Source organism: Marinovum sp. PR37, from assembly GCF_028807375.1.
GTDB classification, from domain to species: Bacteria; Pseudomonadota; Alphaproteobacteria; order Rhodobacterales; family Rhodobacteraceae; genus Marinovum; species Marinovum algicola.
The window spans coordinates 276951-329194 of the sequence record NZ_JARAML010000002.1 but is presented as its reverse complement, the minus strand read 5'-3'; the positions used below and the strand labels follow the sequence as shown (position 1 = coordinate 329194).

Genomic DNA, 52244 nt, shown 5'->3' with positions numbered 1-52244 from the left:
ATCCTGATTGTCGCGCTGATCTCACCCTGATTGTCGCGCTATAGTGCTGGGCACGGACCTGACGCAGATCCATGGCCTTGGGCCGTCGCTGGCTTTGAAGCTGGTGGCCGAATGCGGCACGGATTTGCGCGCGTGGAAGAGCGCCAAGCACTTCACGTCGTGGCTCTGTCTGGCTCCGGGCAACAAGATCTCTGGTGGCAAGCTGCTGTCTTCGCGGACACGCCGATCTTCAAGCCGCGCCGCTGCACTTCTGCGTCTTGCAGCCGTCACGATTGGCCGAAGTGACACGGCCCTCGGTGCGTTCTATCGACGCCTCTCGGCCCGGATCGGCAAGCAGAAGGCGGTAACCGCAACGGCGCGCAAGATCGCAGTTCTGTTTTACAACGCTGTGCGGCACGGCATGACTTACCAAGATCAAGGCGCCGCAGCTTATGACGAACGACATCGGCAACGTGTACTGTCAAACCTTCAACGGCGCGCCAAGACCCTCGGATTTGCATTGGCGCCCATCCCGGAGACAGCGGCTGTTTCTTAGGAAGGCCACGGTGTTCTTCGCGGAGAGAAGCAAATGAGGTTTGCCTTCGTGGAAGAACACCGGAACGACATCCCGGTGAACCGGCTGTGCCAGATCATGGATGTCAGCCCGCGTGGCTATCGCGCCTGGCGCAACCGCCCCGTCAGTGCCAGCCAGCGCAAGGACCTCGTCGTGCTGGCCCATATCCGCGAACAGTTCACCCTTTCCCTTGGCAGCTACGGCCGGCCGCGCATGACCGAGGAACTGAGAGAGCTAGGCCTGGATGTCGGGCATCGTCGTGTCGGCCGGCTGATGCGCGAGAACGCCATTTCCGTGAAGAGAAACAAGAAGTTCAAGGCGACTACGGACAGCAACCACAGCTTCAACATCGCGCCGAACTTGCTGGATCGCGATTTCTCAGCCGATCGCCCGAACCAAAAATGGGCCGGTGACATCAGCTATGTCTGGACACAGGAAGGCTGGCTCTACCTTGCCGTGGTCCTCGATCTGCATTCGAGGCGTATCATCGCCCTCTCATGGTTTGCATACGCAAACCACTGCCGGGTAACAGATGGGCGGTCAGCAACCGGATGAAACGCGACTTGGCCATCCGGGCGCTGAAGATGGCCATCGCGCTGCGGCAGCCGCCCAGGGGCTGCATCCACCACACCGACCGCGGCAGCCAATACTGCTCTCACGACTACCAGAAGCTGCTGCGCCAGCATGGCTTCAAAGTATCGATGAGCGGAACCGGGAACTGCTACGACAATGCGGCCGTCGAGACCTTCTTCAAGACGATCAAGGCCGAGCTGCTGTGGCGGCGGTCCTAGCCGACGCGACGCGCGGCCGAGCTGGCGATCTTCGAATACATCAACGGCTTCTACAATCCACGCCGACGGCACTCAGCACTCGGCTGGAAAAGCCCCGATCGTAATCTGCACTTTGTCGCCAACGGTGGTGCGCGTGTGCAGCGTGAAGGTCTTCTTGTTCTTCGGTGTCACCCGCATCACCAGCCCGGTGATCCTGGTGTCTCGGATCTCAATCCGCTTGCCGGACTCATTCTTGAAGCCGCGGACTAAGACATTGGTGAAATCGCGGGGGCCTGTGGCATTGGTGGTTGTCATGGTCGTGCTCCTCGTTGTCAGCGAGGAGGAGGTCGGTCCGAGTGAATCCGCCCGGAAGGAATTTCCTCTGGGGTGGCACTGGGGTGGCGAAATCGCAGCGATGACATGCGATCTCGCGAGGTCGGATGAGGCTGGATGAGACGCAGGGTGCGATGGACATGTTATTGTAAACAGGAAGTATTTCCGTCTTACAGCGTCTCACCCTGTATTATCGAGTAGCGCGCCGTCGAACCGATTTTGCTGCATCATAATCCGCGTGTCGGGGGTTCAAGTCCCTCCTCCGCTACCACAAAACCCCCTACATTTCAGCCTTGCAGCACGGCCCCGCCCCTGACCGGCGGCGCATGCGCATCTTGCCGGCCACCCCCCGGCAATCAGACCGGCCTGTCCGCCCTTGCCGCGTTCTGCCCTCAGGGAAGTTCCCGCCTGCGTTGCCATGTCGCAATCCGGGCATGGGTCCGGAGACCTACGTTACCGGTATCGGGTATCAACGGCAGTCATCGCAGGGTCACGGGTACATGGACACTTTTCTGGGTTTCGACGCGCTGCTTCTGGCGCGGATGCAATTTGCCTTCACGGTTGCGTTCCACTTCATCTTTCCGGCCTTCACCATCGGCCTGGCAAGCTTTCTGGCGGTGCTGAATGCGCTCTGGCTGAAAACACGGCACGAAACCTATCTCCGGCTGTTCGAATACTGGATCAAGGTCTTCGCGATCTCCTTTGCCATGGGGGTCGTCTCGGGGATCGTGATGTCATATCAGTTCGGCACCAACTGGTCGGTCTTTTCGGATCGCGCCGGGCCGGTGATCGGGCCGCTGATGGCCTATGAAATCCTGACCGCCTTCTTTCTCGAGGCGGGCTTTCTCGGCATCATGCTCTTTGGCCGCAATCGGGTCGGCGACGGGCTGCACATGTTCGCCTGCGTCATGGTGGCGGTCGGCACGGCGATCTCGGCCACCTGGATTCTCAGCGTCAACAGCTGGATGCACACGCCCGCGGGCTTTTCGATCTCGAACACCGGGCAATATTTGCCCGAGGACTGGTGGCAGATCATCTTCAACCCCTCCTTCCCCTACCGCCTGGCGCATACGATCACCGCCGCCTATCTGACCACGGCCTTTGTCGTCGGTGGCGTCGGGGCCTGGCATCTGCTGCGCCATCACAGCCACAACAAGGGCGTGCGCACGATGTTCTCGATGGCGATGTGGATGGCCGCGATCGTCGCGCCCTTGCAGATCGTCATCGGCCACGAACAGGGGCTGAACACATATGAGCATCAGCCGACCAAGGTGCTCGCCATGGAAGGCCATTTCGAAAGCTACGACGATGGCGTGCCGCTGATCCTGTTCGGCATTCCCGATCAGGCGGCCGGCGAGATGCGCTATGCACTGTCGCTCCCCAGGATCGGCGGGCCGATCCTGGGCAAGTCCTGGGACGCCGAGATGGACGGGCTGGACACGGTGCCTGACGCGCTCGAGCCGCCGGTGGGGGTGGTGTTCTGGAGCTTTCGCATCATGGTGGGCATCGGCGTCCTGATGGCGGCTGTCGGCCTCTGGTCGCTGGTCTCGCGGCTGCGCGGCCGGCTGCATGACGACCGGTGGCTGCACCGCGTCGCGCTGGTGATGGGCCCTTCGGGGTTGATCGCGGTGACGGCGGGCTGGATCACCACCGAGGTCGGGCGCCAGCCTTTCGTCATCTATGGCGAGTTGCTGACCGCGGATGCCGTGGCCCCGGTCGCCGCCAGCGCCGTCGGAGCCTCGCTGCTTGCCTTTGTCGCCGTCTACTTCGTCGTTTTCGGCGCCGGCGTGGTCTACCTGCTGCATCTGATGGGCAAGGTGCCCCTTCTCGGCGAGACCGGCGTGGAATCCGAGGCCGGGCCGATCCGCACCGCCGGCATGACCTCGGCGCCAGTTGGCACGCGCGAAGCGGCCGAGGAGGCCTGAGCCATGGAAGTCTCGTTTGATCTCACCATTGCCTGGGCCCTGCTTCTGGCCTTCGCCACCTTCGTCTATGTCGTTCTCGACGGGTTCGACCTGGGCATCGGCATCCTCTATCCCTTCTTTCCGGAAAAGTCCGACCGCGATCTGATGATGAATTCGGTCGCCCCGGTCTGGGACGGCAACGAGACCTGGCTGATCCTTGGCGGCGGCGGGCTGTTTGCCGCCTTTCCGCTGGCCTATGCGATCATCCTGCCGGCGGTCTACGTGCCGATCATCGTGATGCTGCTGGCGCTGATTTTTCGCGGCGTGGCCTTCGAGTTCCGCTGGCGCTCGCAGCGCCGCTTCTCGGCCCGGGCCTGGGATATGTCGTTCATCTGCGGCTCCGTCGTCGCCGCGCTGATGCAGGGCATCATCCTCGGCACGCTCTTGCAGGGGATCGAGATCGACGGCCGCGCCTATGGCGGCGGTTGGTGGGATTGGCTGACGCCCTTTACCCTGGTTGTCGGGCTCGGGGTGGTGGCGGGCTATGCGCTGATGGGGGCCTGCTGGCTCAACTGGAAGCTCGAGGGCGCGGTGCAGCAACGGGTGAAGAAGGCCGCACAACTGTCGGGCTTGCTCTCGCTTGGCTTCATCGCGCTGGTCAGCGCGCTGACGCCGACACTGGAGGCGGCCTACTGGATGCGCTGGCTGTCGTTTCCACAGATCCTCTTTGTTGTGCCGGTGCCGCTGCTGACCGGGCTGATCGGCTATGTCCTGGCGCGGTCGCTGTACAAGGGCGGGCACGACTGGTTGCCGATGCTGATGGTGGTGCTGCTGTTCCTGCTGTGCTTCGTCGGCCTCGGCATTTCGATCTGGCCCTATATCATTCCGACCGAAGTCACGATCTGGCAGGCGGCGAGCCCCTACAAGAGCCAGCTTTTCATGTTTGTCGGCGCCATCGTGCTGGTGCCGATCATCCTGGCTTATACCGGTTTTGCCTATTGGGTGTTCCGCGGCAAGCTCGACCCCGAAGACGGATATCACTGATGTGGAGGAAACTGGGCTGGTTCGTGGCGCTCTGGCTGGCCGGCGTGCTCACCGTTGCGAGCGTCGCCTATCTGTTGCGGCTGGTGCTCTTGTAGGCGGCCGCTGCTGCGCCGGAGGCGCAAAGGGGCTTGGACAGGTCGGGCCCGCTGCCCCGGCCGCGCAAGTTCGGATCAAGCCCGCCAAGTGCTGGGTCCGGACGGCCGCGCGCCGTTCCTTTCACGGCGATTATATCCGAAATCGGAATTCTGAAGCCAGAAATCCCCGGATTTATCAATTTCGAGCGAGGTGTAGATAGAAGGCCAGCCCTTCATCAACAGGAGTTCACCGATGAAAGCCATGACCCTCACCGCCTATGGTCCCGACGCCCCCTTTGAAGCCGTCGAGCGCGCGCACCCCGCCGTCACCCCGGGCCACGTGGTGCTTCGCGTCCATGCCACCAGCGTCAACACCATCGACACGATGATCAAGGCCATGGGCACCGATCTGCCGGTGTCGCCCGCCCTGCCCGCGGTGCTGGGCATGGATTTCGCCGGCGTCATCGAAGAGGTCGGCGCCGGCGTGACCGGCTTTGCCGTGGGCGACGAAATCTATGGCTGCGCCGGAGGTCTGGGCGAATTGCAGGGCGCGCTGGCCGAATACATGCTGGCCGATGCCCGCCTGATCGCGCACAAGCCAAAGACGCTTTCGATGCGCGAGGCCGCGGCGCTGCCGCTGGTCGGGATCACGGCCTATGAAGGCGTGCAACGCGCAGGCGTCAGAGCCGGGCAAAAGGTTCTGGTGCAAGGCGGCGCCGGTGGCGTCGGCCATCTGGTGATCCAGTTGGCCCGACACCTCGGCGCCGAGGTTTCGGCCACCGGAACCGGCGCGGCGCAGTTGGCGGCGATCGAGGGATTTGGCGCGACGCCGATCGACTTCATGCAAGAGAAAGTCGCCGACTACGTCGCGGCCCGGACCGGCGGTGCCGGCTTCGACGTGATCTTTGACGCAGTCGGCGGCGCGAACATGACAAACTCTTTCGAAGCGGCGGCGCTGAACGCGCAGGTGGTGTCGACCGTGGCCCTGCTGGAAATCGACCTGACGCCGGCGCACTTCAAGGGGCTGTCGCTGCACATCATCTTCATGCTGCTGCCGATGCTGCACGACACGGGCCGCGAGGTGCATGGCGAGGTGCTGGCGAAACTGGCCGAGATCGTCGATGCCGGCGCCCTGACCCCGCAGCTGGACAGCGAGCGTTTCGGGCTTGAAGAAGTCGGCGCCGCTTACGCCCGGCTGACCGGCGGCGCGGCCATCGGCAAGGTCGTTGTCGAGGTCTGATCCCGCCTTGCAATGACCAGAGGCGCCGGGGCCAATTCGGTTCCGGCGCTCCTTTTCCGCTTTTGCGCCGGGCTCGGCAGCGCCGGACAGAGAGCAGCGCCGCCCGATGTATCAGCCGGACCAATCCGGCTGACCGCCCAGCTTTCCGATCAGAAAATCCATGAAAATCCGCGTCTTGGGTGTCAGCACATTTGAACGGGGATAGACCAGCCAGAGCACGGATCGATCGTTCATCTTCCATTCGGGCAGCACCCGGACAAGCCGCCCGGCGGCAATCTCATGCGCGACGCTCCAGAGCGAGTTGATCGACAGACCGGCACCCGTCACCGTCGCCTCGCGTTGGGCATCGCCATCGTCGACGATGGCCCGGCAGACCATCCCCGCCGGGTCGAGGGCGGCGGTATCGCCGGCCCGGTTGATCAGCTCCCGCGGTTCCAGATTGCTCCAGGCGATGAACCTGTGGCCTGCCAGGTCGGCCGGCGTCGCCGGCGTGCCCTGCGCCGCAAGATAGCCGGGCGATGCACAGAGAATGCGGGCGTCATCGGCAAGCTTGCGGCCCTTCAGGCTGCTGTCAGTCAGCGGCGCGCTGCGCAGGGCAAGATCGAAACTGCCCTCGATGGCATCGAACCGCGTGTCAGACAGGCGCAGATCCAGCGTGAGATCGGGATAGGCCGCGTGGAACGCCGGCAGCAGCGGCATGATGTGCAATTGCGCGAAACTGCTTGGCGCGGCAAAGCGAAGGGTGCCTTTCGGCCCCGCCCCGCTGCCGCCAAGGACCGCCTTTGCGGCCTCGGCCTGCGCCAGGATCTCGCGCGCGTAGGGCAGGAAATCCGACCCCTCCAGAGACAGCGACACCTTGCGGGTGGTGCGGCGCAGGAGCTCGGCCCCGAGCTCCTGTTCCAGCTTGGCCAGACGCGCGCTCGCCACCGCCGGGGCCAGGCCCAGCTCGCGCCCCGCGGCCGAGATGTTGAGCCGTTCGGCCGCCATGACAAAGAGGCGCAGATTGTCGGTGTCCATGGTGATTATATCCGCATTCCGAAAAATGAAATCCGAGATCTGCCGGTTTTACGGAATTTCGCAAGAGTTAAATTGGCAACACGGGGCACAGGCGGGCAAGTCCACCATCTCACGGCGCCACGCCTCGACGATCGCATCAAGGAGACCTGACATGGCACATTATTCCGTTCTCGAAGTGACCCCCTCGAACGAGGCTTGGATACCCGACTACCTGCCCACCGCGACCCGGATCATGGCCAGACACGGCGGCAAATATCTGGCGCGCACCACCAGCCACGAGCAACTGGAAGGCGCCCCGCGCAATGCCGCGCTGCGCATCGTGATCGAATGGCCCTCGGAACAGGCCGCCAAGGATTTCATGGCCGACCCGGATTACCGCCCGCACCTGGACAACCGCCATGCCGGATCGACCAGCCTGCACTGGCTGATCGCCGGTCAGGACGACCTCGCCTGAGGGGCCCCGCGCGGCCCCGCCTGCCCGGGCCGCCCCTGCCGAAGGAGCAAACCATGCTGGACCAAACCACGACAACCGCCTTTCCGCGCCTCAACCGCGCCTATAACACCGTGTTTCGCCCCGGTCGGCTGAGCCTTGGCCTTGTTGTCCCGCTCGAGACCTATGCGGATAGCGCGGTGCCGAACATGGCGTGCCATATCGAACGGGCGCAACTGGCCGATGCGCTGGGCTTTTCGGCGCTCTGGCTGCGCGATGTGCCGTTCAACGTGCCTTCTTTCGGGGATGCCGGGCAGGTCTTTGACCCCTTTGTCTATCTCGGCGCCCTGGCCACCGCGACCCGCGACATCGCGCTTGGCGTGGCCAGCATCGTCCTGCCGCTGCGCCACCCCGCGCATGTGGCCAAGGCGGCGGCCTCGGCGGATGTTCTCTCCGGCGGACGGCTGCTTCTTGGCGTGGCCTCCGGCGACCGTCCCGAGGAATATCCGGCGCTGAACAAGAGCTTTCCCGACCGCAGCATGCGGTTTCGCGACAGCGTCGATTACATAAGGGCCATGACCGAGAGCTATCCGCACCGCGACACCGATCACGGTACACTGTCCGGCGGGATCGACATGCTGCCCAAGCCCGCAGGCGGCCAACTGCCGCTGCTGATCACCGGGGGCAGCCAGCAATCGCCGGACTGGGTGGCGCGCAACGGCGACGGCTGGATGACCTATCCGCGCGATCCGGTGGCCCAGGGCCGCGTGGTGGCCGAGTATCGCCAGCGGATCGCCGCCGCGGGACTGCCCGACCGGCCGGTGATGCAGTCGCTTTATGTCGATCTTGTCGCGAACGCCGGGGCGCCGCCGAGCCCGATCCACCTCGGCTTTCGCTCCGGCACCGGCTATCTGCGGCAGTATCTGTCAGAGGTACAGAGCCTTGGAATCAATCACGTCGCGCTGAACCTGCGGTTCAACGGCGCCGACGTCGAGGACACGATGCAGACGCTGGCGCAAGAGGTCCTGCCCGCCTTTGCCGATGCGGAGCGGGGCTCTCCCGGTACGCCCTCTTGATATAAACATATATATGTTTTACCAGAAGGCAGATATCCTCTCCGGCGCCCCGCGCGCGCATCTTGAAAGGTAAGTGGCCATGCCCCTTTATGCTCTTGGCGAACTCGTGCCCCAAACGCCGGGCCCTGGCAGTTTCTGGATTGCGCCGGGGGCGCGTGTGATCGGCGATGTGCGATTGGGCCGGGATGTCGGCATCTGGTTCGGCGCGGTGTTGCGCGGCGACAAGGAACCGCTGACCATCGGCGATGGCAGCAATATCCAGGAACATGTGATGATCCACGCCGATCCGGGCTTTCCGGTGAGGATCGGCGCCGGCGTGACGGTCGGGCACCGAGCCATCGTTCACGGCTGCACCATCGGCGATGGCACATTGATCGGCATGGGCGCGACAGTGTTGAACGGGGCCAGGATCGGCAGCAACTGCCTGATCGGTGCCGGCGCATTGGTGACCGAAGACAAGGACATCCCCGATGGCGCGCTGGTCATGGGCAGCCCGGCCAAGGTGGTGCGAATGCTCGGCGACGAGGGCCGCGCCGGTCTGCGCCGGCCGGCCGAGGCCTACGTCCAGAACTGGCGGCGGTTTGCCCGCGAGCTCAGAGTGATCGACTGAACCGCGCTCGCGATCTCGCGGGGCGCGAGGGACGCATGGAAACTCTGGAGATGAGGGATCATCACAGGCCCTCCGGGGGTTGCCGAAGCTTGGAACATAGACTTATATAGGTTTCTAAGTTTCGACGATTTCGAGAGGTCAGAGCCCATGTCCCTGCAAACCATGCGTCGGGCCAATGTGCCCCTGCACGTCGAGGTGGCCTCGCTGCTGCGCAGCCGGATCCTCAGCGGTGATCTGAAAAGCGGCGAACGCCTGCCCTCGCTGGCCGAACTGGCCAAGGTCTTTGGCGTGACCAGCCTGACCGTGCGCCAGGCGATGAACACGCTGGACGACGAGGGGCTGATCGAACGCGCCTCGGGCCGGGGCACCTTTGTGAAAGAGGTGGAAATCAAGCCGCGGCGGGTCTTCTCCGTCAAATCCGACCTGTCGCAGCTTTTGGGCGGGGACATGCCGCTCGAGGTCGTGCTGAGCACCGACACCAGTTTTGACGAGGATGTGGTGATCGATGGCGTCGCCTTCAAACGACTGAAACGGCGGCACGAGTTGGGCGGCCAGCCGTTCTGCATGCTGGACGTGCATCTGAGAAAGGACATCTATCAGGATGCGCCGGAGAAATTCGACCGCGAGCTGATCGTCTCGGCCTTCAAGGAACTCGGCATTGCGCTGGGCTCGGCCACCCAGACGGTGGCGCTGGCCTCGGCCGATCTCGAGATGGCCGAGGGTTTGCAGGTCGAGGTCAATTCGCCGGTGTTCAAGGTGGTCCGCAAGGTCAAGGACGACGCCGACCGGCTGATCTATTTCGGCGACCTGATCTATCCCGGCGACGCGCTGGAGTTCCGCATCGATTTTCTGGCCTGACCGGCCTCAGGACACCGTCATCCCGCCGTCGATCACGATGGTCTGGCCGGTGATCATCGGCGCACCGGTCAGCAGGTAGATGATGGTCTGCGCCACGTCCTCGGCTTGTACGTGCCGCTTGATCAGCATCTTGTCGAGCGCCGCCTGCTTGCGCGCCTGCGGCCAGTTCGCCGTCCAGGGCGTGGCGACCTGCCCCGGCGCCACCGCGTTGACCCGCACATCCGGCGCCAGCCCCCGCGCCAGCGAGCGGGTCACGCTGACCACACCTGATTTGCTGGCCGCATACGGCGTGCTGCTGCCTTGCAGCCCCATCCCGGCGGTCGAGGCGGTGTTGACGATGGCCCCGCCCGAGGCGCGCAGAGCCGGCGCCGCGGCCTTGGCACAACGGAAGACGCCAATCAGGTTGGTGTTCAGCAGGGCCATCCACAGGTCTTCGTCGATCTGCTCCAGCGCCGTTGCCGGGATCGGATCTCGGGTGCCGGAAATGCCGGCATTGTTCACCAGGTAATCGAGCCCGCCAAGCGCGGCAATCGCGGCCTCCACCATGCGCTCGGCACCGCCGGGAACCGAGACATTGCCCGGCGCCGCAATCACGTCGAGGCCCTGCGCACGCAGCCGCGCCACCTGCTCCGGGCCCTGCGCATCCTCTTCGAGGTGGTTCATCGCGACCCGGACGCCCTGTTGCGCAAGCTGTGTCACACAGGCCAGCCCGATGCCCGAGCCCCCCCCGGTCACCAGGGCCGTCCGGGCGGTGTCAGTCCGATTTTCCATCATTTGCTCCAATGTTCAAAGCGCGCGGCCCCAAACGGGGCGCGTCACGCCGGCTGTCTGCCATGTTTGACAAACATTAAAACATATAGTAGTTTATAACAATAGAAATTTTGAACTCTTCGAAACCACGTCGAATCGCGACGCGAGGAAAGGACCCGACCCTTGGCCAAAAAAACCATCATGACCTGCGCCGTGACCGGAAACGGAACCATGCCGGCGCAGAACCAGAACCTGCCCGTGACCCCGGCCGAGATCGCGCAGGCCGCCGTGGAGGCCGGCCGGGCCGGCGCCGCCATCGCGCATATGCATGTGCGCGACCCCGACACCGCCAAGGGATCGATGGACCTCGACCTCTATCGCGAGGTGGTCGACCGGATCCGCGAGGCCGGCTCGGATATCGTGATCAACCTGACCACGGGCGAAGGCCAGCGCTTCGTGCCAAGCGAGGACGATCCCAGCGTCGCCGGCCCCGGCACCACGCTGTGCCATCCGGCCCGGCGCGCGGCGCATGTGAAGGCGCTGAGACCCGAGATCTGCACGCTGGATTTCAACACCATGGTCAACAAGACCTGGACAGTGATCAACACGCCCCCCACCCTGAAGATCATGGCCGACATCGCCAATGCGGCCGGCACCAAGCCCGAGATCGAGATCTTCGATTCCGGCGATCTCAACATGGCCAAGGATTTCCTGGCCAGGGGCATTCTCAGGGCGCCGCCGATGTTCCAGTTTGTCATGGGCATCAATTTCGGCGCTGCCGCGAATTACCAGACACTGGCCTACCTGATCTCGCAGTTGCCCGAGGCCAGCGAATGGGCGGCCTTCGGCATCGGCAAGAACGCCTTTCGCATGTTGGCGCTGTCCTACCTGATGGGCGGGCATGTGCGCATCGGGATGGAAGACACGGTCTATATCGACCGGGGCGAATTGTGCAAAAGCAACGCGCAACTTGTAGAAAAGGGCGTCAGCATCGTGGAATCTCTGGGCGGCAGCATGGCCACGCCGGCCGAGGCGCGCGAGATTCTCGGGCTGCCACAGCTTTGAGCCGCGCGGGCCCAGACATGACAGCTTCGGGAGATCGCATGGACGCGGATTTCATCATTGTCGGTGCGGGGTCTTCCGGCTGCGTTCTGGCCAACCGGCTCAGCGCCGACCCACGCAACCGGGTGCTCTTGATCGAGGCCGGCGGTCGCGACAGATACCCCTGGATCCACGTGCCTGCCGGGTATTTCAAGACCATGAACAACCCCGGCTATGACTGGTGTTACAAGACCGAGCCGGTGCCCGGGCTCAATCGCAAGGTGGTCAACTGGCCGCGCGGCAAGGTGCTGGGCGGATCCTCGGCGCTGAACGGGCTGCTCTATGTGCGCGGCCAGCCGCAGGATTACGACCGCTGGCGGCAGATGGGCAATCCCGGCTGGGGCTGGGACGATGTCCTGCCGTATTTCAAGCGCTCCGAAGGCAATGAACGCGGCGAAGACGCGCTGCACGGGGCGACCGGGCCGCTGGGGGTCTCGGACCCGCGCTACCTTCATCCGATCTGTGACGCCTGGATCAGCGCGGCGCGTCAGGCAGGCTATCCGGCGAATGACGACATCAACGGCGCGACGCAGGAAGGCGTGGGCTATTATCAGCTTACCACCCGCAATGGCCGCCGGTGCAGCACCGCCGTGGCCTATCTCAAACCGGTGAAGCACCGGCCCAACCTGCGCATCCTGACGCGCGCGCAGGTGCGCAAGGTGGTGCTGGAGGGCAATCGCGCGGTGGGGGTCGAGATCACCGACAAGGCCGGCGAGACCCGCATTCTCAGGGCCCGGCGCGAGGTCATCCTGTCCTCGGGCGCCATCGGCTCGCCGCAGATCCTGATGCTGTCGGGCATCGGCGACGGCGCCGAACTGCGCAAGGCGGGCGTGGCGCCGAACCACGATCTGCCGGGGGTGGGCAAGAACCTTCAGGATCACCTTCAGGCCCGCACCACCTTCAAGACCCGCACCACCACGGTGAACGACGAGGTGCGCAGCCTGTATGCCAAGGCCAGGACGGCGGTGCGCTACGGCCTGGGTCGCAATGGCCCGATGACCATGGGCGCCAGCATGGTGGCCGGCTTCCTGCGCAGTGCGCCGGAGGAGGCCACCCCCGACATCCAGTTCCACATCAACCCCTGGTCCGCCGACAGCCCGGCCGAGGGGGTGCATCCGTTTTCGGCCTTTACCGCGACGGTCTGCGTGCTGCGCCCGACCAGCAGGGGCGAGATCGCGCTGGCCGGGCCGGACCCGATGCAGGCGCCGAGGATTCAGCCCAACTACCTTGCCACCGAAGACGATTGCCGCCGCACCGTGGCGGGCGTGCGCATCTCGCGCAGGATTGCGCGGCAGCGCGCGCTGGCGGCGGATATCTCCGAGGAATTCCGCCCGCCCTTCGATCTCGACCTGAGCGATGACACCGCGGCGCTTGCCTGGGTGCGGGACAATTCGACGACGGTTTACCATCCCGCCGGAACATGCAGGATGGGCACCGACAGGGGGGCGGTAGTCGATGCGCGGCTGCGCGTGCAAGGCATCGCGGGCCTGCGCATCGTCGATTGTTCGATCATGCCCGAGATCGTGTCGGGCAACACCAATGCGCCGGCGGTGATGATCGGAGAAAAGGCCAGCGACATGATCCTGAAAGACGCGCGCGGCGCATGAGGGACGGACAAGAGATGACCGATATGACAACCAAGGACATGCGCCTGAACCTGACCGCCATCGAGGCGCGACTGGTGCGGACGCCGATTTCCACGCCGGTGCGCACCTCGTTTGGCGTGATGCACGACCGCCCGACGCTTCTTGTCCGGGTCACGGATGCGGCCGGCGTGCAGGGTTACGGCGAGGTCTGGTGCAACTTTCCGGTCTGTGGCGCCGAGCACCGCCTCCGGCTGATCGAGACCGAGATCGCACCACGGATCACCGGCACTGATTTCGCCAGCCCGCAGGCCTGTTACGCGGCGATGACCGAGCGGCTGCGCATCCTGCGGCTGCAAACCGGCGAGCCGGGGCCGATCGCGCAGGCCATCGCCGGGGTCGACATCGCCATCTGGGACATGATCGGCAAACGCCTGGGGGCGCCGCTGCATGCGCTCCTGGGGGCCGAGCGGTCGCGCATCCCGGCCTATGCCAGCGGCATCAACCCGGTCGGCGTCCTCGAAACGGTCACCCGCGCCCGCGCCGCCGGGCACCGGCATTTCAAGGTCAAGGTCGGCTTCGGCGACGTGACCGACCAAGCCAATGTCGCGGCGGTGGCCGGCGATCTGCGGCCGGGCGAAAGCTTTCTGCTCGACGCCAACCAGGGCTGGTCGCCGGAAGAGGCCGGCCGCGCCCTGCGCTGGATCGAAGGTCACGCGCCGCGCTGGATCGAAGAGCCGATGCCGGTGGATGTGCCGCCGGCGGCCTGGCACATGCTCAAGTCCGAGACCTCGGTGCCGATTGCCGGTGGCGAGAATTTCCTGAGCCGCAAGGAATATGACGATGCCACACGCGGCAAATGGCTGGATTTCGTGCAGCCCGACATTGCCAAATGGGGCGGCTTTACCGAAGGCCTGCCGGTGGCGCGGGCGGTGGTGGCCAACGGCCTGACCTATTGCCCGCATTCGCTGGGCGGCGGCATCGCGCTGGCGGCCTCGGCGCATCTTCTGGCGGCGGCGGGCGGGCCGGGATTGCTTGAATGCGACGCCAACGAGAACGCCTTTCGCGACGCGGTCTTCCCGCTCGCGCTCCGCGATGGCTGGGTCACGCTGGCCGACACGCCCGGCCTCGGGGTCGATGTCGCGGCGCTGGACGCGGCCTTCGGATAAACCGGTCAGCCGGCCCCGCCCGCCGGCTGCACCGCGCGCCGGAGCTGGCGCAGGAACGCCAGTTCGAGGCTCGATCTCGGATGCGAGGCGCGCTGGACGATGCCGATCGGGCGCTGAAAGGCGGTGCTGTCGAGCGGCAGGAACTCGATTGCGTCATTGTGGCCGGACAGCACCGTCGGCAGCCGCGGCATCACGGTGATCAGATCGGATTTGGCAACCGCCTTGTAGGCGGTTTCGGTCGAATCCGTGTCCAGCGCGATGTCGAAAGAGCTGACCCCGAACTTGGCCAGCCCGTCTTCGGTCTGCATCCTGAGATAGCTGCCGCGGGAATGCGCCACCCAGCGCTGCGCTTCGAGATCGCGCGGCAGGATCTCGGCCTGCCGGGTCAGCGCATGGCCCTTGCGGCAGACAATCCCCAGCATGTCATCGGCCAGCGTTTCGGTCTCGAGCTGCAAATCGGCCGACAGCGGACGCGCCGGCCCGATCACGAGGTTGACCTGCCCGGTGGACAATTGCGTTTCGAGCTCGGCCAGGAGACCGACCCGAAGCTCGACCCGACAGCCGACATGGCTGGCCAGGAAATCGCTGAGGATCGGCGCCAACAGATTGTCGGCCAGCGAAGGGGCCGTTCCGATCAGCAGGCTGCCCGCCTGCCCGGTGGACAGATGTTGCGCATAGGCGCGGGCCTGATCTTCGGCGGCCAGCATCATCAGCCCGAAGCGCGCGAAGGTGGTGCCCAAGTCGGTGGCCACCGACTGCCGCCCGATGCGCTCGAATATCGGCGCGCCGAGACGTTCCTCGAGCTTTTTCATGCTTTTGCTCAGCGCCGGCTGTGCGACGTTCAGCTTGGCCGCCGCCGCGCCGAAAGAGCCGCATTGCACGATGGTGGCCAGCTGGATGAGGTGTCGGGGGTCGATCTGCATGGGCGGGTCCGGGTTGCGGCTTGGGCTGGGATGCCGCGTCACGCTACACCGCCCGGCGCCGGGCGTCATCCTCTGCCGGGCCGCGCGGCCTGGTGGCCCCCTGACCGTGTTGCCTGACGCGCCTTGATCCGGGCCTGCACCAGCGGCCAGAGCGCCAGCACCAGCGTCAGCAGGATAAAGAACAGCGAGATCGGCCGCGTCACCAGCGGCATCAGGCTGCCGTCATAGAGCATCAGGCCCGAGCGCAGCTCTTTCTCGGCCAGCGGCGCGAGGATATAGCCCAGCACGAACGGCCCCACCGGAAAGCCGCCGCGGCGGAACAGGAAGCCCAGCACGCCAAAAACCATCATCACCCAGACGCTCGACATGGAGTTCGACAGCGAATAGACGCCGATCACACAGCAGACGATGATCGTCGGAAAGAGATAGGCCCGCGAGATCGTGGCGATCCGCGCGATCGGCCGGACGCCGGCAAACATCAGCGCCGCCATCAGGAAATTGGCCACCAGCGCCGCCGCGATCACGCCGTAGGCGATTTCGGGCGAGTTGGTGAAGAGAAGCGGGCCGGGTTGCAGATTGTGGATCACCAGCGCACCGATCAGGATCGCGTCGATGACGCTGCCCGGAATGCCCAGCGTGATCAGCGGGATCAGCGCACCGTTGACCGAGGCGTTATTGGAGGCCTCTGCCGCCACGATCCCGGCCTCTTCGCCGGTGCCGAAGGTCTCGGGGTGTTTCGAAAAGCTCTTGGTCGTGGTGTAGGCGACAATCGCGGCGATGGCGCTTCCGACGCCGGGCAGCACGCCGATCCAGGTGCCGATCAGCGAGGAACGGACGGCGTTGGGGCCATGTTTTCTGACGTCGCCTGCCGAGGGCATGAATTCGGTCAGCCTGCCGCCCTGCTGCTGGATCGGCAGTTCCTTTTTCAGCACGTCTTCGATGATCTGGCTGATGACAAACACGCCAAGCAGCACCGGCAGCAGGGAAAAGCCGCCGGCAAAGCTGTCGACGCCGAAGGTCAGCCGCATCACGCCCGACGAGGCATCCGGCCCGACCATCGCCACCGCCATGCCGAACAACGCGATCAGCAGGCCCTTGACCAGCGTGCCTTCGGCCACCGTGGCAATCAGCACCAGCGCCATGAGGACCAAGGTAAAGAGTTCGTAGGGCCCGAATTTCAGCGCGAAATCCGCCAGCGGCGGCGAGAGCAGCGCCAGGAAGAGCCACGACACGATGCCGCCCACGAAGGACGCCATGATGCCCAGCGACAGCGCGCGGCCTGCCCGGCCCTGCTGCGCCATCGGATGGCCGTCGAGCACCGTCATCACCGCCGAGGGCGTGCCGGGCATCTTGAGCATGATCGCGGTGATCAGCCCGCCGCTGACCGAACCGACGTAGATCGACACCAGCAGCATCAGCGCCAGCACCGAGTCCATATAGAAGGTGACCGGCAGCAGAAGCGCGATCAGCATCGCGCCGCCAAGTCCGGGGATGGCGCCGACGACAATGCCCAGGAGCACGCCGAGGAAGATGAAGAACATCGGCGCCGGGGCGAGGACGTTCACAAAAGCATCAAGCAGGGGCATCAGGTGGCTCCTATTCCGGCAGGACCACCGACAGCACGTCGGTGAAGGTGTAGGTCAGGGCAAAGCTCATGACGGCGGCAATGACGCCCACGATGATCAGCTTGCGCGCGGAGAGATCGCTCATCGCCGCGCCCAGCGCCGCGAGGAAGGCCAATGTCAGCCAGGTGAAGGACAGCCCCCCAACGGTCAGCGCCGTCAGGTAGGCCAGCGTGATCAGCGCCACCAGGGCGAAACGGAGCCTCTGCGGCCCTTCGCCCGTGCCGGCGCCCGCAGGCCGGCGCGCCTCCGGGCTTGCGGCATCCGCTTCGGCGGCTGGTGCCGCCCGGCTTTCGCGGAACAGCGACACCAGACGCAGCGCCAGCAAGACCAGCAGCAGATATCCCACGTAGCGTGGCAGGCCGGCCGGCCCCAGCGGGTCGAACATCGGCTCTGGCAGCGCCGCCGCCCCGACCAGCAGGGCGACGCCGGTCGCCAGCAACAGCAGCAGGCAAATCGCCTCGCCGCCGCGGTCTTTTGTCAGGAAATTCATTTTCGCTCCTCCCTCGCGACGGTCTCTAGGCCCGACAGGTCGGCAGAGGCGCGCGGTCTTGCAGGTTGATCATCTCGACAACCATGTTGTGCACCAGCCGGGCCTGCTCTGCGGCATATTCCGGCTGTCCCCAAAGGTTTGTCACCTCGTCGGGATCGTTCTTCAGGTCGTACATCTCGTCCCAGTCTTCGCCATAGCGCAGGGTAATGCGCCAGTCCTTTTCGACATAGGTGCGGATTCGCTGCGGCCGTTCGAAGGCCGCCATCCGGCGCTGGCTGTCCTCTTCCACGATCAGCCCCTGCCGCGCGACCGGCTCGAGCGCATTGACCCCCTGGCAGCCGTTGAATGGCTGGATGCCGGCGCGCTCAAGGATGGTCGGGCCGATGTCGATGGCGCTGCGCAGCGCGTCGTCGCCGCGGGCCTCGGGATCGCGCGGATCGGCCCAGATGAACGGCACGCGGATCAGTCCCTGGTAATGCATCAGTAGCTTCAGCATCAGGCCGTGATCGCCCATGTAATCGCCATGGTCGGACGTGAAGACAACGATGGTATCCTCGGCCAGCCCCTGCTCTTCCAATACCTTCAGGATGCGGCCCACCGCGTCGTCGATCATGGTGATCGCACCATAGGTCAGCGCAATGATCTCGCGAGCTTCGCGTTCGGTGACGGCAAAGGGGTCCTGGCCCACCCGCGTCTCGGGCGCTTCGGCCAACTGCCGGCGCAGGTTGTGGATCGGCGGGATATCCCCCTTGCCGAAGGAGCTGGGCAGCTCGATCTCGTCGGGATCATACATGTCCCAGTATTTGCCCGGCGGGGTGAACGGATGGTGCGGATCGGGAAAGGACATCATCAGGAAGAACGGATCCTCCTCGCCCGCGCGCTCCTTGATGTATCGCTCGCATTCACCAGCGATCCAGGAGGTGGGATACAGCTCTTCCGGCACCTGCGTCCGCCAGGCCTGCGGCGCGCAATAGCGGTCGTCGGGCTGCGCGTTTTCCTTGCCGCGCAGGGCCGCGATCTCGGGGTGATTTTTCTTCAACCAGGCCTCGTAGTCGCCAGTCACCTGATCGGCGTGATCATTGGCAATCTGCACATGGTCGAAGCCGTAAAACGGCGTGCGGACCTGATGCGCGGGATCGTCCCGCCAGCGCGTTGCGGTTTCCTGTTCGTAAGGCTCCCCCGCACGCTGGCGCCGGATGGCCTCGCGCAGTTCCTCCGAGGCCTCCTCGAGCCCGGGCTTGACCTGACGTTTGGCGGTGGCGGGCAGACCGGTCATGCCCTGAAGATGCGATTTGCCGATCAGCGCGGTGCTGTACCCCTTGTCGCGCAGGAGATCGACGAAGGTCGTCGCATCGAGCGACAACGGGATGCCGTTGTGCCGCCCGCCGTGCAGGCTCGGCATCCGCGAAGTCAGGATGCTGGCGCGGTTGCACATGCAGATCGGATTGGCGACGTAGAACCGGTCGAACCGTGTGCCGCGGTCTGCCAGGCCGTCGATGTTGGGCGTCCTGACCACCGGGTTGCCATAGCATCCAAGATGATCGGCGCGGTGCTGATCGGTCACGATAAACAGGTAGTTGGGCTTCCGGGTCATGGTCTCTTCCGGCAAATAGGAGGCGGGCGCGGCCCCGGGGGGCCACGCAGGCAGAGGGGCCTGCCGATCCCGGACCGGCAGGCATTGGCAAAGGGGTTACCTGAGGCTGTCGGCGACGGCGGAGAGATCCTCGTAGATGGCTGCCAGATGCGCGTCGAGCGCCTCACCGGCGAGGAATTTCACCTCGTCGCCCTTGGCCTCGATGGTGGTCGCGAACTGCGGGTCGCTGGTCACCTGCTCGAAGGCGCCGGCTAGGGTTTCGACCACCTCATCGGGGGTGCCCGCCGGCGCATACCAGATGTTGTCGAGGCAGGAGACGACATCATGGCCCAGCTCTTTCGCGGTCGGCACATCGGGAAGATCGCCATGGCGCGCCTCGCCGTAATAGACCAGCCCCTTGAGCTTGGGATTGCGGGTCACCGGCGTCGGCACCACGACAGCGGTCTTGGTGTGATTGCCGAGGATCGAGGCGATGCGGTCCGCCCCGCCGCCGGCGTTCACATAGCCCACCTTCATGTCGGCGGCATTGGCAAACATCTCGGTGGTGAAATGCGCGATGCTACCCACCAAGGTGGCCTCCTTGACGCCGCCGGGCGCGGCCCTCGTCTGGTCGATCCAGTCCTGGACGTCGGCTATCCCCGAACCTTCGGCGGTCGCCGTCATCAGGCAGGAAAAGTTGGTCTCGGCCACCGGCACCATCTCGCTGTATTTGAAATCCAGCGTGCCCATCAGCTCGGCGGTCATCATCGTCTGGTGGATATAAAGCAGCGTATAGCCATCGGGATCGGCATCCCTGGCCTGGCGGATGCCGATAGTGGCGGCGCCGCCGGGCACGTTGACGACAACCATCGGCTGTTCCAGCAGGTCCATTTCCTCGATCCGCTGGATCACCAGACGCGCCTTCACGTCGCCCTGGCCGCCAGCGGCAAAGGGCACGATGACCTTGATCGGCTTTTCCGGGTAGGCTTGGGCGGCGGCGGGGCCGGCCGCCGAAACCGACAGCGCAAGCGCGGTGGCGGCGGTGGTGAAGAGACCTTTGATCATACGAAATTCCTCCCTTGCGTATATCTCGGCTTGCCACCGTTCTAAGCGGTCAATACTTGCCGATCCAATAACATCTGGGCGGAATACATATCCAACGGGAATGTATCTGCGATCTCCATCCCGCAACATGGGCGCACGAGACCTGTCCTCGACCCGGTTGGGGAGCGGGCGGCCGAGAACAGGGCCGCGGCGGGCGATCAGGCCTTGATCGCGCCGTCGACGACGAATTCATGGCCGCTGCAATAGCTGGAATCGTCCGACGCCAGAAACAGCACGACCCGCGCCACTTCGATCACCTCGGCGGTGCGGCCCATCGGCACCCTGGCGATGAGCTCTTCGCGCGGGACGCCGTGACCATCCAGCATCGGCGTATCGATGAAGCCCGGATGCACCGAGTTCACCCGGACGTTGGACGGCCCAAGTTCGACCGCCGCCGCCTTGGACATGCCCCGCACCGCCCATTTCGTTGCGCAATAGGCATGCGCTTTGGCCGAGGTCAGCCCGGCAATCGACGAGATATTGACGATGCTGCCCGCCTTCTGCCGCTTCATCGCCGGGGCCACCGCCCGCATGCCCAGAAACACGCCGGTCTGGTTGATCGCCACGGTCTGATCCCAGGCCCGGAGATCGGTGTCCTCAAGCGTCAGCACCCGGAAGATGCCGGCGTTGTTGACCAGCACGTCGATCCGGCCGTGCAGGTCGAGCGTGGTCTGCACCACGCGGGCCCAATCCTCTTCCGAGCTGACATCATGCTGCACGAAGGTGCAGCGCGGGCCGAGCCGGTCGGCGGTGGCGGCGCCCGCCCCGTCATTGATATCGGTGATGACGACACTGGCGCCGGCTTCGATGAACAGTTCGGCTTCGATCGCCCCCTGCCCGTTTGCCCCGCCGGTGATGAGGGCGACCTTGGTGTCGAGGCGGTTCATGTGCTGTTCCTTTGCTGGATTGCCGCAGTCGCGGCCTGGCGCTGCGCGGCTTTCGCGGATGGTACGATTTTCGCGCGCGGTGCGATCAATTGACCCCGTGCCGCGCGCGGCTTAGGCCGGGCCAGTCGATACATGGGCGTGACGAGGTGTGTGATGGCGCGGAAATACGATTGGCGAACCGGCAGCAATGTCGAGGCGACGCTCAGCGTCATTGGCGGCCGCTGGAAGCCGGTGATCCTGTGCAACCTGCTGGTCGGGCGGCTGCGTTTCGGCGAGCTGTGCCGCAACATGCCCAACGCGACCCAGCGGATGGTGACCCTGCAACTGCGCGAGCTCGAGGCCGACGGGGTAATCAGGCGGCATGTCTATGCCGAGGTTCCGCCGCGGGTGGAATACGAGCTGACCGAGTTCGGGCGGTCCCTGGAGCCGGTGCTTTCGGTGATGCGGGAATGGGGCATTGCCTTCAAGGCCCGCAAACTGTCCGAAGAGGCGCAGGCCCACCCCGACGACGCGGCCTGATCGGCGCCAGCCCCGCGGCCGCAGGGCTGGCACGGTGATCATTGGCCGGTAAAGCTGGCGCGTTCGGCCGCGATCTCGGCATTGGCGCGGTCTACCGCGGCCTGCACGAGGTCGTAATATTCGCTGCTGTATTTATCGACGAACCAGTCGATCACCGGCTGCTGGCCCGGCAGGAAGGTGGCCTTTTCCTCTTCGGAGGGGATATGCACCTCGCCGCCGGAGTCGACGAACTTCTGGTATTTTTCGAGATAAAGAGCACCGGGCAAGCCATTGCAGGTCTTGGTCAATTCGTGGAAGCCATCGGCCACGACCGCTTGCAGGTCTGCCGGCAGCGATTGCAGCCAGGTGTCGGACATCCACCAGAAGATCAGGTTGTGGGTGTGGTGGTCGGCGACCGCATATTTGACATAGTCGTTGAGGCTGGTATCGACCACGTCGGACAGCGCGTTCTTGGTCCCGTTGACCACGCCGGTCGCCAGCGAGGTGTAGAGCTCGGGCCAGGGCACCGGCGTCGGATTCATGCCGAGCGCGCTTGCAAATTCCATCGACACCGGCGATTCCACCGTGCGCATCTTGATGCCTTGCAGATCGGCCGCGGTCTTCACCGGCACATTGGTGAAAAAGTCGCGCCAGCCGACGCCGCCGGTCATTCCCATCAGCCGCACCGAACCGGTCGCTTCCAGCACATCGGCGCGCAGCCTCTCGGTCAGCTCGCGATCGGCCATGACCTTGTCCATCACCTGATCGTTGGCAAAAAGGTAGGGGATATCAAAAGCCTGAATTGGGCCAAAGAAATTGGCAATGCCGCCGCCCGACGTCAGGGTCATTTCCAACGTGCCGAATTGCACCGCCTCGACGTTTTCGCGGAAGTTGCCGAGTTGCCCGGCCGGATAATGCTGGACCTCGATGCGGCCGCCGGAGTAGCGCTCGACGTGCGATTTCATCACTTCGGCGCAGGTCGACAGCGGTTGGGTGACGGCGGAGACATGCCCGATTTTTAACGTGTATTCCGCGGCTTGCGCGGCGGATGCCAGCGCGATGGCGCTGCTTAACCCGATCGCGGCATTTGTGAGTTTCGATGTGACAGACATGATAGGTCCTCCCTTTTGTCTGGTGGGGCCGGCTCAGAGAAAGCCGAAGAGTTTCGGAATGGTCAGCGTCAGTGCCGGGATCATCGAGATCAGGACGATCACCAGGAAATGCACGGCGAGATAGGGCCAGAGTTCGCGCGAGATGACCTCGATGCCGGTGCGGGTCAGACCGGAGGCAACAAAGAGGATCATGCCCATCGGCGGCGTCACCAGGCCCACGGTGACGTTGACGCACATGATGATGGCAAAATGCACCGGATCGACGCCCACTTGGGCCAGCGCCGGGGCAAAGATCGGTCCGAGGATCAGGATCGCGGGCACGGCATCGAGGAACATGCCGATGAACAGAAGCAGGATATTGACCAGGAGCAGCAGCAGGAACGGATTTTCGGTGATGGTAAAGAGCATCTTGCCCAGCGCCTGCGGCACGCCCGACACGGTGGCCGCCCAGCCAAAGATCGTGGCCGAACCGACGATCAGCAGGATCGAGGAGGACACCAGCCCGGTGCGGTAGAAGATGCCCACCAGATCCGCCGGCTTGACGGTGCGGGTGATCAGCATCGACAGCACCAGCGCATAGAACACCGCCGCCCCCGCCGCCTCGGTCGGCGTGACGATACCCGAGACGATGCCGCCGAGAATGATGGCCGGGGTCAGCAGCGGCAGGAAGGCCGGTTTGAACGCGGTCCAGACCTCGCCCGTGGTGGCGCGGCGATGGGCCTTGGGGTAGTCGCGGCGCTTGCCGATGATCGCGGTGACGATCATCAGGCCCGCGCCCACCATGACCCCGGGCACGATGCCGGCCAGAAATAGCGCCGCGACCGAGACGTTCATGACATAGGCATAGATCACCATGATGATCGAAGGCGGGATGATCGGCCCGATGACCGAGCTGGCGGCGGTGACGGCGGCGGCGAAGGGGCGGGAATAGCCGTCCTTCTCCATCGCCGGAATGAAGATCGACCCCAGCGCCGAAGTGTCGGCCACGGCCGAGCCCGAGAGGCCCGCGAACATGATCGAGGCCACGATATTGGCCTGTGCCAGCCCGGCCCGAACATGGCCGATCAGCACATTGGCGAAATGCACCAGGCTCTTGGTGATGCCCGAGACATTCATCACCTCGCCGGCCAGAATGAACAGCGGGATGGCGAGGATCGGGAATTGCGCGATCCCCCCGAACATGCGCTGCGGCAGCATCTTCATGAAGGTCGCCTGATCGGCCAGCAGGAAGCCCGCCAGCGGCCCGGCCGCCAGGGCAAAGACAATCGGTATCCCGGCAGCCATGAGGACCAGAAAGACCCAGAAGAACGTCAAAGGCATGGTGCAAGTCTCCTCCCAAGAGCCCGCAGTGGCTGCGGTCTTGCGTACGTCAAACGGCGCTGTGCCGCCTCACGTCAGTGAATTGTCGATCATGTTGCCCGGCTCGAGGTCGACCGCGTCGGGCCTGAAGATCCCGTGCAGGGCCTTCAGCAGAAACTCGAGCGATATCAGAGCCATAATCGCGCTCCCGAAGGGGATGGCGAAATAGATCCAGAAAAACGACAGCTCGAAGGACGAAGGCTGTTGCTTGCGCGCGATCCAGGCAATGGAATAGCCCTGCCAGACAAAGACACACATCAGCCCGAAAACCACCGCATAGATGATCAGGTAGTTCAGGTTCCGCAGCCGCGGCGGCAGCAGGTTCGGCAGGATATCGAGCGCGATCTGGCCGCGGTTTTTCAGCACGATCGGCGCCGCTACGAAGACCAGCCAGAACATCATGTATTTGCCGGCCTCCTCGTACCAGGGCAGCGAGCTGTTCAACACGTAGCGCCAGAAGACACCGGCAAAGACATTCAGGGTGATCGCCGCCATCAGGAAAATGGTCAGCCATCGCAACAGCTTGCAGATCATCCTGTTGATCCGGTCGAGACCGCGTGTCAGAGCTGTCATCCTGTCCTCCCACGGGCCCCGCCCGGTATCGAGACGCCCCGCAAGGCTCACAGCGGCCGCCGCGCGAGCGAAAAGCTCTGACCGGTTGGCCCGCCGATTGGCCGCGTCGCCATGTAAAGTGCCAGTTCGCCGACCTCATCGGGATGCTTCAGCCGTTCCCATTCCGGGAATCCCGGCGGCAGGGCCTCGGCAAACCGCTCCAGCACCTCCTCCGGCGGGGTGCGCCGGTCGCCGGGCTTGTCCTTGTTGAGCATGCTGGTCGCCACCGGCCCGGGAATCAGGTTGTTGACGTCGATCCGGCGCGGCCAGAGCTCGTTTGCCAGGGCATCGGTGAACATGTTCATCGCCGCCTTGGACACGTGATAAGCGCTGTTGGCATTGCCCGCGCGCTTGCCCATGCCCGAGGTCACATTGATGATCTTGGCGCCATCCGACATCCCCGGCAGAAGGAAGCGCGTCACCATGTAGGGGCCCCGCAGATTGATCTCGATGGTCTTCCACCAGTTCGCCGGATCGGACTCTTCGATGCGCCCGGTTTCCACTTCGGCTCCGGCGTTGTTGACCAGCAGGTCAACGCAGCCGAACCCGGCAATGACCTGATCGCAGAACGCCGCTGTGACCTCCTGATCCGAAAGATCGACGGCTCCGAGGAGGCACCGCACGCCACAGGCCTCGACCTCGGCTTTCACCGCTTCAAGCTCGGCCAGTGTGCGCGAGCAAATCGCCAGATCCGCCCCGGCGCGGGCGAAATAGAGCGCAATCGACCGGCCGAGCCCTCGGCCCGCCCCCGTCACCACAGCGGTTCTCCCGGCGAGCGGCTTGTCTTCGGACATCGGTTCCTCCCTTTCGCCATCTTCGGCCGCGCGACATGGCGGACCCTGGCAGTGCCGCCGCGCGCGGCGGGCAATCGTTTCCTTCGGCGAGTTTTCCGCGCCGGGTGCAAAAAACTCAAGTACCCACATTTTTGTAAGTATCGAGCGTCAGGCTCCGGTGACTCGCCGCCTTGCAGATACAATAAAACATATATACCTTTATATCAATAGAAATCTCACCCACCAAGCCACGCCCGCCCGGCGGCAGGCCCGGGACGGGATTTCTTCTGAGTGGCCCGTGCCTGAAACAAGACCGGCCACGCCCTTTCGGACATGGCCGCTCTTCGACTGGTAGCTTTGGTCACAGATACGGTTTCAGCGCGATGGATTTCGGCACAAGGTAATGTTCCAGGCTCTCGGGGCCGCTCTCGACGCCATAGCCGCTTTCCTTGACGCCGCCAAAGGGGGTTTCCGGGCTGGCGACGCCGACGGTATTGATGCCCACCATGCCGGCGGCAAGCACCTCTCCGATCCGGCTCGCCCGCTCCAGCGAATTGGTGACCGCGTAAGAGGCCAGCCCCAGGTCCAGTGCATTGGCGCGTTCGGCCACCTCCTCGATCGTAGCAAAGCGGGTCATCGGGGCCATCGGGCCAAAGGGTTCCTCGGTCATGACCAGGCTGTCGTCGGGGGCGTCCTTGATGACGGTGGGGCCATAGAAATAGCCCCGGTTGCCAATCCGCTCGCCGCCGGTGGTGACGGTTGCGCCGCGTGTGCGGGCGTCGTCGACAAAGCCGTCCATCGCGGCCAGCCGCCGGGCATTGGCGAGCGGGCCCATCATGGTGCCCGCCGCCATCCCGTCGCCCACCTTGATCGCCGCCGCACGTGTGGTGAAGGCCGCGACAAAATCGTCGTAGATCGCATCCTGTACAAAGAACCGCGTAGGCGAGATGCAGATCTGGCCGGCGTTGCGGAACTTGCCCGGCACCAGAAGATCGACAGCCCTGGCGATATCGACGTCGTCGAACACCACCACCGGCGCATGCCCGCCCAGCTCCATGGTCAGGCGCTGCATCCGTTCGGCCGCGAGAACCGCCAGCTGTTTGCCGACCGGCACCGAGCCGGTCAGCGAGACCTTGCGGACGATGTCGGAGGCCATCAGGTGGCGCGTCACCTGCGCCGAGGGCCCGAAGACCAGCGTCACCACCCCCTCGGGCAGGCCGGCGTCGATCAGCGCCTGCACCAGCAGGACGGCCGCGGCCGGAGTTTCGTTCGAGGCCTTGAGGATCACCGAACACCCCGCCCCCAGCGCCGCACCGATTTTCTTGGCCACGGTGTTGATCGGAAAGTTCCAGGGGGTGATCGCCAGGCAAACGCCGACCGGCTCCTTGACCACGTGATGCCGGACACCGGCGGCGCGGCCTTCGACGATGCGGCCATGCAGGCGCTTGCCCTCTTCGGCGCTGAATTCGAGGATATCGACAACTGTACCGATCTCCATCCTGGCCTCGGCCAGCGGCTTGCCGTTCTCGAGCGTGACGGCGACGGCGATTGTCTCGACCCGCTCACGGATCAGCTGTGCCGCGCGGGTCATGATGGCGGCGCGGTCATATGACGACATGGCGCGCCAGGTGGCAAACCCGCGCGCGGCCGAGTGCAACGCCGCGTCGAGATCCTCGGGCGCGGCCGAGGGCAGCACGCCAAGCACCTCTTCCGTGGCAGGGTTGATGACCTCCTGCGCGGCCCCGGCGGCACCCGCCCTCCAGGCGCCATCGATCAACAGGTTCAGCTCTGGATAGGCGTTCATTATCTCTGTCCTTTTCGTGGGGAGTTCAACCGCCGGCGGCGGGCCCGTCGCGGCGCCACATGCGCGCGTTGCCAAGGCCGCCATTTCAATTGCCATGACCCAGCGAGCCTGAGCGGCACCGCAGGTTGATCAAAACATATATACTTTTAAATGTTTATGCAATACGCGAGATTTTCACCGCATGGCTACGCCGCCGGACCGAAATCCGCGATGGCGCTGAAGTTCTTCAGGTAAGGGCCGCCCGGCCGCAAGCCCTACCCCTCGCACACATCCTCGATCTGGCGCAGGATGCCCATGGTCCGCCCATGTGCGCCCTGCCGGAGTTCATTCTGCGCGCGACGGGCCGCACCGGCGGTCGACGCGGGGCTGAAGACGTCCGGCGTATCTCCTCCACGGCGGCGGAGTGTCAGATACGCCAGGTGTTTGTCGCTCGCGCCGTACTGATATTTGTACGGTTCGTTGCCGTGGCCCAGCTCGTAGCTGGTCAACGCCATGCGGATGGCGGCCTCGATACAGAACGCGTTCAGCAACAAGCCGATGCAGGGCAATGCGTCTTGGTGATCGCGGGCGGCGATCATGCCGGTCATCGTCTTTTTCCGACGGTCGATCAGCCGGGCCAGAACGCCGATCGGATGCCGATCCCGCCAAAGCACCGGCATGAAGAGGGTGCCCATGTCCTGGCATCTTTCGAGCAGCAAACGCTGCTTCTTTTGATAGCTCCGCATCACCTGCGGCGACAGCGTGTCGCTCCAGCGGGCACGCCACAGATGCTGGAGCGCGTCGGCATTCCGGGCGAAGGTTTCCGGCGTGGTCAGCGTGATGCGGTAAGGGCCGTCGTCCAGATACCTGCGACGAAAGCGGCGGATCTTGCCGCGAATGCTCTTGCTCACCGTCTCATTCAAATAGGCCTCGAAGCTCCCGGGCAAGGCAACGGTCGGCACCCGGAGCTTGTCGGTGCGGCCGGCGTTGTCTGTATAGGGCGGCCAATGGATGCGAAACCGCTCGGGGTCAAAGGCATCGGCGAAGCGCCGGGCCCGATGTGGGGCGGCGACATAGCGCAGGGAGAGGCGCTTCCACGGCATCTCTGAAAGGCACTGCGCCAAGGCCGCAAGGGCGGCGTCTTCACGGTCGGGGTGGCAGAGAAAGCCGGTCGCGTCGCTGAGGCCAAAACGACCGGCCGCATCGTAGCGGGTCTGACAGGCTTCGCTGCTTTCGCTCCAGTGGAAGGAATGGCGCAACGGCAGGATGGCGGCAATCTCCTGCGGATCAGAGCCATCGCGCACGACCAGCACGTGCCAGCTTCCGGGATTGTCGGCGAGCAGGGTTTTCATCCACTCCCAGGAGAGGAAAAATCCCGCATGGGGATCGATCCCGGCAAGCCGCTCCCACCCGCGGCGCAATTTGTTCAGCTCTTCGAGGCGATCGATCACCACGGTGCGAAGATCGCATCGGGGCGCGGACTCAAGCGCAGCGGTCGCGTTCACGGGGCACCTCTTTCCATGTCTCCGGCGTGACCCTATCAGCCAATTGCGGTACGAATGTGCCGGAATCGCAAAGGCCGCAGGCGGATCTGGCGGTCCCCGTCAGCCCTCCGGCGCAGACATCCCCTCGGACACCAGCGCCTCGATCCGCGCGGCGAGCATGTCGGAAAATTCGCGTGCGATCTTGGAGGCCGGCCGGTCCAGCGGACGCAGCAGATAGATCGTCTGCCAGACCGTCGGCACGAAGCCGACGATATCCAGTTCGTCCCGGTAACGGCTTGCCGTGATGGCATCGATCAGCCCGGCGCCGAAGCCACGCCGCACGAAACCGCAGACCGACTCGAAGGTCTGCGTCTCGACCGCCGTGCCGGGATACCCGACGCCACGCTGGTCAAAGCGCTCGGACAGCTGGATGGCGCTCGGGTGGCCGGCGCTCACGCTGATCAGCGGTTGCGATTGCAGGTCGATGGGCTCCAGCGCCAGCCGGCCCGGCGGCGCCTGCCCGCGCGGAAATGCGATCATGCAGGGCACCGCGAATTCCCGCACATCAAGGTTGCGTGCCTCGGCCAGCCGGGTCGATATCGCCAGATCGAAATCATGGGTCTGCAACAGCCCGGTCATCATTTCGGAGCGCCGCGCCTGAAGGTGGACCCGAACCGATGGCCGGTCGGCCAGAAAGTCGCTCAGCGCCTCGGGCAGAAAATCTATGGCGATGTCGGGATAGGACACCACGACCAGATCGCCCCGGCGATTGTCGCGGATCTGCCGCGCCCGGTGTTCGGTCAGCTCGACGCTTTCCAGGGTGCGCTGCACGTCCGGCATCAACACTTTCGCCTCGGGCGTCGCCACCAGCCGCCCCTTGACCCGTTCGAACAGTTTGAATCCCAGCGCATGTTCGAGGTTGGCGATCAGGCTGCTTGCCGAAGGCTGCGCTATGCCCAGCGATTCCGCCGCCTGAGTCATGTTTCCGCTCATCATCACGGCACGCAGGCATTCAAGCTGACGAATATTGATCACAGTTAAAGTCCATAGTTTTTACCTATGAGTGGCGCAAAATTTAGTATTATCTTCTATTGAAGACCCTGTCTACGCTTTCTGCAAGCGGTCGTTCCCGCGACTCGCAAGATGCGTAACAAGGATCTGGGAAAACCATGTCAGGATTGTCGGAACTCACCAATCGCGGCAGCTATGCGCTGGCCCCCGAACTCGTGCTGACGCCCGAGGGCGCGCTGAGCGACATGGTGGTACAAGTCCGCGACGGTGAGATCGTGCAGGTCGGGCCGCGCGGTCTGGTTGCAGCCGGCACCCCCGTCGTCGATCTGCCCGAACGCGCCATCGTGCCGGGCTTTATCGATGCGCACACCCATCTGGGCCAGGCCTTCGGCAAGGCGATCACCGGCGGCGAACCGGCGCAGATCTGGCGCCGCATCTGGACGCCGATGGAAGGCAGTTATGACGCCGAGACGGTCTATGTCTCGGCCAAGTGGATGTTTCTCGAGGCGCTGCGTGGCGGCTTTACCGGCATCGTCAATTTCGCGGTGCTCGATGGCGAAAAGGCCGCTGCGCTGCATCAGGCCGCGACCGACGTGGGCATCCGGCTGGTCTCTGCCACCGGCGCGGCGCTGCCGGTCGACGGCACGAGACAGCCCTCGCACTGCGACATTGCCAAGGCCATCGACGGGGCGCTCAAACGGGCCGAGGCGCATATCGCCACCTGCAAGGGCCAGCCGCTGATCACCCCCTCGCTCTGCGTTCCCGCGGTGCAGAGCGCGCCGGGCGAAATGCTGCGCGCCCTGTCGGACTACGCCGCAGCGCAAGGCGTGATGTTCCAGATCCACACCAACGAACACCATGTCGAAGTGCACTGGAGTGTCTGCACCCATGGCAAGCGCCCATTGGAATATTTCGCCGACCACGGTGCCGTCGGTCCGCACACGCTCCACCATCATTGCACCCTGGTCACCGACCGCGAGATCGAGATCCTGCGCGAGACCGGTTCGGCGGTCAGCTACAACCCGCTGGCCAGCGCCTGGAAAGGCGACCGTATCGCCCCGGCGCTGGGCTTCGCCGCGCGCGGCGTGCGCTTTGGCATCGGCACCGACAGCACCCGCTCGGACGCGCTGCGCCTGCTGGAATCGGCCGAGACTGCGCAGCGGTTTTCACAAGGCATGCAGAACGCCGATTTCTCCTGCGGCGCGGCCTGGACCTGGATCGACGCTGCCACCCGCGGCAGCGCCGATGCCGCCGGCCTTGGCGAGGTGACCGGGCAGATCGCCCCGGGCCAGCGCGCCGATTTCCTTGTGCTCGACCGGCGCCAGCCCGAAGTCACCCCGTCCTGGGATTTCGAATGGGAGCTGGTGCGGCTCTACAACCGCGACCAGATCGAGGCCGTCGTCGTCGACGGCCGCTGCGTGATGGCGCAATCCCGCCCGGTGGGCTGGGACGCCGAAGACTTTCTGAAGACCAACCGGAAACGCGCGCGCGACGCCGTCGGCGCCGCGCCGATCATCCGGTGTCATGGCCGTTCGGCCGATTTCCGGAACAGATGAAAGGGCATCGCGATGGAAACTCACCTCAAGAAATACGGCCAGCTCGCCGTCTCGCTTTCCGGCGTGATCGCGGTCTGGTGGATCGTCTCGGGCTTCGGGCTCGTCAACCAGAACCTCTTTCCGACCCCACCACAGGTATTGGCCGCCGCGGTCGAGCTCTACCGTGACGGGGTACTGATCTCCGACCTTCAGATCTCGCTCAAACGCGCCGCCATCGGTTTCACCATCGGCTCGACGCTGGGGGTGCTGATCGGGCTGCTCACCGCGCGGGTCTTTGCCTTCTCGGTGGCGCTGGAACCCTTCCTGACGCTGCTCAGGCCGATCCCCGCCATTGCATTGGTGCCGATCGCCATCGTCTGGTTCGGCATCGGCGAGGGATCAAAGTACTTCGTGATCTCCTACACAGTGTTCCTGGCCGTCTGGCTCAACACTCACGCCGGCGCCTCCTCCGTCGCCGGAACCTATATCCGCGCCGCGAGGTCGCTGGGCGCCAACCGGTTCCGCGAGTTCTTCGAGGTCGTCGTGCCCGCCGCCGCGCCGCATATCGTGGTGGGTCTCCGCCTCGGCGCCGCCCTGGCCTTTCTCAGCCTCGTCGCGGCGGAACTCAGCGGCGCATCCTCCGGCATCGGCTTCCGCCTTCAGGACGCCCGCCAATTCATCCAGACCGACCGGATGTTCGTGGGGCTCATCGAGCTCGGCATCCTGGGCGCCCTGCTCGACTCGGTCTTTGTCCTCATCAGCCGCCGGCTGGTCCATTGGGAGAGCGCATGATGCAGAATGCAGCACTGAAAATCGTCGAGGAACCTCAGACCATGACCAACACCGAGGTCGGCAGAATTGACGTCGAGAACGCCGCCGTCACCTTCAAGGGCCCCAAGGGCAAGAAGATCGAAGCCCTCGCCCCCACCGACCTGGTGATCGACCCCGGTTCCTTCGTCTCGCTGATCGGCCCGTCGGGCTGCGGCAAGTCGACCTTGCTGAACGCCGTCGGTGGCTTCGTGCCGCTCTCGGGCGGGGTCATCAAGCTCGATGGCGAGCCGGTGACCGGCATCAACCCCGACGTCGGCGTGGTCTTTCAACAATACGCCCTGTTCCCCTGGTTCACAGCGCTCGGCAACGTGATGTTCGCGCTGAAACGCTTTCCGATCTCGAAGCAGGAGCGCCGCGATCGCGCCATGGCAGCACTGAAGGAAGTCGGGCTGGAAGGCCGCGAGGCCAATTATCCCGGCCAGCTTTCCGGCGGCATGCGGCAGCGGGTGGCGCTGGCGCGGACCTTCGTGACCTCGCCCAAGGTGCTCTTGATGGACGAACCCTTCGGCGCGCTGGATGCGCAGACCCGAGTGGTGATGCACGAGATCCTTCTTCGCGTCTGGGAGGCACACATGGCCACGGTGATCTTTGTCACCCATGACGTGGATGAGGCGCTGATCCTGTCCGACCGCGCCCACATCATGAGCGCCGGGCCGGGGCGCATCATCGAAACCATGGAAATCACCGACGAGCGCCCGCGCCGCGCCCATGAGGTGACCGAAAGCTTCCTGAAGAACCGCAACCACATCATCGGCCTTCTGCGTCAGCCCGGCGCCGAGGATCATTGAACAAGACACAAACCAACAGGAGGAAACAATGAACCATACTCTGAAATCCACCTTTATTGCCGGCAGCCTCGCCATCCTGGCGACCGGGGCCACCGCGCAGAACTCCGAAATCACCTTCGGCGGCGGCGCCTATCTCGACATTCCGCAGCTGTCCGTGGCGATGGATCACGACCTTTTCGCCAAACACGGGCTTGACGTGAATGTCATCCCCTTCCAGTCCGGCCGCGCCGCCTTTGAGGCGCTGCTTGGCGGTCAGCTCGATGTCGCGGTCATGGCCGAGTTTCCCGCCGTCATCGGCGCCATGCGCGAACAGGACTTCAAGGTCATCGCCGGCTTGTCGCAATATCGGGCGACGCGCATCATCCACACCGGCGGCCCCGAGATCGACAGCGTGGCCGATCTGGCCGGCAAGCCGATTGGCGTGACCGCCGGCACCAATGTGCATTTCTGGCTTGAAAACGAATTGAAGGACGCCGCGATCGAGGCCGAGATCGTTTCGGTCGGCCCGCCCGATATCGTGCCGGCCCTGTCACGCGGCGACATCTTTGCCGGCGCCATGTTCCCGTCTTTCTACGGCGGCGCCAAGGAGACCCTCGGCGAGAAATATCGGGAAATCCCGATCTCCAGCTACAACACCCATTTCATCCTTGTCGCCACGCAAGAGCTGATCGACGACGACCCGGCGGCGGTCTCTGCCGTTCTGACCGCATTGCTCGAGGCCGAACAGGTCGTCACCTCTGACCCCGCAGCCTCGCATGAAGCGGTCTCGCGTGTTCTGGGCGGCACGTTGAAGCCCGACGAAGTGGCCGAGGCCTCGGCCAATTATGCCTTCGAAATCGGGCTGGATGATGCGTTGATCGATCTGATGGTCGAGGAAGGCGTCTGGATCAACGCACGCGGTTCGATCAAGGGCGAGGTTCCGACCCGCGAGTCGATCGGCGCCTATGTCGACGGCAGCTTCCTGTCCGACATCGATACCGGTCGGGTCGCGATGAACTGATCTCGCCACGGCTCCCCTTCTGGCCGGGTCACCGCGGTGATCCGGCCCTTTTCATGGACTTGCCTCATGGATCCTGCGCTTCTGACATTGCTCGGCCTCGCGGTTTTTGGCGCCGCCACGCTTCAGGCGGCCACCGGGATCGGCTATGGCGTCATCGCCGGTCCGATCTTTCTGGTCGCGCTGAACGGCGCCGAGGCGATCCAGATCAGCGCCCTGCACAACCTCGCCATCGCACTCATCCTGGCCCCGATGCTGCGCGGCGGCGTGGAAAAGCGGGTTCTGCTCTGGTTGATGGCCGGCAGCAGTGCCGGGATCGCCTTTGGCCTCGGCCTGCAAAGCCTTTTGAACGTTGCCGCGTTGAAGCTGGTTGCGGCTGCCATGGTGGCATTTGTCGCCTTCACGCTTGTCGCCGACATGCGCCGGACAGCCGGGCGGGCAAAACCGCCGCCGGCCGCCGTGGAAACCGCCTCCATCGGAACGCTGGCGGGGATCATGGGCGGGATGCTGGCCATGCCGGGGCCATTGGCCGCCACCTGGATGTCGCTGCGCGCCTTCGACAAGACTTCGGTGCGCGCGACCATTCTCGCCTTTTTTGTTTTCGCCTATGGCGCAAACGTGCTGACCTATACGCTTGTGTCGGGCTTCGGCACCGAGACATTGAAGCTGGCCGCGTGGCTTGCGCCGGCGCTGATACTGGGCATCGCCGCCGGGTCCGGCGTGTCCCGGAAACTGTCCGAGGCGCTGTTTCGCAAGGTTCTGCTGGTGGTGCTGACGGCGACCACGGCCATGCTGCTGCTCAGCCTCTGACCGAAAGGCGCAGGGCGCGGTTGCATCCTCGGGCCGGGCAACAGCCTGTGTTGCGCCGCTGTTGCGCCTGCAACATGCCGCAGCGCAGAGCGCATTTTCCCCGGCCCGAACCGCAGGCTTTGATGGATCGGCAGCGGGCGGCACCGCGATACTCCTCGCACATCCACGTGCATCAGGAGGAGGAACACGATGCTCGATTCAACGGTGACACACCGCACCCAGCTGGTCCTGGACAGTCTCAACGCCGCCCTGGAGGAGGGCGACGTCAGGCGTGCCAGCGATCTCTTTGCCACCGACAGCTACTGGCGCGATCTGGTGGCGGTGAGCTGGAACCTCAAGACCGTCGAAGGCCCATCGGGCGTCGCCGAGATGCTGACCCGTCAGCTGGCGCATACCTGCCCCGGCAATTTTCAGATCCAATCCGCCGAACTGCCGGCCGAAGACGGCGGCGTCATCACCGCCTGGATCACCTTCGAGACCAGGGCGGGCCGCGGCTGGGGGCTTCTGCGGCTCAGGGACGACCGGATCTGGACGCTGCTGACGGCGCTGACCGAGCTGAAAGGCTTTGAGGAAAACCGCGGCACGCGACGGCCGATCGGGGCCGAGCACGGCGCGAAAAAGAACCGCGCGAGCTGGAAGGAAAAGCGCGAGGCCGAGGCGGCCGAGCTGGGGTATGACAAACAGCCCTATACGGTGATCATCGGCGGCGGTCAGGGCGGCATCGCGCTGGGTGCGCGGCTGCGCCAGCTCGGCGTGCCGACCATCGTGCTCGACAAGCACAACCGCCCCGGCGACCAATGGCGCAACCGCTACAAGTCGCTCTGTCTGCATGACCCGGTGTGGTACGACCACCTGCCCTATATCAAGTTCCCCGACAACTGGCCGGTGTTCACCCCCAAGGACAAGGTCGGCGACTGGCTCGAGATGTACACCAAGGTCATGGAGCTGAACTACTGGACCCGCTCGGAGGTGCAGCAGGCCAGCTATGACGAGGACACCGGAAGCTGGACCGTGACGGTGAACCGCGACGGCGAAATGGTCACTCTGCGCCCCACCCAGCTTGTGCTGGCCACCGGCATGTCGGGCAAACCGAACCTGCCCGACTTCCCCGGCATGGAAACCTTCAAGGGCGAGGTCCAGCATTCCTCGCAGCATGACGGCCCCGACGCCTGGACCGGCAAGAAGGTCGTTGTGGTCGGCTCCAACAATTCCGCCCATGACATCTGCGCCGCGCTCTGGGAGGCGGATGCCGATGTGACCATGGTGCAGCGCTCCTCGACACATATCGTGCGCTCGGAGACGCTGATGGATATCGGTCTCGGCGGGCTTTACTCCGAAGAGGCCGTGGCCAACGGGGTGACCACCGAAAAGGCCGACATGATCTTTGCCTCCCTGCCCTACAAGATCATGCATGACTTCCAGATCCCGCTTTACGATCAGATGCGCGAACGCGATGCCGAGTTTTACGCCGGGCTGGAGAAGGCCGGTCTCGAGCTCGACTGGGGCGACGATGGCTCGGGGCTGTTCATGAAATACCTGCGCCGCGGCTCGGGCTATTACATCGATGTCGGCGCCAGCCAGCTGATTATCGATGGAGAGGTCAAGCTGGTGAAAGGCCAGGTCGATCATTTCGAGGAAGATGCCGTTGTTCTGGCAGACGGCACCCGGCTCGAGGCCGATCTGGTGGTGATGGCAACGGGCTATGGCAGCATGAACGGCTGGGCCGCCGATCTGATCAGCCAAGAGGTGGCCGACAAGGTCGGCAAGGTCTGGGGCCTCGGCTCGGACACCACCAAGGACCCCGGCCCTTGGGAGGGCGAACAGCGCAACATGTGGAAACCCACCCAGCAGGAAAATCTCTGGTTCCACGGCGGCAACCTGCACCAGTCGCGGCATTATTCGCTCTATCTCGCGCTGCAACTGAAGGCCCGGATGGAGGGCCTCGATACCCCTGTCTACGGGTTGCAGGAGGTGCATCACCTGTCGTGATGCCCGGGCGCCCGGGCCCGTTCCCGGCCCGGGCGCATTTTCCCCCTCACGGCAGAGACCTGGCGCTCATGACGTGCCGAGGAACCACAATCCGCCCAGGAAGAACCCCGCCAGGATCAGCGTCTCGCAGATCACCAGCGCAAAGGCTTGCCCGCCGACGTCCTGCACCTGTTTCAACGCGGTCTTCATGCCCACCGCCGAGACCGCCGTGAGCAGCAGCCATTCCGAGGCGTCGCCGATCGTCCGCGTCAGGCCCTCGGGCATCGGTGCCACCGAATTGATCATCGCAAAGCCCAGGAAGGCCAGGACGAAGCCCGGCAGCAGCGGCGCCTTTTGCCGGGTGGCGCCGGACCTGCGTGCGGCGAGCGCGATCAGGAAGACCACCGGCGCCAGCAGCGACACGCGCATCAGCTTGACCACCGTCGAGACGTCGCCGGTTTCTTCTGACATGGTGTAACCCGCGCCCACCACCTGGGCGACATCGTGGATCGTGCCGCCGAGAAACAGGCCGGCGGCGCGCGCGTCAAAGCCGAGCAGGGTCATCAGCATCGGATAGACGACCATCGCCACCGTGCTGAGCAGGGTCACGCTGATCACGGTAAAGACGAGGTTGCGTTCGGAATTCTCATTCCTGGGCAGGACCGCCGCAAGGGCCATGGCCGCCGACGCGCCGCAGATCGCCACGGAGCCGCCGGTCAGCAGGCCGAAGGACCGGCTGCGGCGCAGAAGCCGCGCGCCGAGCAGCCCGACACCCATGGTCAGCACCAGACCGGCCACCACCAGCAGCACCGTCTCCGGCCCGAGCCCGGCGAGGAGCTGCCAACTCACCCGGAAGCCCAACAAGGCGACCCCTGCCCTGAGCAGGCCCCGGGCGGCAAATTCGATGCCGGGCTGACAGGCCGGGGTTTCGTGCAGGAAGTGGAAGCCGATGCCGAGCAGCAGCGCCATCAGCATGGCCGGCGCGCCGTAGTGATCCGACAAGAACCGCGCCGCTAGAGCGATGACGATGGCGGCGCAGACTCCCTTGGTCAGCGGCAGCACGCGCGCCAGAAGGGAGGCGGCCGCCGGCGAGGGCAGCCCGCTGTGAGTGGTCATGCTTGTCTTTCCGGGTCAGGGGGCGGAAGACGGCGAACGCCGTCAGTGGTCGAGGATCTTCGACAGGAAATCCTGCGCGCGTTCGCTTTCGGGATTGTCGAAGAACGCCGCCGTCGGCCGGTCCTCGATGATCTTGCCGGCATCCATGAAGACCACCCGGTCTGCCACTTTGCGGGCAAAGCCCATCTCGTGGGTGACCACCATCATGGTCATGCCCTCCTGCGCCAGTTCGACCATGACGTCGAGCACCTCCTTGATCATCTCGGGATCGAGCGCCGAAGTCGGCTCGTCGAACAGCATGGCGATCGGGTCCATCGCCAACGAACGGGCGATCGCGATCCGCTGTTGCTGCCCACCGGAGAGCTGGCCGGGATATTTCTGCGCATGGGCCGACATGCCGACCCGGTCGAGCAGCTTTTCCGCCCGCGAGACGGCCTCGTCGCGGCTGCGTTTCAGCACCTTTTCCTGCGCGAGGCAGAGGTTGTCGAGCACGTTCATATGCGGGTAGAGCTCGAAATGCTGAAACACCATGCCGATGCGCGAGCGCAGCGCGGTGAGCTTGGCGCGCTTGGCGGTGACCTCGCTGCCATCGACAAAGATCGCGCCCTGCTGGACCGGCTCTAGACCGTTGACGCATTTGATCAGCGTCGACTTGCCCGAGCCGGACGGGCCGCAAACCACCACGACCTCGCCTTTGGACACCTGGGTCGTGCAGTCGGTCAGGACCTGAAAGTCCACGTACCATTTCGACACGTTTGAAAGTTCGATCATGCTGTTTTCCCGGACTTGAGGCGTTTCACCAGCAGCGAGCCGGAGAAGCAGATTGCGAAATAGACAAGGGCGGCAAAGAGATACATCTCGACCAGCCGGCCTTCGGTGCGCGCGACGATGGACGAGGCCGTCATGAAGTCGCGCAGGCTGACCACAAAGACCAGCGAGGTATCCTGGAACAGAATGATGCCCTGGGTGACGAGGATCGGCACCATGTTGCGAAAGGCCTGCGGCAGCACGACATAACGCTGCACCTGCCAGTAGCCGAGACCGGAGGCCTGCCCGGCCTGGACCTGCCCGCGCTTCACGCTCTGGATGCCGGCGCGCATGATCTCGGAGTAATAGGCGGCCTCGAAGAGGACAAAGGCGATCAGCGCCGAATAGAAGCCGCCGATCGGCCGACCCAGCGCCAGCGGCACCAAGAAGTAGAACCAGAAGATCACCAGGATCAGCGGCACCGAGCGGATCAGGTTGACGTAAGTCGCGGCCAGGAGCGACAGCGGAAGGATGCCGGACAGCCGGGCCAGCGCCAGGAGCGTGCCGAGGACGATGCCGCCGATGATGGCGAGGAGCGTCAGCAGCAGGCTGAGTTGCAAGCCTTGCCACAGGAAGGGCAGCGACGACCAGATGACCTGAAAATCAAAATCGGCCATGGCTCAGCCTTCCTTTCCGACAAAGCCCGGAATGCGGGTGTACTTCTCGAGGAGCTGCATCAGCACCGTGGCGACCAACGCGATGCAGACATAGATGACGGTGGCAGCGGTGAAGGCCTCGAAGCCCTGAAAGGTGAATTCGGCGATCTGCTGGCTTTGCGCGGTGAGCTCCAACAGGCCGATTGTCAGTGCCAGCGAGGAGTTTTTGAACACGGTGAGAAATTCCGAGGTCAGCGGCGGCACAATCATGCGAAACGAGATCGGCAGAAGCACGTAGCGGTAGGTCTGTGCGATGCTGAGACCATGGGCTGTAGCCGCCGCCGACAGGCCGGGCGGCACGGTCTCGATCCCGGCGCGCACCTGTTCGGCAATGCGCGAGGCAGTGTAGAGCCCCAGCGCCACCACGGCGGTGACAAACTCGGGGTTGGGCATGTCGCGCTTCATCCAGCGGCCCAGATCCTCGGGCACCAGCTCGGGCACCGCGAAATACCAGATGAACATCTGGACCAGCAGCGGCACGTTGCGAAAGATCTCGACATAGGTGGCGCAGATGCCGCGGATCAGCCGGTTCGGCATGGTCTTGCCCACACCCACCAGCGCGCCGATCACCAGCGCCAGGCACCAGGCGGTGAGCGCGACACTCACGGTCCATCCAAAGCCGCTGATCAGCCAGTGCAGATAGGGCTCTTCGAACAGCACGCCCCAGTTCCAGTTGTAGTTCATCGGCCCGTCCCTGTGTCCGCCTTCGCATCTTCGTTGGCCCCGGCAGCGCAAACCGCCGGGGCCGGGTCTGGTTCATTCAGGCAGGGCACCGAGCTGGAACGAGGCTTTCAGCAGGGGGTCGAGCGTCACGCCCATCGGGCCGAACCACTTTTCATAGATCGTCTCGATCTCGCCGCTGCGGAACATCTCGGCCAGGGCCTTCTTGCCCACCAGTTCAAAGGCGCTGTCATCGCGGCGCACCATGATGGCGTAGGGATCAAAGGACAAGAAGTCGCCGACTACCGCCAGCTCGTCCGGCGATTTGGATTTCGAGATCAGCCCGTGCAGCAGGATGTGGTCGGTGGCATAGGCATCCACCCGGTCGGTCTCGAGCGCCAGCAGCCCTTCGGCGTGATCGCGCACAGGCAGGATCTTGACGTCCATGCCGGCCTCTTCCACCGCCGCGGTGATGACGCGTTCGTTGGTGGTGCCCTGCGCCAGCGCAATCGCCTTGCCGTCGAGATCGGCCACCGAAGCAATATCGCCGTCCTTGCGGGCAAGGATCTTGGTGCCGGTGACAAAGGTTGTGGGCAGGTATTCCACTTGCTGTTGGCGGGTCAGATTGTTGGTGGTCGATCCGCATTCGAGATCGATGGTGCCATTGGCCATCAGGGCGATCCGGGTCTTGGGATTGACCGGCACGTATCTGACGGTGAGCTCCTGCCCCAGCTCGGCCGAGACCTGATCGACGATCTTGTGGCAGAGGTCGAGCGAATAGCCCACCGGCTTCTGGTTCTCGTCGAGATAGGCAAAGGGCACCGAGCTTTCGCGGTGGCCGATCACGATCTCGCCGCTCTCGGCGATCTTGGCGAGGGTGCCGGTCAGCTCCTGGCCGGTGGCGCCTGTCACGGGCAGAGCGAGCGCCATCGCGGCAGCGATTGCAACGTTTTTCAGTGTCATGTTGTACTTCCCTGTTGTTGAGATTTTCAGTCGGTGTAGCCGGGCAGATCGAAGCAGTCGGCATAGCCAAACAGCGCCGCGCTGCCGCCGGTGTGCAGAAAGACGACGTTCTCCATGCCGTCGAAATAGCCCTTGCGAACCTGGTCGATCAGCCCGTCGAGCCCCTTGCCGGAATAGACCGGATCAAAGAGCAGCCCTTCGGTCCGGGCGAGCAGCTTGACGCCGGTCTTCATCCCCTCGGTCGGCAGGCCATAGCCCGGCCCGACGTAGTCGCAATTCGCCCGAACCTGCGCGCGGTCGATGCGCAGCCCGGTGCCGAGGTGCCCGGCGGTGCGCTGCGCCAGGTCAAAGACCATCTGCTCCTGCTTGTCCTGCGGCGCGCGCACGCCGATGCCCAGCAGGTGAATATCGCTCTCGATCGCCGCCAGCCCGGTGACCAGCCCCGCCTGGGTGCCCGAGCTGCCGGTGGCATGCACCAGCGCATCGATCTTCAACCCCATGTCGTCGGCCTGTTCGGTTAGTTCCCGGGCGCAGTTGACATAGCCCAATGCCCCGATCTCGTTCGAGCCGCCGCCGGGGATGACATAAGGCGCCTGCCCCGCCTCTCGCAGCGTGTCGGCCAGTGCCGCCATCTCGGCGTTCATGTCGGCGCCACCGGGGCGTTTCGACACGCTGGCGCCATGCAGCCGATCCAGCAGCACGTTGCCGTTCAGGATGTAGTCTGGATCGTTCGAGCCGGTGCGATCCTCGAGCAGGATATGGCAGGACATGCCGACCTTCGCCGCCGCCGCGGCCGTCTGGCGGGCGTGGTTCGATTGGGTCGCGCCCTGGGTGATGATGGTGTCGGCGCCCTTGGTCTGGGCATCGGCAACCAGGTATTCCAGCTTGCGCGTCTTGTTGCCGCCGGACGACAGGCCCGTGCAATCGTCGCGCTTCACCCAGAGCCGCGGCCCGCCCAGTTTCTCGCTCAACCGGTCCATCGGTTCGAGCGGCGTCGGCAGATGGCCGAGGCGCAGGCGGGGGAATGTGGCAAGGGTGATCGCCAGCTCCTTGCACAGGGTCAACCGGTGTTGATCGTCCAGTTCCGACCTGTCCAGGCTAGCGTGGTCTGCTGCGGGCATCGAGAGTTCCTTTCATCGCGTTGCCCAACACATTTCCGAGTCTGAGGCAAAAATATAATGCTTTTTTCTACGTCCACCCATACACATCGTATGACCAAACGGAGATGGCGATGGATTTGCAATGGCTCGAAGACGTTCTGGTGCTGCTCGAGGAACAGAACCTCACCCGTGCGGCGGGCCGGCGCAACATCACCCAGCCGGCGTTTTCCCGGCGCATCCGCAGCTTCGAGGACTGGCTCGGTACGCCGGTGCTCTCCCGCGAGGTCAACCGCATTTCGGTCAGCCCGGCACTGAGCGAGCACGAGCAGGAAATCCGCGCCCTGACCTCCCGCATTCGCGAGCTGCGCGGCAATATCGCCAACCACCAGCCATCCAGCATCACCGTCACGATCACCGCGCAACATGCGCCGATCCATTCGAAATTTCCCGACCTTGCCATCGAGGCGCGGCGGCAGTTTCCAATGGTCCGCTTTCGCCTTCGGGCCGGCAATCAGCGCGACTGCATCGGCCTCTTCCTGCGGGGCGATGCCAGCATCTTTCTCAGTTACGAAGCGCGCGGCGTGCCGCCTCTGCTGTTTGGCGACAGCGTCAAGCGGGCGGCCTGCGGCCGTGACCGGCTGGTGCCGGTGATCGGCGGCCGGCTCCGCTACCGGTTCAATCGCGACCAGCGGCTACCCGAGGATTTTCCCTGCGTCACCTACCCGGAAGACAGCCATTTCGGCGAGATCCTCGCGCGCGCCGGCCGCCCCTTCGGCACCCGGCAGATGTCGCGCAACTCGCTGTGCGAAACCGCGCTTTCGAGCGGCATCAAGGAGCTGGTGCTGAAAGGCCTGGGCTTGGGCTGGCTGCCGCTGAGCATGTGTTACCGCGAGCTGGAAAGCGGCGACATCCTCTCGACCGCGCATCACCTCGGACATGAGGACATCGAGATGGTGCTTTATGCCAATACAGAAAGCAAGACCGCCATCGCGCTGATCGACCATTGGCAGAAGGTGTTCGCGCTGCGACCGGCCGAGCTGGACGGACCCCCGTGATCCTTGGGCCTGCGGGCAATTGTCTCGACACCGCCGCACAGCGAGGATAGCTGTTGCAGAAACTGCGGACGAGCCAGATGGTACCTTTGGAAACTCTCTTCAACCGCGCGCTTGACGCGGTGGTCGGCATGGACGAATCCGGGCACGTCACCGCGTGGAACGGCTCTGCCGAAGAGATCTTCGGCTGGTCCCGGGAGGAAGCCCTGGGCGCCTTGATGGGCGATCTGATCGTTCCTCCGCAATATCGTGAGGCCCACGCCCGGGGCCTGGCGCATTACAACCGCACGGGCGAAGGCCCGGTTCTCGAACAACGTATCCAGATCACTGCCATGCACCGCGACGGGCATGAGTTTCCCGTCGAACTGTCGATCTTTCCGATGCGCGAGGAGCGCTGCTTTTACGCCTTTATCCGCAGCATGGTCGCCGAAGAGGCCGCCCGCCGCGAGCAGGAATTCCGCGCGCGCGAGGCCGACGCGCTCCTGGCGGTGGCGCAGAAGCTTCTGGACGATGTCTCGCTCGACGAGTTCACCCAGTTCTGCCTCGACACCGTCTGCTCGGTCTCGGGCATGAAGGCGGGGCATTTCCACGTGGTGCGCGGCACCGGCCGCCAGGCCCGCCTGCATCCGACGGGCATCTGGCACCTCGCCGATCCGCGTCTCGCCCCCGTTGTCGAGGTCACCGCCCCGCTGCGCTTTCGCCGGGGCGAGGGGCTTCCCGGCCGGGCCTGGCAATCCGGCCAGCTCGAGGCGCTGGAGAACCTCTCCGCCTCCGATCAGTTCGTCCGGCGCGACACCTTTTCGCAGGTCGGCCTCACCCGGGCGGTTGCCCTGCCGGTGTCGCAGGGCGGCCAGGTGCATGGCGTGCTGGAGTTCTTCGGCACCGAAGAGGCTCGGCTCGACAGCGAGCTGCTGCGCATGTTGCAGACCATCGGCAGCCAGATCGGTGTCGCCATCCGACGCAAGGAAAGCGCCGAGCACCGCGAGACCCTGCGCCGCGAGATGAGCCACCGGGTGGGCAACAGCCTGACCGTCCTGGCCTCGATCTACCGCAGCTGCTCGAAAGTGGCCAAGGACAAGGCAGAGCTCGACGAGGCCTTTCTGGGCCGGCTGATGGCCGTCGGACGGGCCAATCGCATCGCCGTCGAGGACGGCGGCCAAGGCCTCGCGCTGCCGGCCCTGATCCGGGCCGCGATCGGGATCCTGCCCGACCATGGCAGCATCACGATCGAAACGCCCGAACTTGTCGTCGGTGGCGAGACGGTCATGCCGCTGGCGCTGGTGCTCAACGAATTGGCGACCAACACGCTGAAACACAACGCGGCCTATGAAGACGCGCGCCTGTCGATCTGCGGCCGTTACGACACGACGCAGGGCCATCTCGTGCTCGAATGGCGCGAAACCCGCAACGCGCCGCTTGCCTCGACCCCAAGCGATCCTGAACGCATCGGCTTTGGCACCCAGCTCATTCAGCTCATGGTCGAAGGGCGGTTGGACGGCACCTGCGAGCGAAAGCTGGACGAAACCGGCTTCCTCTGCACCCTGCGCCTGCCAACGGATCGTATCGCCGCTCCGGCGGACCCGGCGCCGCCGGGCTAGACCGGTCAAGACCGCCTCCGGCGCGCTCGGCCTGGTCCTCCGGCCGGTGGTCCGCATCGTGGCGATCCAAACCGGTTTCTTCACCCCCTACCGATGTGGGCGCGCTCAGCCCAAGTCCCGGCTTTGGGGGGTCGACCACCAGATCAAGGTGGGCCGATTGTTCGACGCCCGCCCCGCGCCTTTGTTCAGAAATCCCCGGGCGCGCATTGCAGACAAACAAGCCCTTCGGCCCGCCAGGCGTCGACGACGGAGCTTCGGTCATCGATGATCAGCCAGGGAACAAGCCCGTCCGCCTTCATCTCGGCCAGCGCGCGGCGTTTGACGTCGGGGTCGCTGGCCGCGTCCTGGTCTTCCCCCCGCAGGTAAAGCCCGTCGAACGGCAGATCGTGCTTGTGCAGCCAGGCAATCGTGTGGTCGGCCCAGCCCCGCGGCCGGCCCGAGCAGATCACGATGGTTTCGCCGCTTTCCTTCAGCCGCTGCATCAATCTGGCGATCGGCGCGATCAGCGGAGCATCGGCCATGGCGAGGTGAAACTCCTCCCATTGCTTTTCGATCCCATGCACCAGATGCCCCAGTTTGCCGGCATCGAACTCGGCCAGGGTTCCATCGACGTCAAACACCACGCAGGGGGTGGCAACGGCATCTTTCATAGCTCTTTCTCCTCGAATTGGCCGTCGGATCGCTGAAACAGGATCGGGACGGCATTGGCGGGCCGCGCTCCGACGCCGCCGCCGGTCCAGAGCATCCGGGCGGCGCGGATCACGCCGGAATGGCAAACCAGAACGGGCAAGGCGGCGCCGGATGCGGCACAGATTTCACAAATCGCCTGATGCACCCGCGCTTGCATCCCGGGCCAGCACTCACCGGCCTCCGGGGTGTCCTCGCGGCGGGGCTGGTCGGCCAGGGGGCGGCCTTCGAACACCCCCCAGTCGCGCTCGCGCAGCCCGTCGTGGCAGGTGAAGGCCAGACCGGGAAAGCCCAGTTCGCAGGTCTCCCGCGCGCGCGACAGCGGGCTGGAATACAGGGCGATCCGCATGGGCCAGGCACGGTCGGCCAGGGCACGGGCCTGCGCGCGGCCGCGCTCGGTCAGCGCCACATCGGTGCGCCCGGCAATGCAGCCATCGGCATTGGCCGTGGTCTCGCCATGGCGGATCAGGCAGAAGCTGCGGGGCGGCGGCGCGACGTCGGTCACAGCCGCACCGGATCGTGCAGGAAAATCTCCACTCCGAGATCCTCGATCAAGTAGTCCTCGGGCTGAGCGCAGAACGCCGGGGCAAACCGTTTCGCGCCGAGCCGTTCGAGCATCCTGACCTGATCGCGAAACGGCGGATGCACGTTCCAGCGCTGAAAATATCCGCCCGGCACGCGGCAGATAGCCCGCGCATGGGCGGTCATGTGACCGGTAAAAACCACATGCGCATCACGGCCCAGACGCCCGCTTTCATGCCAGGCCCGGACATAGCCCCAGGCCGCGCCGCCATCGGCATTCGGCGTGTCGCAGACCAGAAAGCGCGCCTGATCCATCGGCCCGCGCGACAGCAGCGGTGCGATCTCCTGCACCGCCGGGCCTAGCGCGGCGCTGGCCAGGGCGGCGCGCAGGGTTGCCTGGCATTCGGGATCGAACATGACGCTCTCGACCCCGTAGCGCCGGATCAGGTGCAACGCCATTTCGCCGGCGCGTCCCGAGGGCGGCACCGGCAAAAGCACCTGGCCTTCCAGCCCGTCGAGCAGCGCATCCAGCGCCGCAAAGCGCTCTGATTGCGGCACGTCGTCGAGATGGTAAGAGCAATCGAGAATGGCGGTGGCCGCCGTTGGGGGCGGATCAAAGGGGAACCAGTCGGATTCCTCGGACCAGTCGCCGGAATAGAACACCCCCTCTCCCAGCGCGAAATGCATCCAGACCCCGCCCAAGGCATGGCCGTTGCGCCCGGTGGTCAGGCGCACGCTGTCGATAACGGTTTCGCCCTGTTCGGGCAGCAGATGCACCTCGGCCGCGGGCGGCAGGGCGCGGGCGGTCTGGGCGGTGGCAAAGATCGGCAGGCCGGCCTCCACCGCATGCGAGGCGCCGCCGATATGATCGATGTGGTCATGGGTGATGAACACCGCATCCGCACCGTGGAGCCAGGCAGGGTCGAAATGGGCATGGGCCTCGGGGCCGAAGCCGCAATCCAGCAGCCAGCGCCGGTCGCCGAGGTTAAGTTGCATGCAGGCGGGGCCTTTGTCGCCGATGCCGGAAAGGAGTCTTACGCTTTGCATTCAGTCCTCGGAAAACGCCCATGGGGTGGTGATGGTCAGGCCGAGTTGGGCGCCGACATCGAATTTTGCCCGCGTCTCGGCGAGCAGCCGGGTGCCGCAGTCGGCCACGGTTTCCAGCAGGTATTTCCCGCCCAGATAGGTGACCCGCGCGACCCTGGCCCTGAGATCGCCGGTCTCGGTGATGGTCAGGTTCTCCGGGCGCAGGCAGACGTGGTCGATGCCGCCGCCGTTCCGGCCGCTCTGCACCGCGATCCGCGCGCCCAGCACCTGGGCATGGACCGCGCTATCGGTCGCTTCGACCGCCTGCACCGGAACCACCGTGCCACGGCCGACGAATTCGGCCACAAACCGGTTGCGCGGGCGCTCATAAAGCGTCTGGGGCGTGTCGAATTGCTGGATCGTGCCACGATCCATCACCGCGATCCGGTCGGCCATGGCCATGGCTTCGGCCTGGTCGTGGGTGACATAGACCATGGTCGCGCCAGTGCGCCGGTGGAAATCGGTGAACACCCCCTGCATCGAGGCCCGAAGCGCCACATCCAGGTTGGCCAGCGGCTCATCCAGCAGCACGGCGTCGGGATCGGACACCAGACAGCGCGCCAGCGCCACCCGTTGCCGCTGCCCGCCGGAGAGTTCCGACGGCATGCGGCCGGCGTAGGCGCCAAGCCCGGTGGCGGCCAGCGCCGCCTCGGTCTGCTCGGCAATCTGCGCCCGGGCCAGCCGGCGAATTTCCAGCGGATACGCGATGTTGCGGCGCACGGACATATGCGGCCAGAGCGCATAGGATTGGAACACGAAGCCGATGTTGCGACGCTCTGGCGGCACCATCGCGCCGCTGCCGGCATCGGCCATGGTGCGCCGGCCAATGCCGATCTGCCCGGCGCTCGGCATCTCGAAGCCGGCCAGAAGCCGCAGAAGCGTGGTCTTGCCGCAGCCCGACGGCCCCAGCAGCGCAATGAATTCCCCGTCTTCGAAGCGGGTGGTGATGTCGGACAAGGCGGGGGCGCCCGCAAATGTCTTGCCGACCGACGACAGGCTTATGTCTGCCATGGAACAACTCCTTTCGGAAAACGGCGCGAGAACAGCTCGATCAGGGCCATCAGCGCCATGACCACAAACACGATGGTCATCGCCAGGGCACTGGCCATCGCGGTTTCGCCGCTGTCATCGAGATTGAAGATCACCACGCCCAGGGTCTCGGTGCCCGACGACCACAACAACGCCGAGACGGTCAGCTCATTGAACGCGGTGAGGAACACCAGGATCGCGCCGGCGGCGGCGGCGGGAGCGGAAAGCGGCAGGATCACGTCGCGCAACCGCTGGAACAGCGAGGCGCCGACCGATTGCGCCGCTTCGCCCATCGCCGGGTCGAGCTGTTTGAGGCTGGCCTGCACCGGGCGGAACATGACGGCGAAGAACCGTGCCAGATAGGCCAGGAAAATGATCCAGATCGTGCCGTAGAGCGTGGCCTCGGTAAATGGCAGCTTGATCAACAGCAGGATCATCGCGATCGACAGCACCACGCCGGGCAGCGCATAAGGCAGGTCGAGCAGGCTGTCGAAGAGCCGCGACAACCGGGTCGGATTGCGCTCCATCAGCCAGGCCAGCGGCAGGCAGAGCGCCATCAGCACCAGGGCCGCCCCGAGGGCGAGGCCAAAGGAATTCGCAAAGGCCCGGGCCGTCACCGGCTGACGCAACAGCACCTCGGACCACGACGCCAGGGTCACCGTATCGAGGCGCAGCGGCACGCCGTAGGCCGGCACCAGCGAGGTCGCCAGCAGGCCGAACATCGGCAGCACCAAGATCGCGCAGACCACGGCCCAGAGCAGGATCTCAACCGGCAGCCGCGCCGCGCCCAGCGGAATGGCAAGCGGCCGCGAGGTCGCGCCGACCAGATGGACCTTTTGCCGCGACTGGAAGAACCGCTGTACCAGAATGCCTGCCACCGCCACCGTCCCGATCAGCATGGCCAGCACCGAAACCTCGGCCAGCACGCTGGTGCCCATGCCGGCGAGTTTCTGATAGACCAGCGTCGGCAGCGTCGCATAACCCGCCGGAATGCCCAGCATGGCCGGAATGCCGAAATTGCCGAGCGCGGTGACAAAGGTGATCGCGGTGCCGGCGGCCAGGCTCGGCAGGGTCAGCGGCATCACCACCTGCCACCAGGTGCGCAACCCCCGCGCGCCGCTGATCCGCGCCGCTTCGACCACCTCCTGCGGGATCGCCCGCAGCCCGGCACGCAGGGTCAGGAAGATGATCGACATGTGCTGAATGCCCAGCAGCAGGATGATGCCCTCGGCGGAATACAGTGGCTGCGGCGCGCCCAGCGGCGGCGCCAGGCCCAGCGTCTTGAGCAGCACCGACGACGGCCCCATGATCTGGGTCCAGGACAGCGCGGTGATCTGCGGCGGGATCATCATCGGGATCATCAGGCAGAAGACCAGCGCCGCCTTGGCCCGCAGATCGGTCAGCGCCACCAGAAAGGCAAATCCCGCGCCCAACACCAGAGACACCAGGGTGCCAAAGCCCGCTGTGATCAGCGAATGTTTCAGCGCGCTGAGCGTCGCGGGCTGCGACAGGACCCCGCCCATCAGCGCCAGACCGGGTGTCCCCTGATCGGTCACTCCTTCGACAAACAGCCGCAGGACCGGCGCCAGCGTAAGGCAGATCGCCACCACCAGAATGGCAGAGAGCAGCCGGCCTTCCGACCGGCTGCCTCCCGATTTCGTCGCCAGACCCATTATTCGGCGCCGAACAGCTCTGCGAATTTCGCCTTGTTGGCTTCGGCGTTCTCCAGCGCGACCGCCGGGTCGAAGGCCATCAGCGCGATGTCTTCCCGCGCCGGAAAGCCCGCGGGCACGCCCATGCCGTCGCGCGCCGGAATATAGCCCATGTCGAGCACCAGCTCCTGACCGGCTTCACCGAGCAGGAAATCGACGAATTTTTGGGCGCCTTCGACGTTCTTGGCCGAGGACATGATCGCCACCGGCTCTGTCACGTAAGACACGCCCTCTTCGGGAAAGACGAACTCGACCGGCGAGCCATCGGCCTTGTTGCGGATGGCGAGGAAGTCGACGACCATGCCATAGGGTTTTTCGCCTGCGGCCACCGCCTTGAAGGTGCCGCCGTTGCCGCCCTGGGCGCGGGCATCGTTGGCGGCCAGCGCACCGTAGTAATCCCAGCCGAGGCTTTCGTCGCCCGTCAGGGTGGCAAGATGGATCAGCGCCGCACCGGAATAGAGCGGCGACGGCATTGCGATCTGGCCCTTGAGCGCGGCATCGGACAGGTCGGCCCAGGAGTCTGGCGCCGTCTCGACGCCGGTGTTGTAGACGATGCCGGTGGTGATCAGCTTGGTCGAGTGATAGTACCCCTCGGCCGAATAGAGCGCGGCGTCGTAATTGGCGGCCTCGGGCGATTGATAGGCGGTCAGAAGCCCCTCTTGCGCCATGCCTTCCAGCGTCACGGTATCGGCGATCAGCAGAACGTCGGGCTGCGGGTTGCCGGCTTCGATCTCGGCGCGCAGACGGGCCATCAACTTGGTCGTGCCGTCACGGACCCATTCCACTTCGGTGCCCGGATTGGCCGCTTCGAAAGCATCGACGGTCTGTTGCGCATCGGCGTTCGGCTGGGAGGTATAAAGCGTGATCGTGTCTGCCATGGCGGTGCTGGCCATGAGGGCAAAGGCGGTCGTGGTGAGGAAGATCTTCATGGGGCTCTCCTGGAGATGCAGCTTTCGTTCGAAAGTAGTTCACGAGTGCCTTATTCCCGCCGGAGGCAACGATTTTGTGACAGAAACGTAAACTTTTTAATGATATTGCGCCGAATTTCGTTCCCGCCTAACCTTGCCGTAACCTGCGGTTGTTTTCGAAGGAAAGTCATGAAGCGATTGGACCTGGCAGCGCGCCGTGACCGCATCATCGCGCTCCTGTCGGAGGAAGGCGAGCTGTCGGCGGCCGAGTTGTCCGGCCGTCTTGCGGTGTCGGTTCAGACCATCCGGGCGGATTTGCGTGATCTCGATGACGCCGCCCTGGTGCAGCGCCGCAATGGCGCGGCGCGCCTGCGCCAGCAAAGCGAGAACATCGGCTATCTCCCGCGCGAGAGCGTCTCGCGCCAGGAAAAGCGGCGCATCGCCCTGGCTGTGAAGAACCTGATCCCCGACGGCGCGCGCGTCGCGCTTGGCACCGGCACCACGGTCGAGCAATGCGCGCGTCTTCTGGCCGCGCGCGAGAACCTGTTTGTCGCAACCAACAGCATTCATGCGGTCTGCGCCTTGCAAAACGCCCCGGGCGCCGTGGTCGAACTGGCGGGCGGGTCGGTGCGGATGCGCGATCTCGACATGATCGGCATTGCCGCGCATGCGTTCTTTGCCAATTTCCGGGTGGATTACGCGGTGTTCAGCTGCGGCGGCCTGTCGCCCGACGGCGCGGTGATGGATTACAATTCCGACGAGATTTCGGCCCGCAAGGCGATCGCCGGCTGTGCCAACACCACGATTCTGGTCGCCGACACCGAAAAGGCCGGGCTGGACCTGGCCTGCCGGCACGCGCATCTGTGGGATTACGACGTGATCGTCACCGGCGCGCAATTGCCTGCCGATGTGCGGCGCGCCTGCGCGCAGCGGTCTTGCCGCCTGCTTCGGGTCTGAGCCGTTTCCCCGCGCGGCGACTGTCGCCGATGTCGGGTTTGAACAGCGACCCGTCCGATCCCGACCTCGCAAACACAGGCGGATGCAGGCATCTTGGTGTCGCAAATGAGCGAGGTCGCGATGAAGTACTCTGGTCTGCGTGTCATCAAGGAAGCCCTGACCGGCCACAGGGGCTGGGGCCCGGCGTGGCGCGATCCCGAGCCGCAGAAAAGCTATGACTACGTGATCATCGGCGGCGGCGGACACGGGCTGGCAACCGCCTATTACCTGGCCAAACATTTCGGCAAGAAACGCATTGCGGTGCTGGAGAAAGGCTGGATCGGCGGCGGCAACGTCGGGCGGAACACCACGATCATCCGGTCGAACTACCTTCTGGATGGCAATGAGCCGTTTTACGAATATTCGCTCAAGCTGTGGGAGGGTCTGGAGCAGGAGCTGAACTACAACGCGATGGTCAGCCAGCGCGGCATTCTCAATCTCTATCACAGCGACGGCCAGCGCGACGCCTTTGTCCGCCGGGGCAATGCCATGATCCTGAACGGCGCCGATGCCGAGCTTCTGGACGTCGATCAGATCCGCGCGCGCTATCCGTTTCTCGATTTCGAGAATGCGCGTTTCCCGATCAAGGGCGGGCTGGCCCAGCATCGCGGCGGCACCGTGCGCCACGACGCGGTGGCCTGGGGCTACGCGCGCGGCGCCGACAGCCATGGCGTCGA

At 64.8% G+C, this 52244-nt stretch carries 50 protein-coding genes and 2 pseudogenes (1 of these 52 only partly in view); 24 read left to right on the top strand and 28 right to left on the bottom strand.

What is annotated here, in order from left to right:
* Positions 1-43 precede the first annotated feature (43 nt).
* Both PVW49_RS03180 and PVW49_RS03175 read left to right on the top strand, forming a co-directional pair.
* Positions 44-535 (top strand): annotated as a pseudogene (locus PVW49_RS03180) (transposase); the annotation flags it as partial.
* Positions 536-1440 (top strand): annotated as a pseudogene (locus tag PVW49_RS03175) (IS3 family transposase); the annotation flags it as partial.
* Here the strand turns inward: PVW49_RS03175 and PVW49_RS03170 are convergent.
* Positions 1417-1638 carry a hypothetical protein gene (locus PVW49_RS03170; protein WP_274589886.1) on the bottom strand — a complete coding sequence of 74 codons (222 nt, stop codon included), beginning with the start codon at positions 1636-1638 and terminating at the stop codon, positions 1417-1419. The pseudogene PVW49_RS03175 and the gene PVW49_RS03170 sit on opposite strands and share 24 nt — an antisense overlap.
* Before the next feature lie 518 nt (positions 1639-2156).
* Here PVW49_RS03170 and PVW49_RS03165 point away from each other — a divergent pair.
* The 4 genes from PVW49_RS03165 to PVW49_RS03150 all read left to right on the top strand — a co-directional run bounded on the left by PVW49_RS03165 (position 2157) and on the right by PVW49_RS03150 (position 5918).
* Entirely contained in the window at positions 2157-3581 is a 1425-nt protein-coding gene (locus tag PVW49_RS03165; RefSeq protein ID WP_274589880.1) for a cytochrome ubiquinol oxidase subunit I, read from the top strand.
* A gap of 3 nt (positions 3582-3584) precedes the next feature.
* Positions 3585-4604: a cytochrome d ubiquinol oxidase subunit II gene (gene cydB, locus PVW49_RS03160; protein ID WP_074834739.1), complete on the top strand. Its 1020-nt coding sequence runs from the start codon at positions 3585-3587 to the stop codon at positions 4602-4604.
* The gene (locus tag PVW49_RS03155) at positions 4604-4699 is read left to right on the top strand and encodes a DUF2474 family protein (RefSeq protein WP_139211175.1); all 96 of its coding nucleotides are present in this window, start codon (positions 4604-4606) and stop codon (positions 4697-4699) included. Before cydB ends, PVW49_RS03155 begins: the two co-directional genes overlap by 1 nt.
* Positions 4700-4931: 232 nt before the next feature.
* Positions 4932-5918 (top strand): zinc-dependent alcohol dehydrogenase family protein, encoded by a 987-nt coding sequence (locus tag PVW49_RS03150; protein ID WP_274589879.1) that lies wholly within the window; start codon positions 4932-4934, stop codon positions 5916-5918.
* 111 nt (positions 5919-6029) lie between these two features.
* Here PVW49_RS03150 and PVW49_RS03145 read toward each other — a convergent pair whose 3' ends face one another.
* Complete coding sequence (locus PVW49_RS03145; RefSeq protein ID WP_274589878.1) at positions 6030-6935, bottom strand: LysR family transcriptional regulator; 906 nt, start codon at positions 6933-6935, stop codon at positions 6030-6032.
* A 151-nt stretch (positions 6936-7086) separates the two neighbouring features.
* On the opposite strand from PVW49_RS03145, the gene PVW49_RS03140 reads away from it, so the two are divergent.
* The 4 genes from PVW49_RS03140 to PVW49_RS03125 all read left to right on the top strand — a co-directional run bounded on the left by PVW49_RS03140 (position 7087) and on the right by PVW49_RS03125 (position 9909).
* Entirely contained in the window at positions 7087-7389 is a 303-nt protein-coding gene (locus tag PVW49_RS03140; protein ID WP_048530462.1) for a DUF1330 domain-containing protein, read from the top strand.
* A gap of 53 nt (positions 7390-7442) precedes the next feature.
* Positions 7443-8441 carry an LLM class oxidoreductase gene (locus PVW49_RS03135; protein WP_274589877.1) on the top strand — a complete coding sequence of 333 codons (999 nt, stop codon included), beginning with the start codon at positions 7443-7445 and terminating at the stop codon, positions 8439-8441.
* Between the two features lie 79 nt (positions 8442-8520).
* On the top strand, positions 8521-9051 hold the full coding sequence (locus PVW49_RS03130; protein ID WP_274589876.1) for a gamma carbonic anhydrase family protein: 531 nt from the start codon (positions 8521-8523) through the stop codon (positions 9049-9051).
* Between the two features lie 147 nt (positions 9052-9198).
* Complete coding sequence (locus tag PVW49_RS03125; protein ID WP_048530454.1) at positions 9199-9909, top strand: GntR family transcriptional regulator; 711 nt, start codon at positions 9199-9201, stop codon at positions 9907-9909.
* Positions 9910-9915: 6 nt separating this feature from the next.
* Here the strand turns inward: PVW49_RS03125 and PVW49_RS03120 are convergent, their stop codons facing one another.
* Positions 9916-10680 (bottom strand): SDR family NAD(P)-dependent oxidoreductase, encoded by a 765-nt coding sequence (locus tag PVW49_RS03120; protein WP_274589875.1) that lies wholly within the window; start codon positions 10678-10680, stop codon positions 9916-9918.
* 162 nt (positions 10681-10842) lie between these two features.
* On the opposite strand from PVW49_RS03120, the gene PVW49_RS03115 reads away from it, so the two are divergent.
* The 3 genes from PVW49_RS03115 to PVW49_RS03105 are packed head-to-tail and all read left to right on the top strand — an operon-like array spanning position 10843 to position 14512.
* The gene (locus PVW49_RS03115) at positions 10843-11724 is read left to right on the top strand and encodes a 3-keto-5-aminohexanoate cleavage protein (protein ID WP_274589874.1); all 882 of its coding nucleotides are present in this window, start codon (positions 10843-10845) and stop codon (positions 11722-11724) included.
* Positions 11725-11762: 38 nt separating this feature from the next.
* Positions 11763-13367, top strand: a complete 1605-nt coding sequence (locus tag PVW49_RS03110) for a GMC family oxidoreductase (protein ID WP_274589873.1) — start codon at positions 11763-11765, stop codon at positions 13365-13367.
* A gap of 14 nt (positions 13368-13381) precedes the next feature.
* On the top strand, positions 13382-14512 hold the full coding sequence (locus PVW49_RS03105; protein WP_274589872.1) for a mandelate racemase/muconate lactonizing enzyme family protein: 1131 nt from the start codon (positions 13382-13384) through the stop codon (positions 14510-14512).
* Between the two features lie 5 nt (positions 14513-14517).
* On the opposite strand, the gene PVW49_RS03100 is transcribed toward PVW49_RS03105, so the two are convergent.
* From PVW49_RS03100 to PVW49_RS03075, 6 genes are all read right to left on the bottom strand, one after another.
* A complete protein-coding gene (locus PVW49_RS03100) occupies positions 14518-15435 on the bottom strand; it encodes a LysR family transcriptional regulator (RefSeq protein ID WP_048530447.1) in 918 nt (305 codons plus the stop codon).
* Positions 15436-15500: 65 nt separating this feature from the next.
* Positions 15501-17021: a tripartite tricarboxylate transporter permease gene (locus PVW49_RS03095; RefSeq protein ID WP_048530446.1), complete on the bottom strand. Its 1521-nt coding sequence runs from the start codon at positions 17019-17021 to the stop codon at positions 15501-15503.
* A gap of 10 nt (positions 17022-17031) precedes the next feature.
* Positions 17032-17550 carry a tripartite tricarboxylate transporter TctB family protein gene (locus tag PVW49_RS03090; protein ID WP_074834722.1) on the bottom strand — a complete coding sequence of 173 codons (519 nt, stop codon included), beginning with the start codon at positions 17548-17550 and terminating at the stop codon, positions 17032-17034.
* Positions 17551-17575: 25 nt separating this feature from the next.
* Entirely contained in the window at positions 17576-19144 is a 1569-nt protein-coding gene (locus PVW49_RS03085; protein ID WP_074834720.1) for a sulfatase family protein, read from the bottom strand.
* A gap of 96 nt (positions 19145-19240) precedes the next feature.
* Positions 19241-20188 carry a tripartite tricarboxylate transporter substrate binding protein gene (locus PVW49_RS03080; RefSeq protein ID WP_074834717.1) on the bottom strand — a complete coding sequence of 316 codons (948 nt, stop codon included), beginning with the start codon at positions 20186-20188 and terminating at the stop codon, positions 19241-19243.
* A 197-nt stretch (positions 20189-20385) separates the two neighbouring features.
* On the bottom strand, positions 20386-21114 hold the full coding sequence (locus PVW49_RS03075) for an SDR family NAD(P)-dependent oxidoreductase (protein ID WP_274564779.1): 729 nt from the start codon (positions 21112-21114) through the stop codon (positions 20386-20388).
* A 153-nt stretch (positions 21115-21267) separates the two neighbouring features.
* On the opposite strand from PVW49_RS03075, the gene PVW49_RS03070 reads away from it, so the two are divergent.
* Entirely contained in the window at positions 21268-21633 is a 366-nt protein-coding gene (locus tag PVW49_RS03070; RefSeq protein WP_048530436.1) for a winged helix-turn-helix transcriptional regulator, read from the top strand.
* 38 nt (positions 21634-21671) lie between these two features.
* On the opposite strand, the gene dctP is transcribed toward PVW49_RS03070, so the two are convergent.
* The 7 genes from dctP to PVW49_RS03035 all read right to left on the bottom strand — a co-directional run bounded on the left by dctP (position 21672) and on the right by PVW49_RS03035 (position 29770).
* The gene (gene dctP / locus PVW49_RS03065; protein WP_274564776.1) at positions 21672-22724 is read right to left on the bottom strand and encodes a TRAP transporter substrate-binding protein DctP; all 1053 of its coding nucleotides are present in this window, start codon (positions 22722-22724) and stop codon (positions 21672-21674) included.
* 33 nt (positions 22725-22757) lie between these two features.
* Positions 22758-24044, bottom strand: a complete 1287-nt coding sequence (locus PVW49_RS03060) for a TRAP transporter large permease (RefSeq protein ID WP_274589871.1) — start codon at positions 24042-24044, stop codon at positions 22758-22760.
* Between the two features lie 69 nt (positions 24045-24113).
* Positions 24114-24656 carry a TRAP transporter small permease gene (locus PVW49_RS03055; RefSeq protein ID WP_274589870.1) on the bottom strand — a complete coding sequence of 181 codons (543 nt, stop codon included), beginning with the start codon at positions 24654-24656 and terminating at the stop codon, positions 24114-24116.
* Positions 24657-24703: 47 nt separating this feature from the next.
* Positions 24704-25489, bottom strand: a complete 786-nt coding sequence (locus PVW49_RS03050; protein WP_274564769.1) for an SDR family NAD(P)-dependent oxidoreductase — start codon at positions 25487-25489, stop codon at positions 24704-24706.
* Between the two features lie 340 nt (positions 25490-25829).
* Positions 25830-27272, bottom strand: a complete 1443-nt coding sequence (locus tag PVW49_RS03045; protein WP_274589869.1) for an NAD-dependent succinate-semialdehyde dehydrogenase — start codon at positions 27270-27272, stop codon at positions 25830-25832.
* 254 nt (positions 27273-27526) lie between these two features.
* A complete protein-coding gene (locus PVW49_RS03040) occupies positions 27527-28756 on the bottom strand; it encodes a GNAT family N-acetyltransferase (RefSeq protein ID WP_274589868.1) in 1230 nt (409 codons plus the stop codon).
* A gap of 99 nt (positions 28757-28855) precedes the next feature.
* Positions 28856-29770 carry a LysR substrate-binding domain-containing protein gene (locus tag PVW49_RS03035; protein ID WP_274564764.1) on the bottom strand — a complete coding sequence of 305 codons (915 nt, stop codon included), beginning with the start codon at positions 29768-29770 and terminating at the stop codon, positions 28856-28858.
* 134 nt (positions 29771-29904) lie between these two features.
* Between PVW49_RS03035 and PVW49_RS03030 the strand changes: the two genes are divergently transcribed.
* The 6 genes from PVW49_RS03030 (at position 29905) to PVW49_RS03005 (ending at position 36696) form a co-directional block, all read left to right on the top strand.
* Positions 29905-31302, top strand: coding sequence for an amidohydrolase family protein (locus tag PVW49_RS03030; protein WP_074834706.1), 1398 nt, complete (start codon positions 29905-29907; stop codon positions 31300-31302).
* A 12-nt stretch (positions 31303-31314) separates the two neighbouring features.
* On the top strand, positions 31315-32073 hold the full coding sequence (locus PVW49_RS03025; RefSeq protein WP_048530417.1) for an ABC transporter permease: 759 nt from the start codon (positions 31315-31317) through the stop codon (positions 32071-32073).
* Positions 32073-32900 (top strand): ABC transporter ATP-binding protein, encoded by an 828-nt coding sequence (locus PVW49_RS03020; RefSeq protein WP_274589867.1) that lies wholly within the window; start codon positions 32073-32075, stop codon positions 32898-32900. The genes PVW49_RS03025 and PVW49_RS03020 overlap by 1 nt, the downstream gene beginning before the upstream one ends.
* 28 nt (positions 32901-32928) lie before the next feature.
* Complete coding sequence (locus PVW49_RS03015; RefSeq protein WP_274589866.1) at positions 32929-33900, top strand: ABC transporter substrate-binding protein; 972 nt, start codon at positions 32929-32931, stop codon at positions 33898-33900.
* Between the two features lie 66 nt (positions 33901-33966).
* Positions 33967-34707, top strand: a complete 741-nt coding sequence (locus PVW49_RS03010; RefSeq protein ID WP_074834702.1) for a sulfite exporter TauE/SafE family protein — start codon at positions 33967-33969, stop codon at positions 34705-34707.
* Positions 34708-34896: 189 nt separating this feature from the next.
* Positions 34897-36696 (top strand): NAD(P)/FAD-dependent oxidoreductase, encoded by a 1800-nt coding sequence (locus PVW49_RS03005; RefSeq protein WP_274589865.1) that lies wholly within the window; start codon positions 34897-34899, stop codon positions 36694-36696.
* Between the two features lie 66 nt (positions 36697-36762).
* On the opposite strand, the gene PVW49_RS03000 is transcribed toward PVW49_RS03005, so the two are convergent.
* From PVW49_RS03000 to PVW49_RS02975, 6 genes are all read right to left on the bottom strand, one after another.
* Entirely contained in the window at positions 36763-37791 is a 1029-nt protein-coding gene (locus PVW49_RS03000; RefSeq protein ID WP_274589864.1) for a YeiH family protein, read from the bottom strand.
* Positions 37792-37833: 42 nt separating this feature from the next.
* Positions 37834-38562, bottom strand: coding sequence for an amino acid ABC transporter ATP-binding protein (locus PVW49_RS02995; protein WP_274589863.1), 729 nt, complete (start codon positions 38560-38562; stop codon positions 37834-37836).
* The gene (locus tag PVW49_RS02990; protein ID WP_274589862.1) at positions 38559-39215 is read right to left on the bottom strand and encodes an amino acid ABC transporter permease; all 657 of its coding nucleotides are present in this window, start codon (positions 39213-39215) and stop codon (positions 38559-38561) included. Before PVW49_RS02990 ends, PVW49_RS02995 begins: the two co-directional genes overlap by 4 nt.
* A gap of 3 nt (positions 39216-39218) precedes the next feature.
* Positions 39219-39938, bottom strand: coding sequence for an amino acid ABC transporter permease (locus PVW49_RS02985; RefSeq protein WP_274589861.1), 720 nt, complete (start codon positions 39936-39938; stop codon positions 39219-39221).
* Positions 39939-40010: 72 nt separating this feature from the next.
* A complete protein-coding gene (locus PVW49_RS02980; protein WP_274589860.1) occupies positions 40011-40877 on the bottom strand; it encodes an amino acid ABC transporter substrate-binding protein in 867 nt (288 codons plus the stop codon).
* A gap of 26 nt (positions 40878-40903) precedes the next feature.
* A complete protein-coding gene (locus PVW49_RS02975; RefSeq protein ID WP_371398851.1) occupies positions 40904-41998 on the bottom strand; it encodes a D-cysteine desulfhydrase in 1095 nt (364 codons plus the stop codon).
* A 110-nt stretch (positions 41999-42108) separates the two neighbouring features.
* Here PVW49_RS02975 and PVW49_RS02970 point away from each other — a divergent pair, with 110 nt between their 5' ends.
* Both PVW49_RS02970 and PVW49_RS02965 read left to right on the top strand, forming a co-directional pair.
* Entirely contained in the window at positions 42109-43032 is a 924-nt protein-coding gene (locus PVW49_RS02970) for a LysR family transcriptional regulator (RefSeq protein WP_274589859.1), read from the top strand.
* A 77-nt stretch (positions 43033-43109) separates the two neighbouring features.
* Positions 43110-44627 carry a GAF domain-containing protein gene (locus PVW49_RS02965; protein WP_274589858.1) on the top strand — a complete coding sequence of 506 codons (1518 nt, stop codon included), beginning with the start codon at positions 43110-43112 and terminating at the stop codon, positions 44625-44627.
* Positions 44628-44812: 185 nt separating this feature from the next.
* Here the strand turns inward: PVW49_RS02965 and PVW49_RS02960 are convergent, their stop codons facing one another.
* The 6 genes from PVW49_RS02960 to PVW49_RS02935 are packed head-to-tail and all read right to left on the bottom strand — an operon-like array spanning position 44813 to position 50592.
* Positions 44813-45277: a phosphatase domain-containing protein gene (locus tag PVW49_RS02960; protein ID WP_074834692.1), complete on the bottom strand. Its 465-nt coding sequence runs from the start codon at positions 45275-45277 to the stop codon at positions 44813-44815.
* A complete protein-coding gene (locus PVW49_RS02955; RefSeq protein ID WP_274589857.1) occupies positions 45274-45819 on the bottom strand; it encodes a histidine phosphatase family protein in 546 nt (181 codons plus the stop codon). Before PVW49_RS02955 ends, PVW49_RS02960 begins: the two co-directional genes overlap by 4 nt.
* Positions 45816-46832, bottom strand: coding sequence for an MBL fold metallo-hydrolase (locus PVW49_RS02950; RefSeq protein ID WP_274589856.1), 1017 nt, complete (start codon positions 46830-46832; stop codon positions 45816-45818). Before PVW49_RS02950 ends, PVW49_RS02955 begins: the two co-directional genes overlap by 4 nt.
* Before the next feature lie 51 nt (positions 46833-46883).
* Positions 46884-47933, bottom strand: a complete 1050-nt coding sequence (locus tag PVW49_RS02945; RefSeq protein ID WP_048530403.1) for an ABC transporter ATP-binding protein — start codon at positions 47931-47933, stop codon at positions 46884-46886.
* Positions 47921-49624, bottom strand: coding sequence for an ABC transporter permease (locus PVW49_RS02940; RefSeq protein WP_074834687.1), 1704 nt, complete (start codon positions 49622-49624; stop codon positions 47921-47923). The genes PVW49_RS02945 and PVW49_RS02940 overlap by 13 nt, the downstream gene beginning before the upstream one ends.
* A complete protein-coding gene (locus PVW49_RS02935; protein WP_274589855.1) occupies positions 49624-50592 on the bottom strand; it encodes an ABC transporter substrate-binding protein in 969 nt (322 codons plus the stop codon). The genes PVW49_RS02940 and PVW49_RS02935 overlap by 1 nt, the downstream gene beginning before the upstream one ends.
* Before the next feature lie 168 nt (positions 50593-50760).
* On the opposite strand from PVW49_RS02935, the gene PVW49_RS02930 reads away from it, so the two are divergent.
* Together PVW49_RS02930 and PVW49_RS02925 are read left to right on the top strand one after the other, a co-directional pair.
* Positions 50761-51528 (top strand): DeoR/GlpR family DNA-binding transcription regulator, encoded by a 768-nt coding sequence (locus PVW49_RS02930; RefSeq protein WP_274589854.1) that lies wholly within the window; start codon positions 50761-50763, stop codon positions 51526-51528.
* Between the two features lie 120 nt (positions 51529-51648).
* On the top strand, positions 51649-52244 hold the 5' portion of the coding sequence (locus PVW49_RS02925) for a sarcosine oxidase subunit beta family protein (RefSeq protein WP_074834868.1). Its footprint extends 655 nt past the window's final position; the window shows 596 of its 1251 coding nt (coding positions 1-596); the start codon lies at positions 51649-51651; the stop codon falls past the right edge of the window.

What these genes read in the sequence shown, in the direction of transcription:
- PVW49_RS02975 (WP_371398851.1), bottom strand. Translation starts at nt 41,998, where the DNA reads ATGCCCGCAGCAGACCACGCTAGCCTGGACAGGTCGGAACTGGACGAT.
- PVW49_RS02980 (WP_274589860.1), bottom strand. Translation starts at nt 40,877, where the DNA reads ATGACACTGAAAAACGTTGCAATCGCTGCCGCGATGGCGCTCGCTCTG.
- PVW49_RS02960 (WP_074834692.1), bottom strand. Translation starts at nt 45,277, where the DNA reads ATGAAAGATGCCGTTGCCACCCCCTGCGTGGTGTTTGACGTCGATGGA.
- PVW49_RS02985 (WP_274589861.1), bottom strand. Translation starts at nt 39,938, where the DNA reads ATGAACTACAACTGGAACTGGGGCGTGCTGTTCGAAGAGCCCTATCTG.
- PVW49_RS02965 (WP_274589858.1), top strand. Translation starts at nt 43,110, where the DNA reads ATGGTACCTTTGGAAACTCTCTTCAACCGCGCGCTTGACGCGGTGGTC.
- PVW49_RS03075 (WP_274564779.1), bottom strand. Translation starts at nt 21,114, where the DNA reads ATGAACCGCCTCGACACCAAGGTCGCCCTCATCACCGGCGGGGCAAAC.
- cydB (WP_074834739.1), top strand. Translation starts at nt 3,585, where the DNA reads ATGGAAGTCTCGTTTGATCTCACCATTGCCTGGGCCCTGCTTCTGGCC.
- PVW49_RS03090 (WP_074834722.1), bottom strand. Translation starts at nt 17,550, where the DNA reads ATGAATTTCCTGACAAAAGACCGCGGCGGCGAGGCGATTTGCCTGCTG.
- PVW49_RS03025 (WP_048530417.1), top strand. Translation starts at nt 31,315, where the DNA reads ATGGAAACTCACCTCAAGAAATACGGCCAGCTCGCCGTCTCGCTTTCC.
- PVW49_RS03050 (WP_274564769.1), bottom strand. Translation starts at nt 25,489, where the DNA reads ATGTCCGAAGACAAGCCGCTCGCCGGGAGAACCGCTGTGGTGACGGGG.
- PVW49_RS03080 (WP_074834717.1), bottom strand. Translation starts at nt 20,188, where the DNA reads ATGATCAAAGGTCTCTTCACCACCGCCGCCACCGCGCTTGCGCTGTCG.
- PVW49_RS03120 (WP_274589875.1), bottom strand. Translation starts at nt 10,680, where the DNA reads ATGGAAAATCGGACTGACACCGCCCGGACGGCCCTGGTGACCGGGGGG.
- PVW49_RS03105 (WP_274589872.1), top strand. Translation starts at nt 13,382, where the DNA reads ATGACCGATATGACAACCAAGGACATGCGCCTGAACCTGACCGCCATC.
- PVW49_RS03100 (WP_048530447.1), bottom strand. Translation starts at nt 15,435, where the DNA reads ATGCAGATCGACCCCCGACACCTCATCCAGCTGGCCACCATCGTGCAA.
- PVW49_RS02995 (WP_274589863.1), bottom strand. Translation starts at nt 38,562, where the DNA reads ATGATCGAACTTTCAAACGTGTCGAAATGGTACGTGGACTTTCAGGTC.
- PVW49_RS03155 (WP_139211175.1), top strand. Translation starts at nt 4,604, where the DNA reads ATGTGGAGGAAACTGGGCTGGTTCGTGGCGCTCTGGCTGGCCGGCGTG.
- PVW49_RS03110 (WP_274589873.1), top strand. Translation starts at nt 11,763, where the DNA reads ATGGACGCGGATTTCATCATTGTCGGTGCGGGGTCTTCCGGCTGCGTT.
- PVW49_RS02945 (WP_048530403.1), bottom strand. Translation starts at nt 47,933, where the DNA reads ATGGCAGACATAAGCCTGTCGTCGGTCGGCAAGACATTTGCGGGCGCC.
- PVW49_RS03150 (WP_274589879.1), top strand. Translation starts at nt 4,932, where the DNA reads ATGAAAGCCATGACCCTCACCGCCTATGGTCCCGACGCCCCCTTTGAA.
- PVW49_RS02950 (WP_274589856.1), bottom strand. Translation starts at nt 46,832, where the DNA reads ATGCAACTTAACCTCGGCGACCGGCGCTGGCTGCTGGATTGCGGCTTC.
- PVW49_RS03135 (WP_274589877.1), top strand. Translation starts at nt 7,443, where the DNA reads ATGCTGGACCAAACCACGACAACCGCCTTTCCGCGCCTCAACCGCGCC.
- PVW49_RS03170 (WP_274589886.1), bottom strand. Translation starts at nt 1,638, where the DNA reads ATGACAACCACCAATGCCACAGGCCCCCGCGATTTCACCAATGTCTTA.
- PVW49_RS02930 (WP_274589854.1), top strand. Translation starts at nt 50,761, where the DNA reads ATGAAGCGATTGGACCTGGCAGCGCGCCGTGACCGCATCATCGCGCTC.
- PVW49_RS02940 (WP_074834687.1), bottom strand. Translation starts at nt 49,624, where the DNA reads ATGGGTCTGGCGACGAAATCGGGAGGCAGCCGGTCGGAAGGCCGGCTG.
- PVW49_RS03085 (WP_074834720.1), bottom strand. Translation starts at nt 19,144, where the DNA reads ATGACCCGGAAGCCCAACTACCTGTTTATCGTGACCGATCAGCACCGC.
- PVW49_RS03055 (WP_274589870.1), bottom strand. Translation starts at nt 24,656, where the DNA reads ATGACAGCTCTGACACGCGGTCTCGACCGGATCAACAGGATGATCTGC.
- PVW49_RS03095 (WP_048530446.1), bottom strand. Translation starts at nt 17,021, where the DNA reads ATGCCCCTGCTTGATGCTTTTGTGAACGTCCTCGCCCCGGCGCCGATG.
- PVW49_RS03070 (WP_048530436.1), top strand. Translation starts at nt 21,268, where the DNA reads ATGGCGCGGAAATACGATTGGCGAACCGGCAGCAATGTCGAGGCGACG.
- PVW49_RS03045 (WP_274589869.1), bottom strand. Translation starts at nt 27,272, where the DNA reads ATGAACGCCTATCCAGAGCTGAACCTGTTGATCGATGGCGCCTGGAGG.
- PVW49_RS03010 (WP_074834702.1), top strand. Translation starts at nt 33,967, where the DNA reads ATGGATCCTGCGCTTCTGACATTGCTCGGCCTCGCGGTTTTTGGCGCC.
- PVW49_RS03130 (WP_274589876.1), top strand. Translation starts at nt 8,521, where the DNA reads ATGCCCCTTTATGCTCTTGGCGAACTCGTGCCCCAAACGCCGGGCCCT.
- PVW49_RS02970 (WP_274589859.1), top strand. Translation starts at nt 42,109, where the DNA reads ATGGATTTGCAATGGCTCGAAGACGTTCTGGTGCTGCTCGAGGAACAG.
- PVW49_RS03015 (WP_274589866.1), top strand. Translation starts at nt 32,929, where the DNA reads ATGAACCATACTCTGAAATCCACCTTTATTGCCGGCAGCCTCGCCATC.
- PVW49_RS03060 (WP_274589871.1), bottom strand. Translation starts at nt 24,044, where the DNA reads ATGCCTTTGACGTTCTTCTGGGTCTTTCTGGTCCTCATGGCTGCCGGG.
- PVW49_RS03005 (WP_274589865.1), top strand. Translation starts at nt 34,897, where the DNA reads ATGCTCGATTCAACGGTGACACACCGCACCCAGCTGGTCCTGGACAGT.
- dctP (WP_274564776.1), bottom strand. Translation starts at nt 22,724, where the DNA reads ATGTCTGTCACATCGAAACTCACAAATGCCGCGATCGGGTTAAGCAGC.
- PVW49_RS03140 (WP_048530462.1), top strand. Translation starts at nt 7,087, where the DNA reads ATGGCACATTATTCCGTTCTCGAAGTGACCCCCTCGAACGAGGCTTGG.
- PVW49_RS02990 (WP_274589862.1), bottom strand. Translation starts at nt 39,215, where the DNA reads ATGGCCGATTTTGATTTTCAGGTCATCTGGTCGTCGCTGCCCTTCCTG.
- PVW49_RS03165 (WP_274589880.1), top strand. Translation starts at nt 2,157, where the DNA reads ATGGACACTTTTCTGGGTTTCGACGCGCTGCTTCTGGCGCGGATGCAA.
- PVW49_RS02935 (WP_274589855.1), bottom strand. Translation starts at nt 50,592, where the DNA reads ATGAAGATCTTCCTCACCACGACCGCCTTTGCCCTCATGGCCAGCACC.
- PVW49_RS03020 (WP_274589867.1), top strand. Translation starts at nt 32,073, where the DNA reads ATGCAGAATGCAGCACTGAAAATCGTCGAGGAACCTCAGACCATGACC.
- PVW49_RS03030 (WP_074834706.1), top strand. Translation starts at nt 29,905, where the DNA reads ATGTCAGGATTGTCGGAACTCACCAATCGCGGCAGCTATGCGCTGGCC.
- PVW49_RS03125 (WP_048530454.1), top strand. Translation starts at nt 9,199, where the DNA reads ATGTCCCTGCAAACCATGCGTCGGGCCAATGTGCCCCTGCACGTCGAG.
- PVW49_RS03000 (WP_274589864.1), bottom strand. Translation starts at nt 37,791, where the DNA reads ATGACCACTCACAGCGGGCTGCCCTCGCCGGCGGCCGCCTCCCTTCTG.
- PVW49_RS03145 (WP_274589878.1), bottom strand. Translation starts at nt 6,935, where the DNA reads ATGGACACCGACAATCTGCGCCTCTTTGTCATGGCGGCCGAACGGCTC.